The 57,671-nt window shown below is 73.9% G+C and carries 46 protein-coding genes (1 of these 46 only partly in view); 23 read left to right on the forward strand and 23 right to left on the reverse strand.

Going from position 1 to position 57,671, the window contains the following annotated elements; genetic code table 11:
* Positions 1–429 (forward strand): ABC transporter ATP-binding protein (locus tag AMK18_RS02895; RefSeq protein WP_143202256.1); only part of this gene is annotated, 429 nt, incomplete at its 5' end.
* Between the two features lie 51 nt (positions 430–480).
* On the opposite strand, the gene AMK18_RS02900 is transcribed toward AMK18_RS02895, so the two are convergent.
* Entirely contained in the window at positions 481–1,281 is an 801-nt protein-coding gene (locus AMK18_RS02900) for an IclR family transcriptional regulator (protein ID WP_018100489.1), read from the reverse strand.
* Between the two features lie 314 nt (positions 1,282–1,595).
* Here AMK18_RS02900 and allB point away from each other — a divergent pair, with 314 nt between their 5' ends.
* Together allB and alc are read left to right on the forward strand one after the other, a co-directional pair.
* Positions 1,596–2,945 carry an allantoinase AllB gene (gene allB, locus AMK18_RS02905; protein ID WP_018100488.1) on the forward strand — a complete coding sequence of 450 codons (1,350 nt, stop codon included), beginning with the start codon at positions 1,596–1,598 and terminating at the stop codon, positions 2,943–2,945.
* Positions 2,942–4,057, forward strand: coding sequence for an allantoicase (gene alc, locus AMK18_RS02910; protein WP_073861514.1), 1,116 nt, complete (start codon positions 2,942–2,944; stop codon positions 4,055–4,057). The genes allB and alc overlap by 4 nt, the downstream gene beginning before the upstream one ends.
* 33 nt (positions 4,058–4,090) lie before the next feature.
* On the opposite strand, the gene AMK18_RS02915 is transcribed toward alc, so the two are convergent.
* On the reverse strand, positions 4,091–4,921 hold the full coding sequence (locus AMK18_RS02915; protein WP_073861515.1) for an aldo/keto reductase: 831 nt from the start codon (positions 4,919–4,921) through the stop codon (positions 4,091–4,093).
* A gap of 89 nt (positions 4,922–5,010) precedes the next feature.
* On the reverse strand, positions 5,011–5,757 hold the full coding sequence (locus AMK18_RS02920; protein ID WP_073861516.1) for an SDR family oxidoreductase: 747 nt from the start codon (positions 5,755–5,757) through the stop codon (positions 5,011–5,013).
* Positions 5,758–5,957: 200 nt separating this feature from the next.
* Between AMK18_RS02920 and AMK18_RS02925 the strand changes: the two genes are divergently transcribed.
* On the forward strand, positions 5,958–6,887 hold the full coding sequence (locus tag AMK18_RS02925; RefSeq protein ID WP_073861517.1) for a DMT family transporter: 930 nt from the start codon (positions 5,958–5,960) through the stop codon (positions 6,885–6,887).
* 5 nt (positions 6,888–6,892) lie between these two features.
* On the opposite strand, the gene AMK18_RS02930 is transcribed toward AMK18_RS02925, so the two are convergent.
* On the reverse strand, positions 6,893–7,096 hold the full coding sequence (locus AMK18_RS02930) for a hypothetical protein (RefSeq protein WP_018100483.1): 204 nt from the start codon (positions 7,094–7,096) through the stop codon (positions 6,893–6,895).
* A 146-nt stretch (positions 7,097–7,242) separates the two neighbouring features.
* Between AMK18_RS02930 and AMK18_RS02935 the strand changes: the two genes are divergently transcribed.
* The 8 genes from AMK18_RS02935 (at position 7,243) to AMK18_RS02970 (ending at position 15,347) form a co-directional block, all read left to right on the forward strand.
* Positions 7,243–8,457, forward strand: coding sequence for a sensor histidine kinase (locus tag AMK18_RS02935; protein WP_073861518.1), 1,215 nt, complete (start codon positions 7,243–7,245; stop codon positions 8,455–8,457).
* Positions 8,454–9,152, forward strand: coding sequence for a response regulator (locus AMK18_RS02940; RefSeq protein WP_086021875.1), 699 nt, complete (start codon positions 8,454–8,456; stop codon positions 9,150–9,152). The genes AMK18_RS02935 and AMK18_RS02940 overlap by 4 nt, the downstream gene beginning before the upstream one ends.
* An 86-nt stretch (positions 9,153–9,238) precedes the next feature.
* Complete coding sequence (locus AMK18_RS02945; protein WP_018100480.1) at positions 9,239–10,414, forward strand: cytochrome P450 family protein; 1,176 nt, start codon at positions 9,239–9,241, stop codon at positions 10,412–10,414.
* 141 nt (positions 10,415–10,555) lie between these two features.
* Complete coding sequence (locus tag AMK18_RS02950; RefSeq protein ID WP_443333214.1) at positions 10,556–11,569, forward strand: sugar ABC transporter substrate-binding protein; 1,014 nt, start codon at positions 10,556–10,558, stop codon at positions 11,567–11,569.
* On the forward strand, positions 11,566–12,612 hold the full coding sequence (locus tag AMK18_RS02955; RefSeq protein WP_073861520.1) for an ABC transporter permease: 1,047 nt from the start codon (positions 11,566–11,568) through the stop codon (positions 12,610–12,612). Before AMK18_RS02950 ends, AMK18_RS02955 begins: the two co-directional genes overlap by 4 nt.
* Positions 12,609–13,451 (forward strand): ATP-binding cassette domain-containing protein, encoded by an 843-nt coding sequence (locus AMK18_RS02960; RefSeq protein WP_073861521.1) that lies wholly within the window; start codon positions 12,609–12,611, stop codon positions 13,449–13,451. Before AMK18_RS02955 ends, AMK18_RS02960 begins: the two co-directional genes overlap by 4 nt.
* A 122-nt stretch (positions 13,452–13,573) precedes the next feature.
* Positions 13,574–14,737, forward strand: coding sequence for an ROK family glucokinase (locus tag AMK18_RS02965; protein ID WP_018100476.1), 1,164 nt, complete (start codon positions 13,574–13,576; stop codon positions 14,735–14,737).
* 13 nt (positions 14,738–14,750) lie between these two features.
* Positions 14,751–15,347: a hypothetical protein gene (locus AMK18_RS02970; RefSeq protein WP_073861522.1), complete on the forward strand. Its 597-nt coding sequence runs from the start codon at positions 14,751–14,753 to the stop codon at positions 15,345–15,347.
* On the opposite strand, the gene AMK18_RS02975 is transcribed toward AMK18_RS02970, so the two are convergent.
* On the reverse strand, positions 15,309–16,892 hold the full coding sequence (locus AMK18_RS02975; protein WP_073861523.1) for an isocitrate lyase/phosphoenolpyruvate mutase family protein: 1,584 nt from the start codon (positions 16,890–16,892) through the stop codon (positions 15,309–15,311). The two genes, AMK18_RS02970 and AMK18_RS02975, sit on opposite strands and share 39 nt — an antisense overlap.
* Before the next feature lie 65 nt (positions 16,893–16,957).
* Here AMK18_RS02975 and AMK18_RS02980 point away from each other — a divergent pair, with 65 nt between their 5' ends.
* A complete protein-coding gene (locus AMK18_RS02980; protein ID WP_073861524.1) occupies positions 16,958–17,632 on the forward strand; it encodes an ArsR/SmtB family transcription factor in 675 nt (224 codons plus the stop codon).
* 7 nt (positions 17,633–17,639) lie between these two features.
* Here AMK18_RS02980 and AMK18_RS02985 read toward each other — a convergent pair whose 3' ends face one another.
* Positions 17,640–19,196, reverse strand: a complete 1,557-nt coding sequence (locus AMK18_RS02985; RefSeq protein WP_073861525.1) for a family 20 glycosylhydrolase — start codon at positions 19,194–19,196, stop codon at positions 17,640–17,642.
* Positions 19,197–19,416: 220 nt separating this feature from the next.
* Here AMK18_RS02985 and AMK18_RS02990 point away from each other — a divergent pair, with 220 nt between their 5' ends.
* Both AMK18_RS02990 and AMK18_RS02995 read left to right on the forward strand, forming a co-directional pair.
* Positions 19,417–20,712, forward strand: a complete 1,296-nt coding sequence (locus AMK18_RS02990) for a glycoside hydrolase family 1 protein (RefSeq protein WP_073861526.1) — start codon at positions 19,417–19,419, stop codon at positions 20,710–20,712.
* A gap of 10 nt (positions 20,713–20,722) precedes the next feature.
* Positions 20,723–21,310 (forward strand): TetR/AcrR family transcriptional regulator, encoded by a 588-nt coding sequence (locus AMK18_RS02995; protein ID WP_018100470.1) that lies wholly within the window; start codon positions 20,723–20,725, stop codon positions 21,308–21,310.
* A gap of 54 nt (positions 21,311–21,364) precedes the next feature.
* On the opposite strand, the gene AMK18_RS03000 is transcribed toward AMK18_RS02995, so the two are convergent.
* Both AMK18_RS03000 and AMK18_RS03005 read right to left on the reverse strand, forming a co-directional pair.
* On the reverse strand, positions 21,365–22,540 hold the full coding sequence (locus AMK18_RS03000) for a serine hydrolase domain-containing protein (protein ID WP_073861527.1): 1,176 nt from the start codon (positions 22,538–22,540) through the stop codon (positions 21,365–21,367).
* A gap of 1 nt (position 22,541) precedes the next feature.
* On the reverse strand, positions 22,542–24,836 hold the full coding sequence (locus AMK18_RS03005; RefSeq protein ID WP_073861528.1) for a glycoside hydrolase family 3 C-terminal domain-containing protein: 2,295 nt from the start codon (positions 24,834–24,836) through the stop codon (positions 22,542–22,544).
* Between the two features lie 308 nt (positions 24,837–25,144).
* Here AMK18_RS03005 and AMK18_RS03010 point away from each other — a divergent pair, with 308 nt between their 5' ends.
* Positions 25,145–26,065 (forward strand): SGNH/GDSL hydrolase family protein, encoded by a 921-nt coding sequence (locus tag AMK18_RS03010; RefSeq protein WP_073861529.1) that lies wholly within the window; start codon positions 25,145–25,147, stop codon positions 26,063–26,065.
* Between the two features lie 4 nt (positions 26,066–26,069).
* Here the strand turns inward: AMK18_RS03010 and AMK18_RS03015 are convergent, their stop codons facing one another.
* On the reverse strand, positions 26,070–26,702 hold the full coding sequence (locus tag AMK18_RS03015) for a TetR/AcrR family transcriptional regulator (RefSeq protein WP_073861530.1): 633 nt from the start codon (positions 26,700–26,702) through the stop codon (positions 26,070–26,072).
* A gap of 156 nt (positions 26,703–26,858) precedes the next feature.
* Here AMK18_RS03015 and AMK18_RS03020 point away from each other — a divergent pair, with 156 nt between their 5' ends.
* From AMK18_RS03020 to AMK18_RS03045, 6 genes are all read left to right on the forward strand, one after another.
* Positions 26,859–28,394 carry an ABC transporter substrate-binding protein gene (locus tag AMK18_RS03020; protein WP_073861531.1) on the forward strand — a complete coding sequence of 512 codons (1,536 nt, stop codon included), beginning with the start codon at positions 26,859–26,861 and terminating at the stop codon, positions 28,392–28,394.
* Between the two features lie 28 nt (positions 28,395–28,422).
* A complete protein-coding gene (locus AMK18_RS03025; RefSeq protein ID WP_018100464.1) occupies positions 28,423–29,364 on the forward strand; it encodes an ABC transporter permease in 942 nt (313 codons plus the stop codon).
* Positions 29,361–31,097 carry a dipeptide/oligopeptide/nickel ABC transporter permease/ATP-binding protein gene (locus tag AMK18_RS03030; protein ID WP_073861532.1) on the forward strand — a complete coding sequence of 579 codons (1,737 nt, stop codon included), beginning with the start codon at positions 29,361–29,363 and terminating at the stop codon, positions 31,095–31,097. Before AMK18_RS03025 ends, AMK18_RS03030 begins: the two co-directional genes overlap by 4 nt.
* Positions 31,094–31,963 carry an ABC transporter ATP-binding protein gene (locus tag AMK18_RS03035; RefSeq protein WP_018100462.1) on the forward strand — a complete coding sequence of 290 codons (870 nt, stop codon included), beginning with the start codon at positions 31,094–31,096 and terminating at the stop codon, positions 31,961–31,963. Before AMK18_RS03030 ends, AMK18_RS03035 begins: the two co-directional genes overlap by 4 nt.
* 205 nt (positions 31,964–32,168) lie before the next feature.
* Positions 32,169–32,837 carry a hypothetical protein gene (locus tag AMK18_RS03040; RefSeq protein WP_018100461.1) on the forward strand — a complete coding sequence of 223 codons (669 nt, stop codon included), beginning with the start codon at positions 32,169–32,171 and terminating at the stop codon, positions 32,835–32,837.
* A gap of 49 nt (positions 32,838–32,886) precedes the next feature.
* Positions 32,887–33,486, forward strand: coding sequence for a class F sortase (locus AMK18_RS03045; RefSeq protein WP_037785566.1), 600 nt, complete (start codon positions 32,887–32,889; stop codon positions 33,484–33,486).
* A gap of 7 nt (positions 33,487–33,493) precedes the next feature.
* Here the strand turns inward: AMK18_RS03045 and AMK18_RS03050 are convergent, their stop codons facing one another.
* From AMK18_RS03050 to AMK18_RS03060, 3 genes are read right to left on the reverse strand one after another with little or no spacing between them, the layout of a single operon-like run.
* Positions 33,494–34,948: a M20/M25/M40 family metallo-hydrolase gene (locus AMK18_RS03050; RefSeq protein WP_073861533.1), complete on the reverse strand. Its 1,455-nt coding sequence runs from the start codon at positions 34,946–34,948 to the stop codon at positions 33,494–33,496.
* Positions 34,941–36,005 (reverse strand): S-methyl thiohydantoin desulfurase domain-containing protein, encoded by a 1,065-nt coding sequence (locus AMK18_RS03055; protein WP_073861534.1) that lies wholly within the window; start codon positions 36,003–36,005, stop codon positions 34,941–34,943. The genes AMK18_RS03050 and AMK18_RS03055 overlap by 8 nt, the downstream gene beginning before the upstream one ends.
* Before the next feature lie 56 nt (positions 36,006–36,061).
* Entirely contained in the window at positions 36,062–37,714 is a 1,653-nt protein-coding gene (locus AMK18_RS03060) for an OPT/YSL family transporter (RefSeq protein WP_079199213.1), read from the reverse strand.
* Between the two features lie 201 nt (positions 37,715–37,915).
* Between AMK18_RS03060 and AMK18_RS03065 the strand changes: the two genes are divergently transcribed.
* Positions 37,916–38,686: an IclR family transcriptional regulator gene (locus AMK18_RS03065; protein WP_018100456.1), complete on the forward strand. Its 771-nt coding sequence runs from the start codon at positions 37,916–37,918 to the stop codon at positions 38,684–38,686.
* Between the two features lie 15 nt (positions 38,687–38,701).
* On the opposite strand, the gene AMK18_RS03070 is transcribed toward AMK18_RS03065, so the two are convergent.
* The 11 genes from AMK18_RS03070 to AMK18_RS03120 form a co-directional block, all read right to left on the reverse strand.
* A complete protein-coding gene (locus tag AMK18_RS03070) occupies positions 38,702–39,382 on the reverse strand; it encodes an AroM family protein (RefSeq protein WP_073861535.1) in 681 nt (226 codons plus the stop codon).
* Positions 39,383–39,521: 139 nt separating this feature from the next.
* Complete coding sequence (locus AMK18_RS03075; RefSeq protein ID WP_018100454.1) at positions 39,522–40,286, reverse strand: 4'-phosphopantetheinyl transferase family protein; 765 nt, start codon at positions 40,284–40,286, stop codon at positions 39,522–39,524.
* Between the two features lie 7 nt (positions 40,287–40,293).
* Complete coding sequence (locus AMK18_RS03080) at positions 40,294–41,583, reverse strand: MFS transporter (protein WP_073861536.1); 1,290 nt, start codon at positions 41,581–41,583, stop codon at positions 40,294–40,296.
* A gap of 56 nt (positions 41,584–41,639) precedes the next feature.
* On the reverse strand, positions 41,640–42,044 hold the full coding sequence (locus AMK18_RS03085; RefSeq protein WP_073861537.1) for a hypothetical protein: 405 nt from the start codon (positions 42,042–42,044) through the stop codon (positions 41,640–41,642).
* Positions 42,041–43,336: a glutamate synthase-related protein gene (locus tag AMK18_RS03090; protein ID WP_073861538.1), complete on the reverse strand. Its 1,296-nt coding sequence runs from the start codon at positions 43,334–43,336 to the stop codon at positions 42,041–42,043. Before AMK18_RS03090 ends, AMK18_RS03085 begins: the two co-directional genes overlap by 4 nt.
* Positions 43,333–45,660 carry an amino acid--tRNA ligase-related protein gene (locus AMK18_RS35585; RefSeq protein ID WP_073861539.1) on the reverse strand — a complete coding sequence of 776 codons (2,328 nt, stop codon included), beginning with the start codon at positions 45,658–45,660 and terminating at the stop codon, positions 43,333–43,335. Before AMK18_RS35585 ends, AMK18_RS03090 begins: the two co-directional genes overlap by 4 nt.
* A complete protein-coding gene (locus tag AMK18_RS03100) occupies positions 45,657–46,070 on the reverse strand; it encodes a cobalamin B12-binding domain-containing protein (protein WP_018100449.1) in 414 nt (137 codons plus the stop codon). The genes AMK18_RS35585 and AMK18_RS03100 overlap by 4 nt, the downstream gene beginning before the upstream one ends.
* A gap of 176 nt (positions 46,071–46,246) precedes the next feature.
* A complete protein-coding gene (locus AMK18_RS03105) occupies positions 46,247–46,462 on the reverse strand; it encodes an MbtH family protein (RefSeq protein WP_018100448.1) in 216 nt (71 codons plus the stop codon).
* Positions 46,459–53,601 carry a non-ribosomal peptide synthetase gene (locus tag AMK18_RS03110; protein ID WP_073861540.1) on the reverse strand — a complete coding sequence of 2,381 codons (7,143 nt, stop codon included), beginning with the start codon at positions 53,599–53,601 and terminating at the stop codon, positions 46,459–46,461. Before AMK18_RS03110 ends, AMK18_RS03105 begins: the two co-directional genes overlap by 4 nt.
* 175 nt (positions 53,602–53,776) lie before the next feature.
* Positions 53,777–57,592, reverse strand: a complete 3,816-nt coding sequence (locus AMK18_RS03115) for a condensation domain-containing protein (RefSeq protein WP_073861541.1) — start codon at positions 57,590–57,592, stop codon at positions 53,777–53,779.
* Positions 57,593–57,654: 62 nt separating this feature from the next.
* Positions 57,655–57,671: the 3' portion of a non-ribosomal peptide synthetase gene (locus tag AMK18_RS03120; RefSeq protein ID WP_073861542.1), read on the reverse strand. The gene runs 1,813 nt beyond the window's last position; 17 of the gene's 1,830 nt are visible here — the last part of the coding sequence; its start codon lies off the right edge, out of view; its stop codon occupies positions 57,655–57,657.

Genomic DNA, 57,671 nt, shown 5'->3' on the forward strand with positions numbered 1-57,671 from the left:
CGCGTCGGCATCGTCTTCCAGCAGCCCAACCTGCTCCCGTCCCTGACCGCCCTCGAACAGCTCCAGGTCATGACACACCTCTCGGGCGGCCGGGCCGGTGCCGCGCGGGCCCGCGCGCTCGATCTGCTCGACGCGGTCGGTCTCGCCGGGCAGGCCGGCCGCAGGCCCCACCAGCTGTCCGGCGGGCAGCGCCAGCGGATCAACATCGCCCGGGCCCTGATGAACGACCCGGCCCTGCTGCTCGTGGACGAGCCGACCAGCGCCCTGGACCACGAGCGCGGCGCGGCCGTCCTGGACCTGCTGGTGACGCTGACCCGGCAGCGGTCCACCGCGACGGTCCTGGTCACGCACGACCGCGCCCACCTGGACCGGGTGGACCGGACGGTCACCATGCGGGACGGCCGCCTGACGGCCCCGGCGCTCGCCTGAAACGGGGGCGGGCCCGGACCTCTCGGAGGTCCGGGCCCGCCTCACGGACGTTCAGCCCGCCGTACCGCTGCTCGCCAGCGCGTCCGACAGCTCCTTGGCCGCCTGCTGGAGGATCGGCACGATCCGCTCGGTGGCCGCCTCGGTGACCCGGCCCGCCGGGCCGGAGATCGAGATCGCGGCGGAGGTGGGGGAGTTGGGCACCGAGACCGCCAGGCACCGGACCCCTATCTCCTGCTCGTTGTCGTCCACCGCGTAGCCCACCCGGCGCACCTGGTCCAGCGCCTCCAGGAAGCCGTCCGGGGTGGTGATCGTCTTCTCGGTGGCGGCGGGCATCCCGGTGCGGGCGAGGAGGGCGCGCACCTCGTCCGGCGGGGTGTGCGCGAGCAGCGCCTTGCCGACGCCCGTGGAGTGCGGCAGCACCCGGCGGCCCACCTCCGTGAACATGCGCATCGAGTGCTTGGACGGCACCTGCGCCACGTACACGATCTCGTCACCGTCGAGCAGCGCCATGTTGGCCGTCTCGCCGGTCTCCTCGACCAGCCGGGCCAGATACGGGCGGGCCCAGGTGCCGAGCAGCCGTGCGGCGGACTCGCCGAGGCGGATCAGCCGGGGGCCGAGCGCGTAACGCCGGTTGGGCTGCTGACGTACGTAACCGCACAGGACCAGCGTGCGCATCAGGCGGTGGATCGTGGGCAGCGGGAGTCCGCTGCTCGCGGAGAGCTCGCTCAGGCCGACCTCGCCCCCCGCGTCGGCCATCCGCTCCAGCAGGTCGAAGGCGCGCTCAAGGGACTGCACACCACCGCTGGAACCGGCGGGCTTGGAGTCGGAAGTGCTGGCGTGGGACGGCGGCACGTCAACGGTCCTTTCGAAGCGGAGGAGCAAGGCAGCAGCCTACCGGGCCCTTTTCGGCCGGCCCACAGCCGACGGGTGCCGTCATGGCCGGTCAGCGCCTGTTTGTCCGGGTGTCCGCAGGTGGTGCGGCAGCCCGGCCGCGCGGCACCTGGCCCATTCTACGTTCCGCACTCCGAAATTCACCTTTTACTTTGTGGAAACCTCCAGCGCGGCTCCGGGAGCGGCTGCGGCGCGAGGGTGAGGTCTTGACGGGTCGCGCTCCCGAGTGAAGACTCCTTCAACAGTTCGTTGAAAGTGCGAAGTGAGGAGCACCGGTGTCCGGTCCGGACGTGAAGCTGCTACTGCGCTCGACGCGCGTCGTCACCCCCGAGGGGACCCGGCCCGCGTCGGTCGCCGTCACCGGCGGGACCATCGACGCCGTTCTGCCGTACGACACCGAGGCCCCGGCCGGTGCCCGCGTCGAGGACTTCGGGGACGACGTCCTGCTGCCCGGCCTCGTGGACACGCACGTCCATGTGAACGACCCGGGCCGCACCGAGTGGGAGGGTTTCTGGACCGCCACCCGCGCGGCGGCGGCCGGCGGCATCACCACGCTGCTCGACATGCCCCTCAACTCGCTGCCGCCCACCACCACGGTGGACAACCTGCGGGTCAAGCAGGGCGTCGCCGAGCCCAAGGTGCACGTGGACACCGGCTTCTGGGGCGGCGCGATCCCCACCAACGTCAAGGACCTGCGCCCGCTGTACGAGGCCGGGGTGTTCGGTTTCAAGTGCTTCCTGTCGCCGTCCGGCGTCGAGGAGTTCCCCGAGCTGGACCAGGAGCAGCTGGCCCGGTCCATGGCCGAGATCGCCGGTTTCGGCGGGCTGCTCATCGTGCACGCCGAGGACCCGCACCACCTGGCGTCCGCGCCGCAGCAGGGCGGTCCGGCCTACGCGAACTTCCTGGCGTCCCGGCCGCGCGACGCCGAGAACACCGCGATCGAGGGCCTGATCGCCCACGCCCGGCGGCTGAACGCCCGCGTCCACGTCCTGCACCTCTCGTCCAGCGACGCGCTGCCGCTGATCGCCGCCGCCCGGCGCGAGGGCGTCCGGCTCACCGTCGAGACCTGCCCGCACTTCCTCACCCTCACCGCCGAGGAGGTCCCGGACGGGGCCACCGAGTTCAAGTGCTGCCCGCCGATCCGGGAGGCCGCCAACCAGGACGCGCTGTGGCAGGGGCTCGCCGACGGCACCATCGACTGCATCGTCTCCGACCACTCGCCGTGCACCACCGACCTCAAGACCCCGGACTTCGCCTCCGCCTGGGGCGGCATCTCCTCCCTCCAGCTCGGCCTGCCCGCCATCTGGACCGAGGCCCGCCGACGCGGCCACACCCTGGACGATGTCGCCCGCTGGATGTCCGCCGCCCCCGCCGAGCTGGCCGGGCTGCGCCACAAGGGCGCCATCGAGGCGGGCCGCGACGCCGACTTCGCGGTCCTGGCGCCCGACGCCACCTTCACCGTCGACCCGGCCGAGCTCTTCCACCGCAACCAGGTCACCGCCTACGCCGGACGTACCCTGCACGGCGTGGTGCGCTCCACCTGGCTGCGCGGTGTACGGATCGCCGCCGACGGCGTGCTCTCCGAACCCACCGGCCGCCTCCAGACAAGGGACCCCCAGGCATGACGGCGACAGCGCACTTCACCGGCGACGCGAACCCGTACGGCGGCGGCGACCCGTACGCCGACTACCGCACCGCCGACCACCCCTTCACCCACCTCGTGGACCTCGCCGACCGGCGGCTCGGGGCGGGCGTGGTCGCCGCCAACGACGAGTTCTTCGCCGAGCGCGAGAACCTGCTCAAGCCGGAGCCCGCCCACTTCGACCCGGAGCGCTTCGGGCACAAGGGCAAGATCATGGACGGCTGGGAGACCCGCCGCCGTCGCGGTGCGAGCGCCGAGCGGCCGCACCCGGTGGCCGAGGACCACGACTGGGCGCTGATCCGCCTGGGCGCCCCCGGCATCGTGCGCGGTCTGGTCGTGGACACCGCCCACTTCCGCGGCAACTACCCGCAGGCCGTCTCCGTCGAGGCCGTCTCGCTGCCCGGCTCGCCCTCGCCGGAGGAACTGCTCGCCCCGGACGTGAAGTGGACGACGCTCGTCCCCCGTACCGCCGTCGGCGGCCACGCGGCCAACGGCTTCGCCGTCGACGCGGAGCGCCGCTTCACGCACCTGCGGCTCAACCAGCACCCGGACGGCGGCATCGCCCGCCTGCGGGTCTACGGCGAGGTCGCCCCCGACCCCGCCTGGCTGACCGCGCTCGGTACGTTCGACGTCGTCGCCCTGGAGAACGGCGGCCGGGTCGAGGACGCCTCCGACCGCTTCTACTCCCCGGCGACGAACACCATCCAGCCCGGCCGCTCCCACAAGATGGACGACGGCTGGGAGACCCGGCGCCGCCGCGACCGGGGCAACGACTGGATCCACTACCACCTGGTCGAAGAGGCGGACATCCGCGCCGTCGAGATCGACACCGCCTACCTCAAGGGGAACGCGGCCGGATGGGCGCAGCTCACCGCCCGGGACGCGGAGACCGGTGAGTGGACCGAATTCCTGCCCCGGACCCGGCTCCAGCCCGACACCAACCACCGCTTCGTGCTGCCGGAAGCGGTGCGCGCCGACCAGGTCCGGATCGACATCTTCCCGGACGGCGGCATCTCCCGGCTCCGCCTCTTCGGCTCGCTCACCGAACGCGGCGCGGCCCGCCTGTCCGCCCGCCACGCGGAACTCGGCGGCTGAGGCTTCCGGGCCCCGGGGTGCAGAACGGGAGCGTCAGAACTCCTCGTGCTCCTCGGGGTCCCCGCCGAACCGCTCCCTGGGGCCGCCGGAGATCCGCCCCAGCTCCTCGGGCGTCAGCTCGAAGCCGAACAGGTCCAGATTCTCCCGCTGCCGCCCCGGATCGGCCGACTTCGGGATCGGTACGGCCCCGAGCTGGGTGTGCCAGCGCAGCACCGCCTGCCCCGGGGTGACGCCGTGCGCCTCGGCGACGGCCACCACGTCCGGGTCGGCCAGCAGGTCCCGGCCGCGCCCCAGCGGGCTCCAGCTCTGCGTGACGATCCCCATCGCCGCGTGCGCCGCGCGCAGCTCCTCCTGGGGCAGCCGGGGGTGCAGCTCGATCTGGTTGACGGCGGGCACCACGCCCGTCTCGTCCTCCAGCCGCTTCAGGTGGTCCGCGGTGAAGTTGGAGACCCCGATCGACCGGACGAGCCCGTCCTCGCGCAGCTTGATGAGCGCCCGCCAGGTGTCCACGTAGAGGTCCACCCTGGGCAGCGGCCAGTGGATGAGATAGAGGTCCACATAGTCCAGGCCGAGGTTGCTCCGGGACTCCTCGAACGAGGCGAGCGTCTTCTCGTAACCGTGGTGGCGGCCGGGCACCTTGGTCGTGACGACGATCTCCTCGCGCGGGACCCCGCTGCGGGCGATGCCGCGCCCCGTACCGGTCTCGTTGCCGTAGTTCAGCGCGGTGTCCACGAGCCGGTAGCCGAGATCCAGGGCCCCGGACACCGCCTTCTCCGCCGCGTCGTCGTCCAGCGGGTAGGTGCCGAGCCCGACCGCCGGGATCGTACGGCCGTCGTTCAGGGTGTGCGCCGGGATACCGGACATGATCGTCCCTTCTCCTCGTCTGCCGTTACGGGCATGCCTCCCCGCCCAGCGTAGGCGGGGCGGGGAGGAGCGGCAGGACGGGCCCTAAGTCAGGCCGAGTGACCGCCGTCCACGACCAGCTCGGCCCCGGTGACGAATGCGGCCTCCGCGCCCGCGAGGTACGAGATCAGCGCGGCGATCTCCGCCACCGTGCCGAAGCGGTCCAGCGCGTTGGCCGCGCGCTGCCCCTCGGCGAACGGGCCGTCGGCCGGGTTCATGTCGGTGTCCACGGCGCCCGGCTGGACCAGGTTGACCGTGATGCCGCGCGGCCCCAGCTCACGGGCCAGCGGCTTGGTCAGGCCGGAGAGCGCGGACTTGCTCATCGCGTACAGCGTTCCGCCGGGTCCGCCCGCGTGGCGGCTCAGGGCCGTACCGAGGGAGATGATCCTGCCCCCGGACTCCATCACCTCGGCCGCCGCCCGGCAGGCGAGGAACACCGCCCGGACGTTCACGGCGAGGACCCGGTCCACATCGGCGGGCGTGAGCGTGCCGATGGGGCCGAGGACGCCGATGCCCGCGTTGTTCACCAGGATGTCCAGCCGCCCGAGCTCCGCCGCCGCCCGGTGCACCACCGAGGCGGCGGCCTCCGGGTCGGCCGAGTCGGCGCGCAGCGCGACCGCACGGCGGCCGGTCGCCTCGACGGCGGCGACGACCTCCTTGGCGGCGCGCTCGTCGCGTACGTAGGTCAGCGCCACGTCGGCGCCGTCCCGGGCGAGCCGCAGGGCGGTCGCGGCGCCGATGCCCCGGCTGCCGCCGGTGACGAGCGCGGTGCGGGGGGTGGGAAGGGTGGTGTTCATCGTGGTTCCTGTCCGTTGCGTCCGTTGCCGGTCGTGCCGACAGGAACCAGGAAAGTCGTCCGGCGGCCCGGAGACCGGCGGGAAATGGACGCCGAGTCCGGGGGCTCGCCACGGCGGGAGCACGCCCGGTAGCGTGATCGTTCCCCAGTGCGAGCCGGTGCCGTCTCCACGTCGTCCCTGTGGAGAGAGCAGGAGTCCAGGTGTCCTCCGCCGCCGTTTCCGCCCCCGTCCTCGCCCCGCCGCGCCGGGCCTGGCTCACCGATCTGCCCGTCCTGCTGGTCGCGGTGGTCTGGGGCTCCAGCTATCTCGCCGCCAAGGGCATCACCACGCCGCAGACCGTCGTCGCCGTGCTCGTGCTGCGGTTCGCCGTCGTGCTGCCCGTCCTCGCCGTCGCCGGACGGCGCCGGCTGCGCGCGCTGAGCGCCGCGCAGTGGCGGGGCGCCGGGCTGCTGGGCCTGGTGCTCAGCGGGATCTTCCTGGTGGAGACGTACGGCATCGTGCACACCTCGGCGACCAACGCCGGGCTCATCATCAGCCTCACCATGATCTTCACCCCGCTCGCCGAGGCCGCCGTCACCCGGACCCGGCCGACCGGCACCTTCCTCGCCGCCGCCGGGCTCTCCGTGGCCGGGGTGGTGCTGCTGACCCAGGGCGGCGGATTCACCAGCCTCTCGGTGGGCGACCTGCTCATGCTGGCCGCCGCCCTCGCCCGGACCCTGCACGTCCTGCTCATGTCGCGCATCAAGTCCGTCCAGGACGCGGACTCGCTGTCCCTGACGACCGTGCAGCTCGGCAGCGCCGTCGCCGTCTTCGCCCTGCTGGCCGCCGCGCCGGGGACGGGCGAGGCGCCCTGGACGGTCGCCGCCGGATTCGGGGTCCGGGAATGGGGCGGGCTGCTCTTCCTCTCGGTGTTCTGCACGCTCTTCGCGTTCTTCGTGCAGATGTGGTCCGTACGCCGCACCTCCCCGTCCCGGGTCAGCCTGCTGCTCGGTACGGAACCGCTGTGGGCCGCCGCCGCAGGCATCGCGATCGGCGGCGAGCGGCTGGGCGTCGCCGGGGCGGCGGGCGCCGTGCTGGTGCTGGCCGGGACCGCCTGGGGGCGGCGGAGCGCGGACCCGGGCGCGCCCTGACCGGTTCACTCCTTGATCGCGTCCGCCGCGATCATGACGGCCGCGCCCGCCACCATCAGCACGATCGACACGAAGACCGGGTACTCGGCGGCGAACGGCAGCTTCTGCACCAGGTTGAAGAAGCGGAACCAGTCCAGCCACACATGGAGCAGCCCGGCGACCCCCTGGACGAAGACCAGGAACCCGACCGTCTCGCAGAGTTTCTTCATGGCCCCGAGCCTGGCCGCCGGGGCCGCCCCGCCGCGTCGGCCGGTGGGCTGCCCGCCGGGTCCGAAAGTCTCCGTCTCCGCGACTTTGGTCGCTCCCGCGCCCCGGACGCCCCGAACCGGGCACCCGCGTGCGTAGCTTTGTCGACATGACGCGTACGGAGTACCCCTGGCTGCTGCCCTCGGCGATGGCCGGACCCGAGCTGCCCGGCGACCGCGGCCGGTCCCGCCGCACCGTGCGGGACTGGGTGGTCGACCTCACGGCGTTCCTCTGCGCGGCGGGCATCGGCCTGGCGACGCTCGCCACGATAGAGGCCGACCCCACCACATCGGACACCTTCGTCCTGGTGGACTCCCTCGTCGGCGCCGCCGCCTGCTGCGCCCTGTGGTTCCGGCGCCGCTGGCCGGTCGGGCTCGCCGTCGCCCTGACCCTGCTGTCCACCGTCGAACCGGTCGCGGCGGGCGCCCTGCTCGTCGCGCTGTTCAGCCTGGCCGTCCACCGGCCGTTCCGCCCGGTCGCCCTCGTCGGCGCGGGGGCCCTGGCCGTCGCCCCCGTACAGCCGTATCTGCGCCCCGACCCGAACACCTCGTTCCTGGCGTCCACGATCATCGGGCTCCTGCTGATCCTGCTGGTCCTCAGCTGGGGCATGATCGTGCGCTCCCGGCGCCAGCTCGTCGTCTCCCTCCGCGAACGCGCCGTCCGCGCCGAGACCGAGGCCGCCCTCCGCGCCGAGCAGGCCCAGCGGCTCGCCCGCGAGGAGATCGCCCGGGAGATGCACGATGTGCTCGCCCACCGGCTGACCCTGCTCAGCGTCCACGCGGGCGCCCTGGAATTCCGGCCCGACGCGCCCCCGGCCGAGGTCGCCCGCGCCGCCGGGGTCATCCGGGACAGCGCGCACGAGGCGCTCCAGGACCTCCGCGAGATCATCGGCGTGCTCCGCGGCCCCCGCGACAGCGACGGCAACCGCCCGCAGCCCACCCTCGCCACGCTCGACGCGCTCGTCGCCGAATCCCGGGAGGCGGGCATGAAGGTCACCCTGGACAACCGCCTCGCCGACCCCGACGCCGTGCCCGCCGCCTCCGGGCGCACCGTCTACCGCATCGCCCAGGAGGCGCTGACCAACGCCCGCAAGCACGCCCCCGGCACCGAGGTCACCGTCGCCGTCACCGGCGGACCCGGGCAGGGCATCACCGTGGAGGTGCGCAACCCGGCCCCCACCGAGCCCTTCACCCCGGTCCCCGGCTCCGGCCAGGGGCTCATCGGCCTCACCGAACGGGCCACCCTCGCCGGGGGCCGTCTCGACCACGGGCCCGCCCCCGGCGGCGGGTTCGCGGTGCGGGCCTGGCTACCGTGGGCGTCATGACCCACGCGCCCGTCCGCCTGCTCATCGTCGACGACGACCCGCTCGTCCGGGCCGGGCTGAAGCTGATGCTGGGCGGCGCCGACGACATCGACATCGTGGGCGAGGGCGCCGACGGCAGCGAGGCCGAGGCCCTGGTCGACCGGCTGCGGCCCGACGTGGTCCTGATGGACATCCGGATGCCGGTCATGGACGGCCTCACCGCCACCGAAGCGCTGCGCGCCCGGCCCGACGCGCCGGAGATCGTCGTCCTGACCACCTTCCACGCCGACGAACAGGTGCTCCGCGCCATCCGCGCCGGGGCCGCCGGTTTCGTCCTCAAGGACACCCCGCCCGCCCGGATCGTGGAATCGGTGCGCCGGGTCGCGGCCGGTGACCCGGTCCTCTCGCCCGCCGTCACCCGGCAGCTGATGGCCCGGGCGGCCGGGTCCGGGCAGGAGGAACGCGTGGACCGGGCCGCCCGGGCGCGCGAGCGGATCGCGCTGCTCGCGGACCGGGAGCGCGAGGTGGCCGTCGCCGTGGGCCGGGGCCGGTCCAACGCGGAGATCGCCGCGACGCTCTACCTCAGCGTCGCCACGGTGAAGACCCAGGTCTCCCGCATCCTCGCCAAGTTCGGCTTCAACAACCGCGTCCAGATCGCCCTGCTCGTCCACGACGCCGGACTCCTGGACGACGAGACCGGATCGAATCCGGCCTGAGGCCCCTCGTTCCCGGCGGACCTCCCGGCATACGCTGAACGGGCCGGTCCTCGGAGCGGGGACGACACGACCGGGAGGGCGGGCCCATGTCCGAAGTCGTTGTGGATCTGCGCGGGTTGGCCGACTTCACCGCGGATCCGTACCCCTACTACGAGCGGATGCGCGCGACCGGACCCGTGCACCTCGTCCGCACCGACGAGTTCGACAGCATCTGGCTCGTCGTCGGCTACGACGAGGGCCGGGCCGTCCTGGCCGACCAGCGCTTCGGCAAGGACTGGCGGGCGCTGCCCGGCGAGACCGGCGGCGACCCGATCAACGCCAACATGCTGGAGACGGACGCCCCCGACCACACCCGGCTGCGCAAGCTCGTCGCCCGCGCGTTCACCCCGCGCCGCATCGAGGCGCTGCGCCCCCGGGTCGAGGAGATCACCGGCGAACTCCTCGACCTCATGGTCCCCGAGGGCCGCGCCGACCTCGTGGACGCGCTCGCCTTCCCGCTCCCCATGACCGTGATCTGCGAGCTGCTCGGCGTCCCCGACCTGGACCGGGCCGCCTTCCGCAAGCTGTCCAACGGCATCGTCGCCCCCGTGAACGCGGAGGAGGAGGGCGAGGCGGTCCGCGCCATGGGCGGCTACCTCGCGGAGCTGATCGGGGACAAGCGCCGCTCGCCAGGCGACGACCTGCTCAGCGCCCTGATCGACGCCCGCCACGAGGACGACGACGCGCTCTCGCCCGACGAGCTGGTCGGCATGGCCTTCCTGCTCCTCGTCGCCGGCCACGAGACGACGGTCAACCTCATCTCCAACGGCGTACGCGCCCTGCTCGCCCACCCCGACCAGCTCGCCGCGCTCCGCGCCGACCTCTCGCTCCTCGACGGCGCCGTCGAGGAGATGCTGCGCTACGACGGACCCGTCGAGACGGCCACCCTCCGGTTCGCCCGGGAACCGGTCGAGGTCGGCTCCCGGACCATCGGAACCGGCGACGCGGTCCTGGTCTCGCTCGCCGGCTCGGACCGCGACCCGGCCCGCTACCCCGAGCCCGACCGCTTCGACATCCGCCGCGACAGCCGCGGCCACCTCGCCTTCGGACACGGCATCCACTTCTGCCTGGGCGCCCCGCTGGCCCGGATGGAGGGCCGCATCGCGATCCGCGCGCTCCTCGAACGCTGCCCCGGTCTGGAGGCCGACCCGGAGGCCGCCCCGTTCGACTGGCTGCCCGGCACGCTGATCCGGGGGGTGCGCCGCCTGCCGGTGCGCTGGTGAGCGACGCGCCGCCGTCCTGTTCGTGCCCCTCCGGGTTGCGGCGGCGCGTGCTCGGGGATACTGGCCCAGCCGGGCCGGGACCACAGGGCCCCGGCTCCACCGGCAGCAGCACAGCGAGCAGCACAAGAAGGGCACGGCGTCGTGGCAAGGGTTCGGACAGGGGTACGTGCGATGGGCGCCGTGCTTGCGGCGGTGCTGGGGGTGTCCCTCATGGGATGCAGCAGCACCGGCGGCAAGCGGGCGGAGGAGCGTGCGGCCAAGGCCGCGGCCGAAGGCCGGGCCGCGGTGAACACGCCCCGCTGGACGTTCGCCATGGTCACCCACTCGGGCGACGGCGACACCTTCTGGGACATCGTCCAGAAGGGCGCCGACATGGCGGCCAAGAAGGACAACATCAACTTCCTGTACTCGCACAACGACGAGGGCCAGCAGCAGGCCCAGCTGGTGCAGGCCGCCATCGACAAGAAGGTCGACGGGCTGATCGTCACGCTCGCCAAGCCCGACGCCCTCAAGGACGTCGTCGCCAAGGCCGTCCGCGCCGGCATCCCCGTGATCACCGTGAACTCCGGCTCCGCCGAGTCCAAGGCGTACGGCGCGCTCACCCACATCGGCCAGGACGAGTCCATCGCCGGTGAGGCCGTCGGCGACGAGTTGAACAAGCGCGGCCGCAAGAAGGCCCTCTGCATCCTCCACGAGCAGGGCAACGTGGGCCACGAGCAGCGCTGCGCCGGGGCCAAGAAGACCTTCGACGGCCAGATGCAGAACCTGTACGTGGAGGGCACCAACATGCCCGACGTCCAGGCGTCCATCGAGGCGAAGCTCCAGTCCGACAAGGACATCGACGCGGTCGTCACGCTCGGCGCGCCCTTCGCGGACGCCGCCGTCAAGGCGAAGAACACCGCCGGCAGCAAGGCCGAGATCGACACCTTCGACCTGAACGCCACCGTCGCCGCCGGGCTGAAGTCCAAGACCCTCGGCTTCGCCGTCGACCAGCAGCCCTACCTCCAGGGCTACGAGGCCGTCGACCTGCTCTGGCTCTACCGCTACAACCGCAACGTCCTCGGCGGCGGCCGCCCGGTCCTCACCGGCCCGCAGATCATCACCGCGAAGGACGCCGACCAGCTCGCCGAGTACGCCGACCGGGGCACCCGATGACCGCCGGGCCCGGATCGTCGGCCGTCGTGGACGAACGGCTGCTGCGCACCTCGCCGCTGCGCAAGCTCCTCGGCCGCCCGGAGCTGGGCTCGGTCGTCGGCGCGCTCGCCGTCTTCCTCTTCTTCGCGGTCGTCGCCGACAGCTTCCTGCGCGCCACCAGCTTCGGCACCGTGCTGTACGCGGCCTCCACCATCGGGATCATGGCGGCGCCGGTCGCGCTCCTGATGATCGGCGGCGAGTTCGACCTGTCCGCCGGGGTGATGGTCACCAGCTCCGCGCTGATCTCCTCGATGTTCAGCTACCAGATGACGGCCAACGTCTGGGTCGGCGTCTTCGTGTCGTTGCTGGTCACGCTCGCCTTCGGCGCGTTCAACGGCTTCATGCTGACCCGTACGAAACTTCCCAGCTTCATCATCACGCTGGGCACGTTCCTGATGCTGACCGGTCTCAACCTGGGCCTCACCAAGCTGATCAGCGGCACGGTCTCCACGAAGAAGATCGGCGACATGGAGGGCTTCCCCTCCGCCCGCAAGCTCTTCGCCTCGTACTGGACCGTCGGCGGCGTCGAGCTCAAGGTGACGCTCCTGTGGTGGGCGGGACTGGTGGCCGTCGCCACCTGGATCCTGCTCCGCACCCGCTTCGGCAACTGGATCTTCGCCGTCGGCGGCGGCGCGGACGCGGCCCGCGCGGTCGGCGTCCCGGTCATCCGCACCAAGATCGGGCTCTACCTCGGCGTCGCCTTCGGCGCCTGGGTCTCCGGGCAGCACCTGCTGTTCAGCTACGACGTCGTGCAGTCCGGCGAGGGCGTCGGCAACGAGCTGATCTACATCATCGCGGCCGTCATCGGCGGCTGCCTGATCACCGGTGGTTACGGCTCCGCGATCGGCTCGGCGGTCGGTGCCCTGATCTTCGGCATGACCAGCAAGGGCATCGTGTACGCCGAGTGGAACCCGGACTGGTTCAAGTTCTTCCTGGGAGCGATGCTGCTCCTGGCCACCCTGCTCAACGCATGGGTACGCAAGCGCGCGGAGGCGACGAAATGACGGCCCCCAAGGCCCCGGAAGGGCCGCAGGACACCGGCCGGCAGGCCCTCGTCGAGCTGGACGACGTGGCCAAGTACTACGGCAACATCAAGGCGCTGGAAGGCGTCTCCCTCACCGTGCACGCGGGCGAGATCTCCTGCGTGCTCGGTGACAACGGCGCCGGCAAGTCCACCCTCATCAAGATCATCGCCGGGCTGCACCGGCACGACGCCGGACGGTTCCTCATCGACGGCGAGGAGACCACCCTCGCCAACCCGCGCGACGCCCTCGACCGGGGCATCGCCACCGTCTACCAGGACCTCGCGGTCGTCCCCCTGATGCCGGTCTGGCGCAACTTCTTCCTGGGCTCCGAGCCGACGACCGGCGCCGGTCCCTTCAAGCGCCTCGACGTGAAGCTGATGCGCGAGACCACCCACGCGGCGCTCCTCCGCATGGGCATCGACCTGCGCGACGTGGACCAGCCCATCGGCACCCTGTCCGGCGGTGAGCGGCAGTGCGTGGCCATCGCGCGCGCCGTCCACTTCGGCGCGAAGGTGCTCGTCCTGGACGAGCCGACGGCCGCCCTCGGCGTCAAGCAGTCCGGGGTCGTCCTGAAGTACATCGCGGCCGCCCGGGACGCCGGCCTCGGCGTGGTCCTCATCACCCACAACCCGCACCACGCCTACCTCGTCGGTGACCGGTTCGTCCTCCTGAAGCGGGGCGCCATGGCCGGGAGCCACACCAAGGACAGCGTCACGCTGGACGAGCTGACCCGGCAGATGGCGGGCGGCAGCGAGCTGGAGGAGCTGAGCCACGAGCTGGAGCGCACCACCGGCCCGGGCCCCCTCGACAAGCCGTAGAAGCGCCGCCGCCCGCCCGTCCGACGGCCCCGCCCTCCGGGCAATGGCAGAATCGGGACGGACGGGCGCCGTCCGCCACCGGGATCACTCCTGACCCGGTCACCCCACACCTTTCAGGGACGATGAGCACGTACCGCGACTTCGCACACCGTGGCTCCGCCCGCGCGACCGTCCTGCGGACCGTGGGCACCCGGGAAAGGCGCTCGCACCTCACGGCGCCCCGGGTCCCCACCGTCGGCATCGACATCGGCGGCACCAAGGTCATGGCCGGTGTCGTGGACGCCGACGGCACGATCCTGGAGACCGTGCGCACCGAGACCCCGGACAAGTCCAAGAGCCCGAAGGTCGTCGAGGACACCATCGTGGAGCTGGTCCTCGACCTCTCCGACCGGCACGACGTGCACGCGGTGGGCATCGGCGCGGCCGGCTGGGTCGACGCGGACCGCTCCAAGGTCCTCTTCGCCCCGCACCTCGCCTGGCGCGACGAGCCCCTGCGCGACGCCCTCGCCTCCCGGCTCGTCGTCCCCGTCATGGTGGACAACGACGCCAACACCGCTGCCTGGGCCGAATGGCGCTTCGGCGCGGGGCGGGGCGAGGACCACCTCGTCATGATCACCCTCGGTACCGGCATCGGCGGCGCGATCCTGGAGGACGGCCAGGTCAAGCGCGGCAAGTACGGCGTGGCCGGTGAGTTCGGCCACATGCAGGTCGTGCCCGGCGGCCACCGCTGCCCGTGCGGCAACCGGGGCTGCTGGGAGCAGTACAGCTCCGGCAACGCGCTGGTCCGCGAGGCCCGCGAGCTGGCCGCCGCCGACTCGCCGGTGGCCCACGGCATCATCGAGCGCGTCAAGGGCAACGTCCCGGACATCACCGGACCGCTCATCACCGAACTGGCCCGCGAGGGCGACGCGATGTGCGTCGAGCTCCTCCAGGACATCGGCCAGTGGCTCGGCGTCGGCATCGCCAATCTGGCCGCCGCGCTCGACCCCTCCTGCTTCGTCATCGGCGGCGGGGTGAGCGCCGCCGACGACCTGCTCATCGGCCCCGCCCGGGACGCCTTCAAGCGCCACCTCACCGGCCGCGGCTACCGCCCCGAGGCCCGGATCACGAAGGCACAGCTCGGCCCGGAGGCCGGTATGGTCGGCGCGGCGGACCTCGCCCGGCTGGTCGCCCGGCGCTTCCGCCGCACCAACCGCCGCCGCGTCGAGCGGTACGAGCGGTACGCGCAGATCTACGACCAGGCGACGAGCACCCTCCGCAGCAACCGCAACACCCGCACTTCCTAGGGGCCCCACACCCATGACCGCAGCCGAGCACCCCGTCGTGCCGCGCCAGTCCCCGCCGCCGGACGAGGGCGACGGGCCGGCCCCCGAGACCCGCCGCCATCTGATCCGCCGACGCCTGATCACGGCGACGATCATCGTGCTGCTCATCGGCGTCCCCGCCGGATACCTGCTGATCTCGGCGGGCCAGAGCCGCCGCTCCGGCCAGGACAAGGCCGCCGAGGCCGCCGCGCAGGGCCTGCGGCCCGGGTGGCCTTCGAAGATGCTGCGCCGCATCTTCGAGGTCCCGATCCCCGGTTACGCGACCGGCGTGCAGTACTACGAGACGAACAACTGGAAGGCCAGCCGGATGTACGTGCAGTTCCGCACGACGTCCAACGGCCTGGACGCCTTCCTGACCGACATCGGCACCGGCCGCGCCGCCCTGGAACCCGGCAAGGTCACCATCGGCAAGCGCGACACGAAGATCGCCGGCTGGTACTTCGGCGACGGCGTCTCCTGGGCGGGCACCACCCACAGCAACGAGGACCCGCGCCCCGACCAGGACATCACCGTCGACATGACGGACCCGATGTCACCCGTCGTGTACGTCGTCTCCGCCGCCACCCCCTGACCCGTCGCCCGGCGCCAGCGCCTGCGCCTCGGCGTACGAAAGCGCCCCGCCCCGCGCCGTCCCGCCGTCCCGGATCGCGGCGGCCGTGGAGACGGCCCCGGTCAGCGCCTCGCGGTACAGCAGCGAGCCCAGGCTGACCCGGCGCACCCCCAGGGCGCCCAGCTCGGCGATGCCCGGTCCGGCCGGGTTGTAGAGCACGTTCAGCGGGGTGACGAGGGAGGCGGTCAGCGCGGCGATCCCCGCCCGGTCCGAAAGCCCCGGCACGAACACCCCGTCCGCCCCGGCCCGCTCGTACACCGCGAGACGGCCGGCCGTCCGCTCCCGGTCGAGCCCCAGCCAGTACGTGTCCGTGCGGGCGTTGACGAACAGCCCGGGCACGGCCTCCTTCACGGCGGCGATCTTCGCGGCGTGCAGCTCCACCGGGGCCAGGGTGCCGTCGGCCCGCCCGTCCTCCAGATTGATCCCCGCCGCCCCCGCCTCGTACAGCCGCCGCGCGAACGCCGCGACCTCCGCCGGGTCGTCGCTGAACCCCCCTTCCGCGTCCACGCTGAACAGGAACGGCCCCCGCCCGAGCCGCCGGGCCAGGTTCACGGTCGCCTCCTTCGTCGCCGCCGCCCCGTCCGGCAGCCCCAGCCCCGCCGCCACGCCCAGGCTGGTGGTCCCCACCGCCCCGAACCCCTCGGCGGCCAGCGCGGCGGCCGACGCGTAGTCCCAGGCGTTGGGCAGCAGGAAGGCCTCGCCCCGGTGGTGGAGCCGGGCGAACGGGGTCATCGGGCGCCCGAGCAGCCCCTCCGCCAGCGCGAGGGCGTGCGCCCGGCCCGGGCAGACCCGGGGCGGCGCGCCGAAGGTGAGCGGCACGGGGTGGCCCTGCCGGGCGGCCACCAGGTCGAGGACCACCGCGTCGCCCTCGGCGATCTTCCGTCCGGCGATCCGGGTGGCCCGCGCGGCGACCCGGCGCATGACCCGCACCGGCGGATCGTCCCGCAGCACCCGGGCCGTCGGAGCGCCGGGCCCGGCCGCCTCGACGGACCCGGCCAGCGCGGCGGTCGCGGCGCACGCCTGGGCCAGGAGCCCGATGCGGTTGGCGACGGCCTCCAGCCCGGCCTCGTCCGCCGGGCCCGGTGCGAGCAGGCCCACCAGCCGGGCGACGGCCCGGTCGGCCTCGGCCCCGCCGTCCTCGCCGAAGTACGCGTCCGCCACCACCGCCACCTCCCGGGCGACCCGGTCCGGCTCCGGCATGTCCAGGGCGGCGGCCAGGACGCGCACCACCCGGGTCCGCAGATCGCCCTCCCCGGAAGCCGACGCCGAGGCCGCCCGGTGCACATCGGCCGGGGCGATCCGGGCGAGCTCGGCCTCCACGAGGGCCCGGCGCCGCCGGTGCGGCTCACCGGACGCGAACCTCGCCACCGTCGCCCGCAACCAGGCGACACTCGCGCCGGGCGGTCCTTCGAAGGGGCCGGGCGCCGGAGGGACGAGCGCGGGATCGGCGAGGGCTGCCAGGACCTCCGCGTACTGGCCGAACTCATGGGTCGTCGCGTGGCTCATGGCTCCGACCGTAGGCCCGGAACACTTCGGCCCCCGCCGAACCGTCCCTGCGCCACCATGGAGGCATGTCCTCACTCGCCGACACCGCCGCCCTCTTCGCCGACCGCACCCGTGCCGCCTTCTGCGAGGCGCTGCTCGACGGGCGGGCCTGGACGTCCGGCGAGCTGGCCCGGCACGCCGGTGTGGGCGCGTCCACCGCCAGCGAGCAGATCTCCCGCCTCGTGGCAGGCGGTCTGCTGGCCGAGGAGCGCCAGGGGCGGCACCGCTATGTCCGGCTCGCGGGCCCGGAGGCCGCCGCGCTCACCGAGGCGCTTGCCGCGTACGCCCCCGGCACCTCCCGCCCGCGCACCCTGCGCGCCTCGGTCCGGCAGGACGCCGAGGCCCGGGCGCGCACCTGCTACGACCATCTGGCGGGGCGGCTCGGCGTGGCCCTGGCGGATGCGATGACCGCGCGCGGCCTGGTCGACACCGGCTCCGGGATCGCCGTCACCCCGGCGGGCCGCGCCTGGCTGGCCGACACCCTGGACTACCGGCAGCCCGCCGGGTCCCGGCGCCCCCTCGTCCGTACCTGCCTGGACTGGACCGAGCGCCGTTCCCACCTCGCCGGAGCCCTGGGCGCGGCGCTGTGCACGGCGGCCCTGGAACGCGGCTGGGTCCGGCGCGTCGGCTCGGGGCGCGCGGTGAAGGTGACGCCGGAGGGCAGCAGGGCGTTCGGGGAACTGCTCGGGGTGGAGGCGTGAGCCGCGCTCAGCGCCAGTCCACCTCCGTGGAGGCGAAGTAGGGCAGGCCCCGGTCGGCCCAGACGCGGCCGTGGTGGGCCAGACGCTCGCGGTACTCGGCCCATTCCGGCGCCCGCCCGCACCAGGCCGCCTCCGCGACCGAGGCCAGCCGGGGCAGCAGGAGTACGGAGACGTCCTCGAAGCCCTTGAACCGCTCGGCGAAGACCGTGGCCTCCACGCCCGCCACGTTCGCGTCCGGGACCGGGCAGGCGCCCGGGTCCCAGGCCGCCGTGTGCCGGACGCCCAGCGGCCGGTAGCCGTCGAAGCCGAGCCGGGCGGCCTCGGCGGCCTGCTCGGGCGGGGCGAACTCCGCCGCGTACGGGCGGTCCAGGTAGAGGTGGGACTGCGGGGAGAGCAGCACGCGCCCGCCGCCCTCGACGGTGCGGCGGAGGTCGTCGTCGGTGGGGGCGAAGAAGTTCTTCAGCGCCGTGATGATCTCCATGGTCCGCCCTGCGGCCACGAGTTCGGGCCGGGCTGCCAGCTCCTCCGCCGTGTCCGGGAGGTCCATCATCGCCACGTCCACCCAGTACTGCGCGATGTCCCCGGGCCCGATCCCGGCGCGTGAGGACTCCTGCCAGGCCACCGGGCGCTTGCCCAGGTCGCGGACGAGCGCGCGCAGTTCGCGTACGGAGGCGTCGAAGCTCTCCGGGGTCGCGCCGAACGCCTCGTCGGCGCCGATGTGCACGTAGGGGCCGGTCGTCAGCGCGCAGACCTCGGTGAGTACGCGGGCGACGGCGGCGCGGGTCGCCTCATCGGTCAGGTCGAGCGGGGGCACGAACGGGAAGCGGTCCGCGAGTCCGGCCGGGGCAGGGGCCGGGGGGAGCCCGGGGACGGCGGCCCGGAGCGTCGCGCAGTGGCCCGGCAGGTCGATCTCGGGGACGACGGAGACGAACCGCCGGGCCGCGTACTCCTGAAGCCCCCGGTACTCGGCCGCCGTGTAGAACTCCGCGCCCGGGGGCGTCAGCGCCGGGGTGCCGGGCAGTTCGATGCGCCAGCCCTCGTTGTCGGTGAGGTGGAGGTGCAGGACGTTGAGCTTGTAGAGCGCGGCGAGGTCGATGATCCGGCGCACCTCGTCCGGGGTGAGGAAGCTGCGGGCCGGGTCGACCATGAGCCCGCGCCAGGCGTAGCGCGGGGCGTCCGTCATTTCCTGGTACGGAATCCGACCGGTGGCGATGAGCTGGAGGGCCGTCGTCGCGCCCCGGAACACCCCGGCCGGGGTGCGGCCGTGGCAGGTGATGCCGTCGGCGTCCACGCGGAGCCGGTAGCCCTCGTCCACGGGGTCCGCGCCGCCGTCGGGGGAGACGCCGAGGGGCGGGGCGGACGCCAACTCGTCCAGGCCGAGGACCAGTTCCAGGGGTGCTCCGCCCGGCGCGTCCGGCAGATGCGGGGCGAGCAGCGCCCGTACGGTCTCCGCCACCTCCGCCAGTGCCGGATCGGCCGCCCGTACGTGCCAGGCGCCGCCGGCGGGCAGGGCGCCGGAGGGCGAGGACGGTCGGGCGTCGGCGTGCGGAATGACGGCGTTCACAGGCTTCTCCCTGAGGCGCGGGCGGTGGGTCCAGGGGGCCGGAGCGGCGGTGTCAGGTTCCGGCGGGTCCGGCCCCCTGGGCATTCGGTTCCGGAGCGAGACCGGACCGGCCGCCTCTTCTCCCGTACCGCTGCCACCTGTACGCTAACACGAAAACCGATCAATGAACGCTTTTTGCGGAGGGGGCGAACGGCCCGCCTCCGGGCGAAAGGAGAACCCGATGGTGCACGAGGCCGGACCCGGTTTCGCCCTGCCGGAAGGCTTCCTCATGGGGGCGTCGACCTCGGCCCACCAAGTCGAGGGCAACAACGTCTCCAGCGACTGGTGGATCCTGGAGAACCACCCCGAAAGCTTCGTCCAGGAGCCCAGCGGGGACGCGGCCGACAGCTTCCACCGATGGCCCGAGGACATGGACCTGCTGCGCGAACTCGGCTTCGACGCCTACCGGTTCAGCATCGAGTGGGCCCGCGTCGAGCCGGAGCGCGGCCGGATCTCGCGCGCCGCCCTCGCGCACTACCGGGCCATGGTGCGCGGCGCGCTGGAACGCGGGCTGACCCCGGTCGTGACCCTCCACCACTTCACCTCGCCCCAGTGGTTCAGCGAGCTCGGCGGCTGGACGGCCCCCGGCGCGGACGAACTGTTCGCCGCCTACGCGCGCACCTGCGCCGACGTCCTGCGCGAGGGCGTCCGCCATGTCGCCACCATCAACGAGCCCAACATCATGGCCCTGATGTACGCGCTCAAGCGGCACGCGGCCGAGCACGGCTGGGAGAGCATCGCGCACGGGGCGAACGCCGCCCGCGAGGCCGGGGCCGCCGCCGTCGACCCGGCCTCCTTCGCCCCGGACCCGGAGGTCATCCGGGCCCTGATCGGCGCCCACCGGGCCGCCACCGCCGCGGTGAAGGAGACCGTGCCCGGTGTCCAGGTCGGCTGGACCGTGGCCAACCAGGTCTACCAGCCCGAGCCGGGCTGCGAATCCGCCGCGACCGCCTACGCCCGGCCCCGCGAGGACGTCTTCCTGGAGGCCGCCCGCGGGGACGACTGGATCGGCGTCCAGGCGTACACCCGCCACCGCATCGGCCCCGACGGCACCCTGCCCCCGCCCCCGGACGCCGAACTGACCCTCACCGGATGGGAGTTCTACCCCGAGGCGCTGGGGGAGGCGGTGCGGCACACGGCGGAGGTCGTCGGCCCGCACGTGCCCATCCTGGTCACCGAGAACGGCATCGCCACGGACGACGACGAGCGCCGCATCGCCTACACCACCCGCGCCCTGGCGAGCCTCGCCGAGGCGATGGCCGACGGCGTCGACGTACGCGGCTATCTGCACTGGAGCGCCCTCGACAACTACGAGTGGGGGAGCTACCGGCCGACGTTCGGGCTGATCGCGGTCGACCGCGACACCTTCGCCCGGACGCCCAAGGAGTCGGCGCGCCGACTGGGCGCCCTGTCCCGGGAGCGGCGGCTGCCCGCCGGAGACCCGCTCGGGTCGGTGACCGCACCCTCCTCGCGTTAGGGTGACCGGCATGGCGAAACGGGGCCCGTACGAGAAGGGCGAGGCCAAGCGCAGCGAGATCCTGCACGCGGCCCTGGAGATCTTTGCCGCCGAGGGGTACCGGGGTACCTCCCTGCGGAAGGTGGCGGCGAAGTGCAGCCTCAGCCTGCCCGGTCTGATGCACTACTTCGACTCCAAGGAGGACCTGCTCACCCAGGTCCTGCGGATGCGTGACGAGACCGCGCGGGTGCGGCAGGCGGAGCGCGCCGATCCGCACGGCTACCGCGAGATCATCCGGGAGGGCGCGAAGACCCCCGGCCTGGTCGAGCTGTTCGTCTCGATGGCCGCCGCCGCCAGCGACCCGGCCCACCCCGCCCACGCCCACTTCGCCGAGCGCTATCCGGTGGTGCGCGAACGCGTCGCGGACTTCGTCCGGGAGGGCGTCGCGGAGGGGCGGATCAGCTCCGCGATCCCGCCGGAGCGGCTGGCCGTGCTCCTGGTCGCCGTGGCCGACGGCATCCAGCTGCAATGGCTGATCGACCGCTCCACGGACATGGAGCAGCCCATCGAGGACCTGCTCGCCGTCCTCGACCCGCGCACGGCGCCCGAAGGGGCCTGACCGGCAGACACAGAGGGGCGGCGCACAGGCGCCGCCCCTCCACTTCTTCACGGGTCAGAGCGCCGCCGCCGTCGCGGTCACCGCCTCCGTCCAGTCCGTCCAGCGCGGGTCCGGTCCGGCTGCCGGCTCCCAGGCCATCGCCGTGCACACGTACCCCACGGCGAGACCGCTGCCGGGGTCGGCCATGCCCAGCCGCCCACCCGCTCCCGCGTGCCCGAACGAGCCCTCGCCCAGCATCGGCAGGCCCTTCCGGGGCAGCTCGAAGCCGAGCCCGAAGCGGGTCCGGCCCGCGGGGTCCCCGCCGTCGAGCGGTGGCGGGGGCGGCACGTCGACGCGCGGGGCGACCGCCCGCCGCAGCGTCGCCGGGGCCAGCAGCCGCACCCCGTCCACCGGACCGATCAGCGCCGCGTACATCCGGGACAGCGACCGGGCGTTGCCGATCCCACCGGCGCCGGGCAGCTCGGCCGCACGGCCCTCGCGGGTCGCCAGACCCCGGACCGCCGCCGCCACCTCCGCCTGCGACGCCCGGAGCGCCGTCGAGAGCGGCGCGTCCGGGGCGAGCCCCAGCCCCGCGAGGAAACCGGCGACCTGCTCCGGCGAGGGATCGGGGCGTACGGAGAACTGCGGGGCGAACCGGTGCTCCTGCTCCACCGGCAGCCCGATCCACAGGTCGAGCCCCAGCGGCCCCGCCACCTCGTCGGCGAAGAACGCGCCGACGCTCCGCCCGGACACCCGGCGCACCACCTCGCCGACCAGGTGCCCGTACGTCAGCGAGTGGTACAGGCACGCCGTCCCCGGCTCCCACACCGGCCGCATCGCCGCCAGGGCGGCCAGCCGGGCGTCCCGGTCGAACAGCCCGGGCAGCCCGCACCCGGCGGGATCGGCCGAGAACGCGGGCAGCCCGGCCCGGTGGGTGAGGAGGTCGGCCACCGTCGTCCCGGCCTTCCCCGCGGCCGCGAACTCCGGCCAGTAGCGGGCGACGGGCGCTTCGAGGTCCAGGGCGCCCCGCTCGCTCAGCACGTGGGCGCAGACCGCGACGAGGCCCTTGGTGACGGACATCAGCACGCCGACCGAGTCCGTCCCGAAGTCCGGCGGACCGGAGGCCAGATCGACCACCGGGCGCCCGTGGTGGTGGACGGCCAGCTGCGCGGCGCCGGGGTCATCGGCGCAGCCGCGTACGAAGGCGTCGCGGACGGGCTCCCAGCCGGGCGCCACCCGGCCGGTGATCATCTCAGCCCTCCTGCCGGGCCGTGCGCGCCTCCACCTCGTCCGCCAGGGCGGGCAGGCTCTCGGGGGACAGCGGGCTCTGGGGGAACTCGCAGATCACGTCGAGCGGCACCCCGGCGAGGAAGCGCAGCATCATGGGATCGGCGAGCGCGCTCGCGGACTCGTCCGTGCGGGCCTTCGCGAACGCCTCCATCAGCAGCGGGCCGCCCACCGGGTGCTCGAACCACTCGGCGAGGGTGTTCCGGCCGGTCAGCCGCAGCCCCGAGGGGTCGCCCGCCACGTCGGTCTCCACCTGGGCGCGGATGTCGCGCGAGGAGGCGCCGGCCTCGAAGCGGTAGCGGCCGTCCTCGACCTTCCAGCCGCCCTCGCGCTCGCTGAAGTACGCCAGATCGTGCCGTGCCACGCGGACCGCGACCTCGGCGCTCGCACCCGGCTCCAGGAACACCGAGGCGAAGCCGCGCAGTTCGCGCACGGGCCGCAGGACGCGTGAACCGTCCGGCCCGCCCACGTACAGCTGCACGATCTCGCGTCCGGCGACCGTGCCGGTGTTGGTGACGGTCAGCGTGACGTGGAAGCCGTCCCCGTCCTCCCGCACCGCCAGGTCCTCGTAGCCGAACGTCGTGTACGACAGGCCGTGGCCGAACGGGAACGCGACCTCGCGGCGCTGCGCGTCGTACCCCCGGTATCCGACGAAGATCCCCTCGCCGTAGCGGGCCCTGCCCTCCTCGCCGGGGAACGAGAGGTGGCTCGGGGAGTCCTCGAGGCGCAGCGGGACGGTCTCGGTCAGCTTCCCGGACGGGTTGACCGCGCCGAACAGGACGCGGGCGAGCGCGCCGCCGCCCGCCTGGCCGAGCAGCCACCCCTCGACGAGCGCGGGCACCCGGTCCTGCCAGGGCGCGGTGCGGACGACGCCGCCGTTGGACAGCACCACGACCGTGCGCGGGTTCACGTCCAGGACCCGCCGCAGCAGCTCGGTCTGGGCGGCCGGCAGGTCCAGGTGGTCGCGGTCGAAGCCCTCGGACTCGTCCTGCGCCGGGAGGCCGAGGAACAGCACCGCCGTGTCCGACGACTCCGCCAGCCGCACCGCCTCCTCGGCCAGTTCGGCGTCCGACGGCCCGTCCTCGCCGCCCGGCAGCGCGTACCCGGCGGCGAACCGCACCTCCGCGCCCGTCGCCAGCTCGCGCAGGCCGTCCAACGGAACGTCGAGCCGGGTGGGGGTGACCTGCGAGCTGCCCGCTCCCTGGTAGCGGGGCGTACGGGCGAACTCCCCGATGACCGCCAGGCTGCCGCGCGCCGGGTCCAGCGGCAGCAGCGCGTCGTCGTTCTTCAGGAGCACCACGCACTGGTCGGCGGCCCGCCCGGCGACCCGGTGCGAGGCGTCCGCGTCGAACGTGCCGGGCGCCCCGGCGCCGCCGGTCGCGCGGTCGGCGAAGAGGGCGAGGCGTTCGACGGTCCGGTCGAGCACCGCCTCGTCCAGCGCGCCGGACTCCACGGCGGCGGCCACCTCGCGGTCCGTGTGCCCGCCCGGGCCCGGCATCTGGAGGTCGAGGCCGGCGCGGAGGGCGGCGACCCGGTCGCGTACCGCGCCCCAGTCGGAGACGACGATCCCGTCGAAGTCCCACTCGTCGCGCAGGATCTCGGTCAGCAGGCGGGTGTGCTGCGCCACGGGCACGCCGTTGACGCCGTTGTAGGAGGCCATGACGGACCAGGGGCGGTCGCGGCGGACGACGCGTTCGAAGGCGCGCAGGTAGATCTCGCGCAGCGGGCGCTCGTCGATGTCGGCGCTCACCCGCATCCGGTCCGTCTCCTGGTTGTTGGCCGCGTAGTGCTTGAGCGACGCCCCGACCCCGGCGTTCTGGAGCCCGCGCACCATCGCGCCGCCCAGCTCCGACGAGACCAGCGGGTCCTCGGAGAAGTACTCGAAGTTCCGGCCGCACAGCGGTGACCGCTTGATGTTGATGCCCGGCCCCAGCACCACGTGCACGCCGTGCGCCACGGCCTCGGCCGCGATGGCCGCGGCGACCTCCTCGGCCAGTTCCGGATTCCAGCTGCTGCCGAGGGCGACGGCGGGCGGGAAGCAGGTGGCGGGCGCCGCGCTGTGCAGGTCGAGCTGGCCGCCGTCGCCGGTCTCCCGGGGCAGCCGCAGCCCGTGCGGGCCGTCGGACATCCGGACGGCGGGCAGCCCCGCCGCCTCGGACCCCTCGCTGACGAAGTCCCCGGAGCCGCTGGTCAGGGCGGCCTTCTCGGCGAGCGGGAGGGCGGTGGCGGGGGAGGGGCGGGGAGTGGATCGCTGAGTCATACGAATACCTGTCGGGCTTCCGTGAAGGGGGCGGGGCGAGGGGCGGGCCGTGGCCGTCCGGCGGAGCGAATCGGGGCAAGACGGCATGCGACCCAAAAACGTATGGTGATCGGTTTTCGCTGTCAAGGGTCCCCGCGCGCGGCGTGCGGGACCCCCTCGACCGGCCGGATTTCATTTCGGACGCGGCTCTTGACGGCTAGAAACCGATCACCGTACGGTTTTCGAGCTCGGGCGGTCCGCTCCGATGAGCTCCCTGCTGCTGCCGTCCGTCCCGTCGGCTCCGCTCTCCCCTGAATCGAGGAACGGTCATGTCGGTATCCGGTCGGTCGACCACCCCCGCGCTCCGAGAGGCGTGCCACCCGGCCTGCGCCCCGCGCCTGGCCCTCGCGGCGGCGGCCGCCGTCGCCCTGCTGGCGGCCGCCGCGACCCCCGGCGTCGCCGCCCCGGCCGCCCCGGCGACCGGCGAACCCGTCCGATACGTGGCGCTCGGCGACTCGTACAGCTCCGGGCTCGGCATCCCGCAGCAGACCGACACCGTCTGCGGGCGCTCCGACCGCAACTACCCCTCGCTCGTGGCGGCAGCGGTGGGCGCCACGTCGTTCACCGACGTCACCTGCGCCGGGGCCGACACCACGCACATGGCGGGACCGCAGGACACCGCGGCGCCCCAGCTCGACGCGCTGCGCCCCGACACGACCCTGGTCACCCTCGGGATCGGCGGCAACGACCTGGACCTCGCCGGGGTCATCACCCGGTGCGTCCTCGTCGGCTACCTCGCGCCGCACGGCTCGCCCTGCAAGAGCAGCTTCACCCTGTTCGGCACGGACGAGATCGGCTCCCGGATCAACAACACCGCACCGAAGCTCGACGCGGTGCTCGACGCGATTCACGCCCGCTCGCCGCAGGCCCGGGTCCTCGTCGTCGGCTACCCGTCGCTGATGCCCGACGACGGCAGCTCCTGCCGCGCCACGGTCCCGCTCGCCGAAGGCGACTTCGGCTGGGTCCGGGACAAGGAGAAGCAGCTCGACGCGATGATGGCGCAGCGGGCCGGGACACGCGGCGCGGGGTACGTCGACACCTACGGCCCGTCCGTCGGGCACGACGCCTGTCAGGCCGCGGGGGTGCGCTGGATCGAACCGGCCGACTCGGCCGAGGGCGCCGGCTTCCACCCGAACGCCTCCGGACACAGGAGCACGGCCGATGCCGTACTCGCCGCCCTCGGTCACTGACGCCTCAGCCCCGCTCCTCCGCCGCCACGCCGCAGTGGCGGAGGAAGGCGCGGACCTGCTCCGCCATGTCGACCGCGTCCGGGTCGAGGAGCCACTGCGTCTGGAGCCCGTCCATCAGGGCCAGCAGCTGCTGCGCCACGGCGGCCGGGTCCTCCCGGACGCCGCCCGCCGCGAACAGCTCCGCCAGCAGGCCGGTCAGCTCGCGGCGCAGGACCTGGTAGCGCCGTACGAAGTACCCGTGGGCGGGGTGGTCCGGATCGGACGCCTCCGCCGACAGCTTCGCGTACAGCGCCACCAGGCCCGGCGTCCGGGCGTTGCGGTCGACCACGTCGAGCAGCAGGCGCAGCCGCTCGGCGGGCTCCGGTTCCGGTTCGCCGGGGTCCAGCACGGCGGGGAAGAGGCGGCGCGCGTCCAGTTCGTCGCGACGGCTCAGTACGTCCAGGAGCAGGGCCTCCTTGCCGGGGAAGTGGTGCAGCACCCCGGCGTGGGTGAGCCCGGCGTGGGCGGCGATGTCGCGCAGCGAGACCGCGAGGAAACCGGAGCGGGCGAACAGCTCGGCCGCGGATTCCAGGATGCGGGCGCGGGTGCGCTCGCCCTTCGACAGCCGCCGGGGCGCCTCGGTCTCGGTCTCGGTCATTTCGGTCTCCTGCCGCGATCGGGTCTCGTCCAGCAGAACTTACCGGCTGGTTAATTCCACCGAGCAAAAACCTACCAAGTGGTTAATTCCGTGTGTAGGCTCACCGGCAATCTTCGCCGGGGCGGTGCCCCCGGCTCTCCAGACGGAGCGAAAGACATGAGCAGAACTGCCCGAACCGCGACGGTCGCCGCCTGCGTCGCGGCCTCGCTCGCCCTCGCCGGATGCGCCGGCGACAACGGCGGCACCGCGGGCGCCGGATCGTCCACGCTGAACATCGCGACGATGACGCTCCCGCAGAGCCTGGACCCCGCCGTCGCCACCGGCAGCGCCCTGCCGTACTTCCAGGCGGTGTACGACACCCTCATCAAGCGCGAACCCGACGGCACCTTCAGCCCGATGCTCGCCACGGAGTGGACGTACGACAAGAGCCGCACCGCGCTCGCCCTGACCCTGCGCAAGGACGTGAAGTTCGCCGACGGCACCGCCTTCGACGGCGCGGCGGTCAAGGCGAACCTGGAGCGCTTCCAGAAGGGCGGCGGCGCCTCCGCGAAGTGGCTCAACGACCTGGCGGCCGTCGACGTCACCGACGCCACCCATGTCACGCTGAAGCTCAAGCAGCCCAACCCGGCGATGGAGTTCTACCTCAGCGACGCGCCCGGCCTGATGGCCAACCCCGGGCAGTTCGCGAAGGGCGACAGCCTCAAGACCACCCCGGACGGCACCGGCCCCTACCGCCTCGACAAGACGCGTACCACCGTCGGCACCAAGTGGTCCTACAGCCGCAACGCCGACTACTGGGGCAAGGAACTCCCGTACAAGAACATCAACATCAGCTTCTTCGACAACGAGACCGCCATCACCAACGGCCTCAAGACCGGGCAGATCAACGCGGCGCTCCTGCAGACCTCCGACCAGCAGATCGCCATCGAGTCCGACCCGAAGGTGAAGACGGAGAAGCAGGAGTTCGACTTCCAGGGACTGCTGCTCTTCGACCGCGACGGCAAGATCACCCCCGCCCTGCGCGACCCGCGCGTGCGGCAGGCGCTCAACTACGCCGTCGACCGCGACACCATGCTCGACCGCATCCGCCAGAACCGCGGCCGGACCACCTCGCAGGTCTTCGGCCCCGAGACCCAGGCGTACGACAAGAAGCTGGACACCTATTACGCGCACGACCCCGCCAAGGCCAAGTCCCTGCTCGAGCAGGCCGGTTACGGAGACGGCTTCACGCTGAAGCTGCCGAGGATCACGGCGATCGTCAACGACGCGCTCGCCGCCTCGCTCCAGTCCGACTTCAAGGCCATCGGCGTGAAGCTGGTCTGGGACACCCTCGACGGCGCCTCGGCCGTCCAGAAGGTGTTCAAGGACCGCCAGTACTCCGGCATGGTCATGAACATGGGCCAGTCCACCTCGGACTGGGCGGCGGCCGACGAGCTCGTCACCCCGGGCGCGTTCAACATGTTCGGCACCACGGACGAGGTGACGCAGAAGCTGCTGCCCGCGCTCAAGACCGGCAGCGAGGCCGAGGCGAAGTCGGCCGCCCGCGAACTGAACCAACACCTGGTCGAGGACGCGTGGTTCGTCCCCTTCTACCGGATGAGCTACCTGCACGTCTCGGACGGCACCGTGAAGATCGCGCCGCAGTCCGGCATGGCCGTCCCCTCGATCTACAACTACGCGCCCGCCAAGTAGCGCCCCGCGCCGACGGATACCGAGTGTCATGCTGAACTTCATCGCCCGCAGGATCGCCTCCGGAGCCCTGCTCCTGGTCGTGATCTCCTTCCTCACCTATCTGCTGCTGTCCGTCCCGCACATCGACGTGGGCCGGCAACTGCTCGGCGAGAGCGCGTCCCAGAGCGCCATCGACGCCAAGAACGCGTCGCTGGGCCTGGACGACCCGGTGCTCCAGCAGTACGGGACCTGGCTGTCCCACGCCGTCCGGGGCGACCTCGGCACCTCCTGGTTCACGAGTGAGGACGTGGGCCAGGCCGTCGGCAACCGCCTCCCCGTCACGGCCAGCCTGATGCTCGGCGTCACCGCCGTCACCACGGTCCTCGCCTTCTTGCTGGGCGTGTGGGCCGGGGTGCGGCGCGGAGCCGCCGACCGCTTCGTGCAGGTGCTGGGCGTGGTCGGGTACGCCCTGCCGGGATTCCTGCTCACCCTGGTCCTGGTGCTGGTCTTCGCGGTACGGCTCCGCTGGTTCCCGGCCATCGGCTACACCGGGTTCACCGACTCGCCCAGCGGCTGGCTCTCCACCATCACCCTGCCGGTGCTCTCCCTGTCGGTGGCCTCCGTCGCGGGTGTCTCGCAGCAGGTGCGCGGCGCCGTGATCGACGCCCTGCGGCAGGACTACGTCCGCACCCTGCGCGCCCGCGGACTGCCCGCGTCCCGCATCGTGTTCAAGCACGTCCTGCGCAACGCCTCGGCGCCCGCGCTCTCCGTGCTCGGCATGCAGTTCGTCGGCCTGCTCGGCGGCGCCGTCCTCGTGGAGCAGATCTTCGGGCTCCCCGGCATCGGCTCCATGACCGTCACCTACACCACCCGCGGCGACATCCCCGTGATCATGGCGCTCGTCATGCTCACCGTCGTCGGCGTCGTCCTGATCAACCTCCTGGTCGACATCCTGATCGGCTGGCTCAACCCCAAGGCGAGGGTCGCATGAGTACCGGCCGCACCCTGCGCAGGGTCCTGCGCAACCCCCTCGGCGGGCTCTCCGCCGCCCTGCTCCTGATCGTCGTCGCGGCCGTGCTCCTCGCGCCCGTGATCGCCTCGCAGGACCCGGGCGCCTCGTCGCTCGGCGAGGCGTTCGCCGGGCCGAGCGGCGGGCACCCCCTCGGCATGGACTCGGCGGGGCGCGACATCCTCGCCCGCGTCCTCTACGGCGGCCGCAACACGCTGGGCGGCGCGCTGCTCGCCCTCGCCATCGCGCTGGTGCTCGGCGTGCCGGCGGGGCTCTTCGCCGGATACCGGGGCGGCTGGTTCGACTCGGCCGCCAACTGGACGGTCAACCTCGTCATGGCCCTGCCCGCCATGGTCGTGCTGCTCGCCTCCCGCGCCATCCTCGGCCCGGACGTCCACGTCCTGATGATCGTGCTCGGCGTCCTGGTGGCGCCCAGCTTCTTCCGCCTGGTGCGCGGCATCGTCGCCAACGTCCGGGGCGAGCTGTACGTGGACGCCGCGAAGGTCTCCGGGCTCTCCGACACGCGCATCGTCGCCCGCCACGTCCTGACCGTCGTACGCGGCCCCATCATCATCCAGACCGCGCTGGTCGCCGGGATCGCGATCGCCCTCCAGGCGGGCCTGGAATTCCTCGGCGTCGGCAGCGGGTCGTCCGCCACCTGGGGCGCCATGCTCAACGAGGCGTTCCAGAACATCCAGCGCGCCCCCCGGCTCATCCTCTGGCCCGGACTCGCCCTCGGCCTCACCAACTGCGCGCTCGTCCTGCTCGCCGGAGCGCTGCGCGACGCCCTGGAGGACCAGGCACCCCGGCCCGCCCGCCGCCGTCGCACCGGGCCCGCCGAGACCCCGGCCCCGGACGCGGAGTCCACCGCCCCGCGCGCCGCACTGCTCTCCGTGCGCGGCCTCACCGTCGCCTACGCCCGGCCCGACGGCACCGACAAGGAGGTCGTGCACGGCGTCGACCTCGATGTGCGCCCCGGCGAAATCGTGGGCCTGGTCGGGGAGTCCGGCTCCGGGAAGACCCAGACGGCCTTCTCGGTCCTGGGCCTGCTGCCCGAGGGCGGACGCGTCACGCGCGGCAGCATCACGGTCAACGGCCGGGAGACGGCGGGCCTGCGGGAACGCGACCACCGCGCACTGCGCGGCCGCACCCTCGCGTACGTACCGCAGGAACCCATGAGCAATCTCGACCCCGCCTTCACCATCGGCAGCCAGCTCATGGAGCCCGTACGCCACCACCTCGGACTCGGCCGCAAGGAAGCCGCCGACAAGGCACGCGAGTTGCTGCGCCTGGTCGAGATCCCCGACCCGGACCGCACCCTGCGCCTCTACCCGCACGAGATCTCCGGCGGCATGGCCCAGCGCGTCCTGATCGCCGGCGCCATGTCCTGCGACCCGGACCTCCTCATCGCCGACGAGCCCACCACCGCGCTCGACGTGCGCGTCCAGGCCGAAGTGCTCGCCCTGCTGCGCCGCCTGCGGGACGAACGCGGCCTCGGCGTCCTGCTGGTGACCCACAACCTCGGGGTCGTCGCCGACCTCTGCGACCGGGTGGCCGTGATGAACGGCGGGCGCATCGTGGAGACCGGCACCACCGAACAGATCCTCGGCGCGCCCCAGGACCCGTACACCCGCACTCTGCTCGCGGCCGTCCTGGACGACGCACCCGCCCGCGCCCCCTGGCAGCCCCGAGAAGCAAGGACCGTCACCGCATGAAGACCCCAGACGCTGCCGCGCCCGACGTTGCCGCCGACGCGGACGCCCTGCTCGCCGTGCGGGACCTGCGGGTCTCCTTCCCCGGCAAGGGGCGGCGCGCCCCGGAGACCGAGGTCCTCAAGGGCGTCGGCCTCTCCGTACGGCCCGGCGAGACCCTGGGGCTGGTCGGCGAGTCCGGCTCCGGCAAGTCCACCATCGGGCGTGCCGTCCTCGGGCTCGTCCCGGTGCGCTCCGGCACGATCGCCTTCGACGGCGAGCACATCGAGCACGCCGACGCCCGCCGCCGCAGGGCCCTCAGCCGCGACCTCCAGGTCATCTTCCAGGACCCGTACACCTCGCTGAACCCGTCGCGCACCATCGGGGACACCCTCGCCGAACCGCTGATCGGGCAGGGCACGGGGGCGCGGGAGGCCCGGGGGAGGGTCGCCGGGCTGCTGGACCGCGTCCACCTGCCGTCCGACGCGGCGGGCCGGCTGCCCCGGGAGTTCTCCGGGGGACAGCGGCAGCGGGTCGCGATCGCCCGGGCGCTGGCCCTGCGGCCCCGGCTGGTCATCTGCGACGAGCCGGTGTCCGCGCTGGACCTGACGACCCAGCGCACGGTGCTCGACCTGCTCCTGGAGATCCAGGAGGAGACGGGGGTCGCGTACCTCTTCGTCTCCCACGACCTGGCCGTCGTCCGCTTCATGAGCCACCGCGTGTCGGTCATCCACCGGGGCGAGATCGTGGAGACGGGCGACGCCGCGACGGTCACCTCCGCACCGCGCCACGCCTACACGCGCACCCTGCTGCTCGCCTCGCCGGTGGCGGACGTGGCCGAGCAGCGCAGCCGGCGCGCGGCGGCCGAGGCCGCGGCCGTACCGGGCTGACCTGCGGGGACATGGACGAATCGGGGCGCTCACGGGCGCCCCGTTCGCGTGTCCGGGGGGCTCTTCGGGTCGGAGTGCTATCGGCTACTCAGGGTACTTGTCGCACTTTTCAGAGTGTTACGCGGCATTTATCCCATGCGTATGGCATCTCTTAGGTCGATCGATTGATCAGTACGACAATCATCCCGGCTCGAAGGAGTTCAGCATGCGTATTTCCGCTTCTGTCCGTGCCCGCAGCGTTCGCGCGGGCACCGTCGCGGCCGCCGTGGTCGCGGCCGCCGCCGCCACGCTCGGCGGGGCGTCGGCCGCCTTCGCCGCCCCCGGCGACAGCGGTGACATCGACATCCGCCCCGGCGGCTGGGCGGCGCGCGGCGGCGACGGCAACGAGGTCTGCAAGTTCGTCCTCCAGGCCAGCAACTTCGGCGACATGCCGGCCGTGCCGTGGACCATCACCGCGCAGCCCCCGACCGTTCCCCCGGGGGACACGCTGGCCAGCACCCTTCCCCTGGTGAACGGTTCGGCGCGCAGCCAGGAGTACCTGCTCCCCGAGGGCACGTACCAGCTGGTGTGGATCGTTCCGTCCGGCCCGAAGAACAAGGCGTTCAAGGTCAACTGCACCAAGCCGGCCGGTAACAACGGGTCCGGCAACAACGCCGAGCGCGGTTCCGCCGCCTCGGGCTCCGAGTCGGGCTACGAGCAGCCGTCCGGCGGTGTCCCCGCCGGTGGCGGCGGCGTCCCCGACATGGAGGGCGTCAGCTCCGAGAGCGACTCGAACGTCGGCGCCACCGCCGCGCTGGCGGCCGGCGCCGTCGGAGCCGCCGGGCTGATCATGGTCCGCCGAGCCGCACGCCGCCGTGCCCGCAACGAGGCATAACCCGCGCAGCAGACGCCGACGGGGCCCGAGCCGGGCGTGTCGTCTCACGATGACGTTGTGCGTGACCTCCTCGCTGGTGACCGGCATCGTCTGGGCGAGTTCCGACTCGTCCGACGATGCGGTCGCCGCCGCCCACGGCAACGACGCCGCGGGCGGCGGCGACCGGCCGGTCTCGCACGCACCCCTGTCCCCGTCGCGGCCGGTGAAGGTCGCGGTGCCCGCGATCTTCATCGAGGCGCCGGTCACCGGCCTCGGGCTCGACAAGAAGGGGCACCTCGGGGCCCCGCCCATGAGTAAGCCCAGGGAGGTGGGCTGGTACCGCGACGGGCCCTCACCCGGCGAGCAGGGCACCTCGCTGATCGTCGGCCACCGCGACACGGAGACCGGACCGGCGATCTTCCTCAACCTCAACGCCCTGCACAAGGGCGACAAGGTCACCGTCACCCGGGCCGACAAGCAGAAAGCGGTCTTCACGGTCGACGCGGTCGAGACGTACACGAAGGACAAGTTCCCCGACGACAAGGTGTACGGCAGCACCGGCCGTCCGGAACTCCGCCTGATGACCTGCGGCGGGCGCTTCAACAAGAAGAACGGCTACGCGGCGAACGTCGTCGTCTTCGCCCACCTCACGTCATTGAAGAAGGTGTGACACCCCCTCACCCGGCGCGCCGCTCCCGGACGGCGAACGCGTTGAGGGTCAGGGCCAGGCTCGCGGTGAGCCGCCGCGCGTACGGCACGTGCAGCGACTCGTTCGGACCGTGGGCGTTCGCCCCCGGGCCCAGCACTCCGCAGGCCAGGAACTGGGCACCGGGGAACCGCCGGGACAGCTTCCCCATCAGCGGGATCGTGCCGCCCTGCCCGATCCGGGCGACGTCCGCCCCGTCGAAGCAGGCCCGGCTCGCCCCGGAGAGCGCGGCACTCAGCCACGGCTCCTCGGCGGGCGCCTGCCAGCCGTCCGCGAGGACCCGGTCGGGCGTGAAGCGGACCGCCGCGCCGTACGGCGGGTCCGCCTCCAGGAGCCTGCCCAGCTCCGCGACGGCCGCCGCGGCGTCCACCGTCGGCGGCAGCCGCAGCGCCAGCTTCACCCGGGTGTGCGGGCGCAGCACGTTGCCGGCCGAGGCGACCGGGGGCAGCCCGTCCGCCCCGGTGACCTCCAGGCTGGGGCGCCACGCCCGGTTCAGCAGCAGTTCCCCGGGGTCGTCGGCCACGGCCGAGGTGTCCCCGTACCAGTCGAAGCGCTCCTGGACCCGGTCGCCGAGCAGGGCCGCCGCCTCGCGGGTCTGCTCCCGGCGCTCCGGGGGCACGTCGCCGTGCAGGACGTCGGGGCGCAGCATGCCCGTCGCCCCGTCCTCCACGCGGTCGAGCAGCTGCCGCAGCACCCGGAACGACGACGGCACCACGCCCCCGGCGTCCCCGGAGTGCGCGCCGTCGCCGAGGACCCGCACGTCGAGCGTGCCGCCGCAGGCCCCGCGCAACGACGTGACCAGCCACAGCCGTTCGTAGTCGCCCGCGCCGGAGTCCAGGCAGACCACGAGGCCCACCTCGCCGATCCGGTCCGCCAGCTCCCCGAACCAGTGGTCCAGGTCCGGGCTGCCGGACTCCTCCCCGGCCTCGAAAACGCCGACGCAGCGGGGCCGGGCCGCGCCCTGTCCGGCCAGCGCCCGGATCGCGGTCACCGAGGCGGGCAGCGCGTATCCGTCGTCGGCGCCGCCGCGCCCGTACAGCCGGGTGCCGTCGAAGGACGGCTCCCACGCGGTGCGGCCCCCCGTCCAGCCCTCGCCCTCGGGCTGCTTGTCGAGGTGGCCGTAGAAGAGGACGGTCTCGTCGGACCGGGCGCCCGTCCCCGGGACCTCGAAGAAGATCAGGGGCGTACGGCCGGGGGCGCGCAGGACCTCGGTGCGCAGGCCGGGCAGCGGCACCGCGCGCAGCCAGGCCGCCGCCGCGTCGACGGCCCGGTCCAGGTGCCCGCGGGCCTCCCACTCCGGGTCGTACGCGGGGCTGACCGCCGGGACCCGGATGTGGTCCCGGACCAGCGGAAGCACCTCGGTCTCCCACTGCGCGTCGCAGAACTCCCGTACCGGGCCGGGGTCCGCGAGGATCGGCTCAGACATGGGCGAACGCCTTCTCGGCGGGCGCGAACTCGATGCCGAGCAGCGCCTCGACGGGGGCGTACACCTCGGGCATGTACATCGTCGGGGACAGCAGCAGGTTCTCCGCCGGGGCGACCAGGACCTCGACGCGCCTGCCCACCTCGACGTCGGCGGAGGCGAGCGGCTGCCCCGCCTCGTCGAACGTCGTGATCAGGTCCGGGAACGCGGCCCGGCGGCCGCCCGCCAGGTCGAGCGCCATGTACTCGTTGACGAAGTGCAGCGTGGTGCCGTCGGCGTCGTCCAGGACCGCGACGCCCACGTCCAGGCCCTCGCGCTGCTCGCAGCGGTACGCGCGTACGGTTCCCGCCGCGGCGATCTCGCCGCCCAGCTGCGCGGCCGCGCCGGCCGGTCCGTCGGCCAGGAAGCGGTGACCCAGCTCGATCGCGAAGCCGATGGCGCCCGGGGCGCCGTTGCGGACGGCGTAGCCGACCTCGACCGGGTTGCGGGCGACGCCCACCCAGCCGCCCGCCTCCACGGACGCGCGCCGGACCACGTTGGACGTCGCGTCCAGGCGGCCCGAGACGGCCCCCTCGACATAGGCGTGCGGCTTGCCGCCCGCGTAACCCTGGCTGGACCGGTAGCCCTCGCGGCGGTGCAGGCCCATCGCCCCCATCTGGCTGGAGGGGTGCGCGCGGCCGTTGCACGCCAGGTCGATGACGGGCAGTCCGGTGAGCGCGGAGTGGAACCAGCCGTTGATGGTGGTCTCGGCGCCGTTCTCGTTGGTGTGCAGCGCGACCAGGTCGCCCGGCAGCTCGCGGCGCAGCAGTTCCAGCGCGCGCACCAGATGCGTCGGGAGCACCTGCGGGTCGGGTGCGGCGGGGGCGCCGACCAGGGCCACGGTCGCGGTCAGGTCGCCGTCCGCGAACTCGTCGGCGCTCCACAGCTCGGGCGTGCCGACCTGGAGGGCCAGTTCGGCGGTGCGCAGGCCCCGCTCCACGAAGCCGCCGCCGCCTCCGCCGAGTACGGCACCGCCGTACACGGCCGCGCGGATGTCGTCATGGGTCAGCTGTCGCTTCACGGGTTCTCCCAGGGTGGTGCTGTGCGGGTGGTACGAGGGGATGGAGTGCGGTCCGGCTACTTGGCGGCCTTGAACACGCCGTTGCCGAAGGAGTAGAGGGCGTCCCCGGCGATGGCGCCGCCGGCGAAGACCTCCAGGTCGCCCTTGACGTCCCGGCCGAGCAGGCGCGGCGCCAGGACGCGGGCGGCGATGCCGGCGGCGACCATCCAGCCGGCCATCGGGGTCGTGATCAGCAGCCCGGTCGCGAGCAGGATGCCGAGTTGCCGCTTCGACCCGCCGACGAGCTGCACGATCGCGCCCGGGATCGCCCACAGGGCAAGGTGCTTCGCGGTCTCGACGGACGGGCCCGCCTTGATCGCGGCGACGTACGCGGCGTCGATCGGGGCGGTCTGCCCGTTGTCGAAGAACATCCGGTACGAGACGAGGACGACGGCGATCGCGACGCCGAAGCCGATCATCGCGGCGATCAACTGCTGGCGGCGGCCCTCCAGTTCGAAGGCGGGGTCGGTGTTCTCGCCGCGCAGCAGGTAGCCGGTCTTCAGGTCGTACCCCATGTCCGCGAAGGCCGGACCGGTCGCGGCGGTGAAGCCGGAGAGCACGACCAGCGCCTCCGGCGGGAAGCCGATGAGGATGCCGAGCAGCAGGGTGATCAGGGCGATCGCGAAGGCCGGGAACCAGCCGGAGTGCATGGACGCGATGCCGACCAGCAGCTCGTGCAGGAACGCCGCGACGGACGCGTACACCAGGAAGCCGATCAGCATGCCCGGGCTCATGTGCGTGGCCGCGCCGGTCCCGAAGGCGAGCAGGACCGAGATCGCCAGGTAGGCGCCGAGGCCCAGTCGCATGGAGCGACCCAGCCGCTGCGCGCCGTCCTCCGCGTTTTCCTCCGCGCCCTCCGGCGCACCGGCCGAGCGGGCCCGCGCCGCGTTCGTCCGGCGCGCGCCGAGGATGGTCCGGCCGACCTGGACGAGGGCGACGAGACCGGCGCCGATCATCATCCCGTGCGGCAGGTACATCGCGTTCAGGTCGAGGCCGAACAGCGGGTCCGCGTACTGCGTGAACAGCAGGCCGACGCCGAACGCGGCCATCGCGCCGAAGCCGCCGATCAGGGCCACGCCGAACGCCGACATCGGCAGCGAGAACACCGCGCCCACCAGACCGGTCACCAGACCGAGCCCGAGCACCTTCGCGCGCCGTCCGCCCTCGTCGCCCGCCCGGATCGCCTCGGCGGCGGCGAGCCCGAGCGGCCACGGGTTCTTCGCGGGGAAGGCCGGGGTGTCGTACATCCGGTACAGCAGCCAGGCGTCGACCAGCATCGCGACCGAGACCCCGACCAGCATCGGGATGATCATGTCGTCCATCCCGAACAGGAACGGGATGCCGATCGGCAGGAACAGGCTGTTCGCGGCGCCGAAGGTGGCCGACGAGATGCTCGTCTGCGCCAGGTTCTGTGCGTGGACCGAGCGGAAGCCGCGGAAGGCCACGAGCGGCACGCGGGCCAGCGTCATCGCGGCGAGCGCGCCGATCAGCGAGGTGCTGGGCGTGACGCCGAGGGTGGCCAGCAGCTGCACACCGACGACCGCGCCGAACACGCTGAGCACCACGGTAAGGATCAGATTGCCGGGCGCGAGGGCGCGGGGATGGCGCGCTCCGTCGGCCGCGGTGTGCGGGGCGTCGGTGGCGGCCCGGTTCGTCGCGTCGGTGCTCATGGATCTCCGGTGCTTCCGTGCGGGGCGGCGTGTCCGCCGCTCCAGGAGTTCCAAAATATGGAACCGTGTGTGAATATCTAGATGTGCTGGATCATCTCCGGGGCGCGCCCACCCGTCAAGGGGGTGGGCGGCGGTCTCGGTATGTGGGCGCCCCTTACGATCGGACGCACGGGCCGGAGGCCCGGGGGAGGCAGGAGAACGGTGAGCACACTCGCCAACGCGCGGGACGTCCTGCGGCTGCTGGCGCGCCTTCAGCGCGACCTGACCGTGACGGACGTGGCGGGCGCCCTCGACCTGCCGAAGAGCTCCGTGTCACGGACGCTGAGCATGATGGCCGAGTACGGCTTCCTGGACCGCGACCCGGTGAGCCGCGCCTACCGGCCCGGCGAACTCGTCATGGAGGCCTCGTACCACTTCCGCGCCTCCCGCTCCACGGCGTCGCTGCTGGAGGAGGAGTTGGCCAGGCTGGTCGCCGACCTCGGATACACCGGTTACGTGGACGTGCTCGACGGGGCCGAATCGCTGGTGCTGCACATGCGGATCGGTACCGTCGGCGCCCTTCAGGCGTACACCCCGGCCGGCACCCGCGCGCCCGCCTACGCCAGCTCCATGGGGCGCGCCCTGCTGGCCCGCCTGGACGACGCGCAGGTGCTGCGGCTCGTCGACGCCCGCCTGGAACAGGCCACCGGATCGGCCCCCCGTACCCCCGGCGAGCTGGTCTCCTCGCTGGCCCGGGTGCGTGCCGACGGCTGGGAGTCCTCGCGCGGCGAGTTCGTGCCGAACGTCGCGGGCATCTCCGCCGCCGTCGTGGACGGCGATACGGGGCAGGTCTTCGGCATAGGGATCGCCCTGCCCGCCCCCGAGCTGCGCCACGAGAACGAGGCCCGCTTCGGACGGGCGGTGCGCGACGCCGCGCGGCGCGTCGGGAAGCGGATCGGTGATCCGTACTGGCTGCGGTACGTGGCCGAATAGGCCCTGGGCCGTCCCTCAGGCGAGCAGCGGCCCCAGCATCGCGCCCACCACCGCGCCCGGAGTCAGCACCGGGGCGGTGATCCCGGCCGCGCGCAGCGCTTCCCGGTGCCGGGTCCCGTAGCCCATGCAGTCGAGCACCAGCGCCTCCGCCCCCGCGTCCAGCCGGGCGCGGGCCGCCGCGCACAGGGCGCCGTCGTCGTCGGCGTACGGCGAGGCCGTGGTGAACGCCGGGGCCGGGTCCAGCGCCCGCCACTTCGTCCGGGCCTCCGCCACCTGCTCCGGCAGCGGCACGACGACCCCGATCCGGGCGCCCCGCAGCGCCGCGCCCACGTACCCCGTGAGCAGCGCGTCCGGCTCGACCAGCCGCGCCCGCCGGGTCCGCAGCCCCGGGAACTCACCGGTGCACAGGAGCACCACGACGTCCGCCCCTTCCGCCTCCACCTGCTCCACGCGGGCGGCGAGCGCGGCCCCGACGGCATCGGCGTCCAGGGTCACGGACGCCCCGTCGGTCAAGCGGCTCAGCAGCGTCGCCCGCCCGCGCACCGCCCCGAACCGCGCCTCCACCTCCGCCCGGCCGAGCCCGTCGAGGACCCCCGCGTGCCGTATCCGTGCCGTGGGCGGCAGCTCCGCCTCGATGGCCACGGAGAGATCGGGGCGGGGGGACTGGCCGATGGTCAGGAAGGTCACGGTGTGCACGGGGCCTCGCTTCGACGTTGTTCCATATATTGGAAGTCGGTTGTCTTTCTCGGAACAACGTAGTGCCGGGCACCGTCCGCCCGGCAGGCGGAGGCCCCCGGCGGCGGTCACCGCCGGGGGCGTTACGGGGCAGAGCCGGTCAGTCCGGACCGGTGCCGCCCGCCTCGTCGCGGCGGACCGCCACCGCCGCCCGGTGGCCGGACGGGACGGCGACATCGGCCAGGACCCAGCCGCCCGGGGCGGCCGGTGCCGGTCCGGCACCCACGTACTCCGTCGACGGGTCCGCGCCCAGACCGATGCCGAGGCCCTTCAGATACGCCTCCTTCCTGGTCCACACCCGGGCGAAGGCGGCCGGTCGCAACGCGGGCGCCAGCGCGGCGAGTTCCGCCGCCTCCAGGGGATGGACGACATCGGCCGCCTCCAGGAGGGTGCGCGGGTCCGGTACGGGTTCGACGTCCACGCCGACCGGGGTGGCGGCGACGGCGATCAGGCTCAGGCCCTCGCAGTGCGAGAGCGAGAAGTGCAGGGGCCCGTCGGGGAGCACGGGACGCCCGTGCGGTTCGCCGCAGCCCGGGCAGGGGGCCCGGGCCACCGACACCGTGCGCGGGGCGACGCCCAGGTGGTTGCCGAGGACCCGGCGCAGTCCGACGTGGGCGCACAGATACGTGGCCCGGTCGGTGGGGCGGCGGAACTCCTCGGCCCGGGCCAGCTCGGCGGGGCCGAGCACGAGCGGGGCGTACCGGGCCGCGGTCTCCTCGTGCGCGGCGGTGGCCACCAGCCAGAGCTGCGGGCGGCCCGGGCCCGGCCCGGCCGGCGGCGGGAGCGCGGCGGGCAGCGGCGGGAGTGCGGTGGGCAGGAGGACGGATTCGAGGACGGGTGACGGGCGGGGGTCCAGCAGGGACATGGCTGCCTCACACGGCGGTGACGGTGGGCTCGGGGGCTGCGGAGGCCTTCACGGCGGGAGCGTTCCGCGTCAGGGGGGCGCGCAGGGCGAGCGTGGCGGCGACCGGCGAGAACAGTGCGACGGAGGCGCACAGCAGCCAGGTGCCGGTCACGCCCAGGGGCGCCGAGATCGAACTGAAGACGGCCAGGGACAGGGGCGCGGCCCCGATGCTGGACAGCGAGAACGTGGACATCGCGGCGCCCAGCTTCCCCTCGGGCACGGCCTGTTGGTACGCGGTGACCAGGGCGGGTCCGTTGAGCCCCGAGAACAGGCCGACCGCGCACGCCGTGACCGCGAGGACGGCCGGCGAGGGCACCAGGGCCATGGCGCCCATCCCCACGGCGAGTCCGGTGCCGGTGACGACCAGCTTGACCGGGACCGGGATGCGGTGGGCGAGCGCGGCACCGGCCGCCGCCGACGCCAGGGCGCCCGCGCTGAACGCGGTCAGGGCAGCCGCGACCGAGCCGATGCCCCAGCCCTCGCCGGACGCCCGCAGCGGCAGGGCCACCTCGGCCGGCCAGAGGAACGCGAAGTCCATGCAGAAGCAGGCGACGAACATCCAGCGCAGCCGGGGATGACGGCCCAGCAGCGCCAGGCCGTCGCCGGAGCGCCGGAACAGCGACGCGCCCCCCGCCCCGGCACGGCGCTCCGGCCGGGTCATGCCCCGGGTCACATGGAACGCGCACACCAGCCAGACGGCGCACCCGGCCGCCGAGACGAGCATGACCCCGGACAGGCTGCCCGCCACCACCAGCCAGGCGCCCAGCGGTGATCCGGCCATCGGGGCCAGCCGCATCACCATGGAGAACAGGGAGTTGGCGCGGCCCAGGTGCTCCTGAGGCGCCAGCCGGGTCAGCAGGACGCCCGACGCCGGGCCGGTCAGGCCGAGCAGTGAACCTTCCACCACGGCGACGGCGATCAGCGGCCAGACGCTGTGGGCGCCCGCGGTGACCAGGGCACCGGTCACCAGCACGACGAGCCGGGTGGCGGTGGCCCTCAGGATGACCGCGCGCGGGCCGAGGGCGTCGGCGAGGGCGCCGCCGAACAGCAGCATCAGGGCGCGCGGCAGCGTGGAGGCGAGGATGACGAGCGTCACCGCGGACCGGCCGCCGAGCTGAACGGCCGTCCAGTTCATGGCGATGATCAGCGCGAAGCTGCCGCACTGCACGGCCGCCTGGCCGGTGACGAAGCTGCCGATGCGCCGCCAGTCGGGCGCGGGCCCCGCCTCGGACGGCGGGGCGGTGGGGTTCGTTGTCATGGGTTCGGCTTCCTGGGGTGGGGTTCTGGGGTTGGCTTCGGCGGGGTGCGCGCGGTTCAGCGGTGTGCGACGCGGACGTCGACGCCGGTGTCGTCGCCGCGTAGCGTCGCCGCGACGGCCAGCGCGGCGGCCCGGCCCGCGGCGCGCCGCAGGGCCCGCCGGTCGTGGGCGGCACGGGTGCGCCCGGGGGTGCGGAGTTCCAGGCGGCCGCCGAGATAGCCCCGGCCCGCCTCGGCCAAGGCGCGCAGGGCGGCGAGCCGGGCCGCGTCGGCCACGGGGTCCCGGCCGTCCTCGCCGCGTACGCCGTGACCGACGGGCCCGACGGTGACGCCGGGGGCCTCCCGCAGCACGAACCGGGCCCGTACGGTGCGGTGGCGGCCGGTGACGCGGTGCGGCTGCCGTGTCGGGGCGGGCCGGTCCCCGGGGGTCCGCCGCGCCCCGGACCCCGCGCGCCCGGTCACGGCGTCGCTCCGGCGGACGCCGGGTCGGCGGGCAGCGGTGCTCCGGCGTCGAACGGGCCGCCGTCCGGCCACCAGAGGTCCTCGGGGCTCAGCGCGGCGACCTCGTACTTGCCCAACGCGCTGACGAGCAGCCGCAGTTCGAGCGCGATGCTCTCGACGAGCCGCACCAGGCCGTGTTCCGGGTCCTCGTCCACGGCGACCAGTGCGGCGCGGCCGAGCCCGACGGCCGTGGCGCCCAGGGCGAGGGCGCGCAGGGCGCGGCCGCCCTCCCACATCCCGCCGCTCGCGAGCAGGCAGCCCCCGGGTCGCCCGATCCGGCGCAGGCACTCCGCGAGCGGCAGGCCGACCTGGTCCAGGAAGACCCGGGGCGCCCAGCCGGTGCCGCCCTCCGCGCCGTCCACGGTGACAGCGTCCGCCCCGGCCGCCCAGGCGGTGCGGGCGGCGTGTGCGATGTCGCGGCCCGGGTGGAACTTCACCCACGTACGGGCCTTGGGGAAGTTGTTCCGCATGAAGCGCAGCTGCTGGCGCAGGATCTCGTCGGTGAAGGTGCCCGGCGTGGCGCAGCGCAGCCTGCGCCCGTCGCCCGCGCCGAACGGGTCGGTGACCGTGAAGCGGTCCGCCAGCGCCTCCGCCTCCGCGCCCCCGACGACGGTCATGCCGCCGAGACCCGGTTTGGCGCCCTGGCCGGTCTTCAACTCGAAGGCCAGGCGCCCCGATGCGAGCAGCGGCCGGGTGCCTGGGTCGCTGTAGAGGAGGTTCCAGACCTCCGAGTCGGCGTCCTCGGTGGACTGCTGGACGACGATCCCGCCGACCCCCTCGGGCGCCGCGTCGAGATACGCCTCGATGCGCGCGAGAAGCGCGGAGCGGGCGGCGTCCCCGCCGCGCCGGTAGCCGTGCACCGGGACCATGTTCTCGCCGATGACCATGGGGATGCCGAGGCGGCCGGCCTGCCGGGACGCCTGTACGGCCAGGTCCCCGCTGCCCGCCCGGGTGGACCCGAAGGCCGACAGGTAGAGCGGCAGCGAGGCGGTGAACCCGCCGGTCCGGACGCCGAGTTCGACATCACCGGACTCCGGTTCGCGGGCGAGGTCGATCAGCTTCTCCAGCCGCTCCGGCATGAAGACGGGCGGGACGATCCTGGCCCGGTCGAGCGCGTCCGCACCGGCCGCGCCTGCGGGGCCGAAGAGCTCTCCACCGTACGAACCGGGGTCGGGGAACACCTCGGCGGTGCCGCGCCGGGCGCGGGCGCGGATCTCGCGCTCGGGGAGGCCGGGGGCGGCGAGGGCGCTCACGGGGCCACCACCCCGGGGAGCTTCGGGTAGGCGCTGACCTGCCACAGCGCGTCGAGGCCGGTGAGGAAGCGGACGAGGCGCTGAAGACCCATCCCGAATCCGGCGCTGGCCGGGATGCCCTCCCGGGCCTCCTTGAGATACCAGGCGTACTTGGCGGGGTTCTCGCCGCTCTCCCGCATCCGCGTGACGATGGTCGCGTAGTCCGACTCGCGCTCGCTGCCCGAGACCAGCTCGCCGTAGCCGTGCGGCGCGATCAGGTCGAAGTTCCGCAGCACGCCCGGGCGTTCCGGGTCCTCCCGGTCGTAGAAGCCGCGCGAGCCCTTCGGGTAGTCGTTGATGAAGAACGGCCGGTCGCTCTCCAGGGAGAGGAGCCGCTCGCCGGTCCAGTCGATCTCGCTGTCCGGACTCTGCGGGTGACCGGCCGTCAGGAGACGGGCCACGGCCTCCTGATGGGTGCACACGTCGTACTTGCCGCTGCGGACGTCCGCGAAGTCGGCCTCCTGGCGGCCCAGTTCGGCGAGAACATCCGGGACGGCGGTCCACACGTGCTCGGCGACATGGGTGAGGAGCCCGGCGGCGACCTCCTGCGCGTCCTCGCGGCTCGCCCCGGCGATCTCCACGTCGATCTGGTGGAACTCGACCAGATGACGGCCGGTGGTGGCGGTCTCCTCCGGCTCCACGCGGACGTTGGGCGCGATGTAGAACAGCTTCGGGAAGCCGCGCAGCGACGCCTGCTTGTACAGGATCGCGCTGGTCATCAGCTTGTACGGGCGCCCGTAGTAGTCGACGTCCAGCGCCTTGGCCCCGCGTCCGCCCGGGTCGGTGACGGGTCCCACGAGCGGGGGCAGCAGCTCCGTGAAGCCCGCCCCCCGCAGGAAGTCGCGGGCCGCCCACAGCGCTTCCTGCTGGACGAGCATGGCGGCGCGCAGCTGCGGGGAGCGCAGGTGCTCACCGAGCGGGGGCGGCAGGGCGGGTCCTGCGGCCTGCGGGGCGTGGTCCATGACGGGCTCCTGTTCGTGGCGGTGGTGAGGGGTGTCGGTGCGGTGTCGGTACGGGGGTACGGGGTCGGCCGGCGGCCGGTCGTAGCGGTCGGCCATGTGGTTCAGGGCGGTGAGCAGGCCGTTCGAGGTGAGCGGCGCCAGGTCGGCCGGGGCGTCGGGGCGGATCGGCATCGCACCGGTGTCCGACCAGCGCAGCCGCCCGTCCGCGCCGATCACGCTGCGGGAGCGGCCCGCGTTGTCGGGGTGGAGGCAGAACGGCACGTCGAGCAGGCCGCGTTCGAAGGCGGCGGGCAGCGCGCGGGCCAGGTCGGGGTGCAGCCCGAGCACGCCCTCCACCAGGGCCCGGGCCTCCGTGTACACCTCGGAGTCGTCCCTGCCCATGGGCAGCGGGGGACCGGCGAGCGCGGCGGCCGCGGCGGCGGTCTCCAGGGCGCGGACGTTCTCGGCGACGGTCGGGATACGGCGGGACTCGGCGGTCGTCTTCACGAGGAGCCGGTCCGCCCCGGCCCGCACCGCGAGGCGTGCCGACGCCTCCAGCAGCCGGGTCGCCCCGCGCTCGGTGCGCGGGTAGACGCCCATGTAGGTGTAGAGGACGACGTGGTGGTCGACGCCCGCCGGCAGCAGCTCACCGGCCAGGCGGCGCAGGGCCCGTATCGCGTCCTCGTCCTGGCCCGGGTCCGTCTGCTGGGCGTAGCTCAACGAGACGCTGCGCACCCCGTGCTGGGCGAAGAACAGGCATTCCAGCACGCTCATCGCGACCAGCAGCCCGGGCGGGCAGAGCTGGCCGAGCAGGCAGCCGCCGAAGCTTTCGAGGTGCGGTACGGAACCGGGGCGGGCGTGCCCCGCGAGGAGTTTGCACCCCTCGGCCCAGGCGGCGACGGACTCGCGCAGCGGGGTGCGGCCGTACGGCAGGCAGTAGGAGACGGGCCCGCCCTCGGTCGCGTCGAGACCGGCGGCGAGCAGGGCCCGGACGATGGCCTGCGGGCGGGCGGAGCCGTGGCGGACCTGGACCGGGAACCCGTCGTCGTGCACCCCGTCGAGCAGGGCCCGGGTGACGGTGAGCGGGTGCGTGGCGATCGGGTAGCCGTTGAGCCCGGCCCCCTCGGCGAGTGCGGCACCGGCGCCCGCGAGGTCGCCGACGCGGGTGTAGCTGTCGATGGTGAGCGTCCCGACGGTCGTGGCCGTGGCGGCCCTGGTCCGTTCGAGTCCCGTACGCATGGCGGCCGGGTCGCCGAACCCCATGCGGGGCTGGACCACCAGCCGTCCGGCGGCCGCGGCGGCCGCGACGAACGCGCCGAACGGGCGCGGCGCGGCGGCGGTCATGCCCCCACCCGCGCGGGTGCGGCGAGGAACGCGCACAGGGCGTCCAGGTCGGCGGCCCCGTCCCCGAGGACGGTGTCGCAGCCCGCCGCGCGCAGCCGGGCCGCCTCGTCCTCCCGGGAGTGGCCGGCCGTGCCCAGCTTGCCGCCGACGGCCACCGGCAGGGCGGCGAGCCCCGGTTCGGCCCGCAGCGCGCGCACGGCGGCGAGCGCGTCCCGGTATCCGTGGCCGTTGACGCTGCTGAGCACGACCGCGTCGGGGGCATGCCGGCGACAGGCGGCCGTGAGCAGACGGGGACTCACGCAGGGGCCCAGCGCGACGATGTCGTGCCCCCGCTCCTCCAGGAACAGCCCGAGATACACGAGGTTCCAGGTATGGGAGTCCGAAGCGGTTCCGCTCAGGAGTATCTTCATGCCTCGATATTATTTTTCCGGACCCCTTGCGGGCGGAAGTAGAGGCGGAAGTCGAGCGGCAGTAACGGGCGGCAGTTTCCCTTTTCCGGGTTTTCCGGAAAAGGGGCCGGCGGGCATACGGAAATGCCGTGCCCCCGCAGGAGCTGCGGGGGCACGGCATGGGGCGTGGTGGTCGGTCAGGCGTACTGGGCGACCAGGCTGCGGGGGCGGATGTCCGTCCAGTGCGCGGTGATGTACTCCAGGGCCTCGGCCCGGTTACCCGGCCCCCAGACGCCTTCCCAGCCTGCCGGGATGTCGGCGAAGGCCGGCCACAGGGAGTGCTGTCCCTCGTCGTTCACCACGACGTGGAAGGAGCCCTCGGCGTCGTCGAAGGGGTTCGCGATGTCGCTCATGAATAACTCCTCGTTTCGTTTTCCCGCAGGCTGCTTTCCTGCAGGCTTTTCTCCTGTAGCGCGGAGATTTTCTCCGCGATGACTTTTCCGATGTGTGCGAGTGGTTCTTCCTCGGCCATCCGGAGATGCGTGGAATTCACGGTGTGGTTCTCGACCGGTCCCGTCAGATACGGATTCCAGGTGGCGGCCAGCGCACCTTCCGGTTCACCGGGCCTGCGGGCGGTGAAGAACACCGCGCCGGTGTCCGCGACCTCGGGCACGTGCCGTGCCATGAGGGCCGCGTGGGTCTCGGAGGCCCGCTGCACCGCCCGTATCTCCTCGGCGCTGAAGCCGTCGAGCACCGGGTCCAACGGCTCCGGCAGCGCGTCCTCCCCGGGCGCCGCCTCCCGCTCCCGCTCCGGCAGCACGGACACGCTGCCCGGCCCGGTCTGGTGGACGTCCATCAGCGCGAGCAGTTCGACGCGCTGGCCGGCCGCGCGGAGCCGGACGGCCATGGTGTGGGCGACGATCCCGCCGAAGGACCAGCCGAGCAGCCGGTACGGGCCCCAGGGCTGGACCTGCCGGATGCGTTCCAGGTAGTCGTCGGCCATCTCCTCGACGGTGCGCGGGAGGTGGCCCGGCTCGCTCAGCGCGCGGGCCTGGAGGGCGTACAGCGGCTGGTCCTCCCCGAGGTGCCGGGCCAGGCCCGCGTACGACCAGCCGACCCCGGTCCCCGGGTGCACGCAGAACAGCGGGCGCCGGGTGCCCCGGGTGTTCAGCGGCAGCAGGACGCCCATCGCGCCGGCCGTGCCGTCCGGGTCCTGCGCGCCGAGCAGCCCGGCCGGGGTCGGGGCGCGGAACAGGTCGCGGACCGTCCGGTCGATGCCGAGGACCGAGCGCACCCGGCTCACCAGGCGCACACCGAGCAGCGAATGCCCGCCCAGCGTGAAGAAGTTGTCGTCCAGACCGACCCGGGGCGCGCCCAGGATCTCGGCGAACAGCCCGCACAGCACCTCCTCCCTGGCGTTGCGCGGCGCCCGGTACCCGACGGCGGTCCGGTCCGGTGCGGGCAGCGCCCGGCGGTCCGGCTTCCCGTTCACGGTCAGCGGCAGGGCGTCCAGGACGACGACCGCCGACGGCACCAGATGGGCGGGCAGCGCGGTACGGGCCAGGGCGAGGACGTCCGCCCCCGTGACCTTTGACGCCCCGGTCCCCTCGGATCCGGCGCGCGGCACCACGTACCCGACGAGGGTCCGCTCGCCCGGCCGGTCCTCGCGCACCACGGCGAGGGCCTGGCCGACCGAGGGGTGCGCGGCGAGCGCGTGCTCCACCTCGCCGGGCTCGATCCGCACCCCGCGCAGCTTCACCTGGCCGTCCGCCCGTCCCAGGAACCGCAGTTCGCCCTCCGGCGTCCAGACGACCCGGTCGCCGGTGCGGTACATCCGGCTGCCGTCCGCCTCGAACGGGTCGGGCACGAACCGCTCGGCGGTCAGGTCCGGGCGGCCGGCGTACCCGCGCGCCACATGCGTACCCGCGATGTACAGCTCACCGGGCACCCCCGGCGGCACCGGCCGCAGCGCCGCGTCCAGGACGTGGCTGCGGGTGTTGTCCATGGGCCGGCCCAGATGCAGCCCGGCCGCGCCGAGCGAGCCCCGGCCGCCGGTGAGCCACTGGTTGTGCGAGGCGAACGTCGTCTCGGTCGGGCCGTAGGAGTGGACGAGGGCGGTGTCCGGGCAGTGCGTCAGGACCCGTTGCACGGCGGTGGGCGAGGCGACGTCGCCGCCCGTCCACACCTCGCGCAGCAGCCGCAGCGTGTCCAGCGCCTCATCGGCCATCACATGGAACAGGCCGACGGTGAAGTAGGCCGCGGTGACGCCGTGTTCGCGGACGGCGCGGGCGGTCTCCGCGAGGTCGGTGCCGTCGCCGCGCATGACGACCAGGCTGCCGCCGTTGAGGAGCGGCACCCACATCTCGAACACCGAGGCGTCGAACCCGGTCGCGGAGTGGACCAGCATCCGGTGGGGACCGGCGGCCGTGGTGTCGCGGTCGGCGGCCAGCTCCGTCACATTGCGGTGGGTGACGCCGACGCCCTTCGGGCGGCCGGTGGACCCGGACGTGAACATCACGTACATCAGGTCGTCCCCGTCGACCGCCACGGCCTCGCGGTCCGCGGGAGGGGCGCCCTCGGCGGGCGCGTCGGTCAGGAGGACCGGTACGGAGACCTCCTCCGGCACCGCGCCCGCCTGCCCGGTGGTGGTCGCGACGAGGCGCACGTCCGCGTCCCGGACCATCAGCGCGATCCGCGCCCCGGGCAGCGCCGGGTCCAACGGCACATACGCGGCACCGCACTTGAGGACGGCGAGCGCGGTCACCACCAGCGGGACACCGCGTTCCAGCAACACCCCGACGGTGTCGCCCCTGCTCACCCCGGCCGCGCTCAGCCGGGCGGCCAGCGCGTCGGCACGGGCGTCGAGCTCGGCGTAACCGACGGTCTCCGCGTCGGTGATCAGCGCGGGCGCCCCGGGCGTGAGCGCGGCCCGGCGGGCGATCGCCTCGTGGACGGGGGCCCGGTCGCGGGTGACGGTGGCCGTGTCGTTGTACTCCGCGACCAGCCGGAACCGCTCGGCGTCGGTGAGCAGGCCCACCGCTCCGATCCGTACGCCCGGGTCGGCGGCGACGGTGTGCAGCAGACGCCCGACGTGGGCGGCGAGCAGGTCGGCGGTGGCGGCGTCGAACAGGTCGGTGGCGTATTCGAGCCCGCCCGCCAGACCGGCCGGCCGCCCCGCCTCGTCCTTCCGCTCCCACAGGGCGAGGGTGAGGTCGAACTTGGTGGACAGCGTTTCCAGCGGCGCCGGTTCGGCCCGCAGCAGCGGCCCCTCGGCGCGGTCGGCCGTGTAGTCGTGGTGCAGCTGTACGACGAACTGGGCCAGCGGGTGGTGGGCAGTGGAGCGGGCCGGGTTGAGGTGTTCCACGATCCGGTCGAAGGGAAGCCGCTGATGCGCGTAGGCCGCGAGATCCGTGTCGCGTACCCGCCCCAGCAGCTCGCTGAACTCCGGGTCACCCGACGTGTCGGTGCGCAGCACCAGCGTGTTGACGAAGAAGCCGACCAGATCGCTCAGCGCCTCGTCGTCGCGCCCGGCCGTCATGGTGGCCAGCGGCAGATCGGTGCCCGCCCCGTGCCGGGTGAGGACTGCGGCGAGCGCGGCCTGCAGCACCATGAAGAGCGTCGCGCCGTGGCGCCGGGCCAGCTCCTCCAGCGCCTCGTGCGTGGCCGCGTCGACGGTGAGCGGCGCGTGGCCGCCCCGGTGGGTGGCCTCGGCGGGGCGGGGCTTGGCGGCGGGCAGTTCGAGGACGGGCGGCGCCCCGGCGAGGGCGCGTTCCCAGAAGGCGAGGTGGTCATGCGCCGCCGGTCCGTCGAGAAGTTCCTGCTGCCAGAGGGTGTAGTCGGCGTACTGGACGGGAAGCGGCTCCCAGCCCGGTGCGCGGCCCTCGGCGCGAGCCGCGTAGGCGGCCCCCAGGTCCGCGAGCAGCGGGCCCGTCGACCAGCCGTCGGCCGCGATGTGGTGGACGACCACGACGAGCACCTGACCGCCGCCGTCGTCCGGGGTGAGGAGGGCGGCCCGCAGCGGGAGTTCCCCGGCGAGGTCGAAGACGTGCCCGGCCGCCGAGGCGACCGCCGCCCGGAACCGCCCGGCCGGCACCGTCCGTACGTCGAGCACGGGCCGGGCATCCGCCACGATCTCCTGGTACGGCTCCCCGTCCACCGACGGATAGCGGGTCCGCAGCACCTCGTGGCGCTCCACCAGATCGGCCAGGGCACGGCCGAGGACCTCGGCGTCCAGCGGCTCCGCCGGGCGCAGCACCAGCGGGATGTCGTACGAGGCGCTGGGACCTTCCAGCGCGTCGATGAACCAGAGCCGGCGCTGCGCCCGGGACAGCGGCAGGCGCTCCGGCCGCTCCGTGCGGCGGACCAGCGTCGGCGCCTCGTCCCCGGTGGCCCGGTGCTCCGCGATGCGGCGGGCCAGGGCGGCCGGGGTCGGGGCGAGCAGCAGGTCCCGGACGTGGACGTCGACGCCCAGGCGGGCCCTGATCCGGTTGGCGAGCCGCACCCCGCTCATCGAGTGGCCGCCGATGGTGAAGAACCCCTCGTCCGGGCCGACCTCGTCCAGCCCCAGGATCTCCGCGAACATCTCGCGCAGGGTGTCCACGTGTTCGGCGTCCGGTGCGCCGCCCGCCCGGGCCGCCTCGGCGTCGGCGGCCTGCCGGGCGGCGAGGGCCGCGACCCGCTCACGGCGACCGGCGAGGGCCAGGCGCTCCTCGTCGCCCAGCAGCACGGCGTCGGCGACCGGCGCCCCGGGCTGCTCGGCAGCCGTACGCAGGGCGCGTTCCAGGGCGCCGAGGAGAAGGCGGGCGGTGTCCTCGTCGAGGACGTCACGCGCGTATTCCAGGCCGAGTTCGAGCCCGGCGGGCGAGCCGTCGGCGGTGCGGTGCTCCACGCAGGCGGCGGTCAGGTCGAACTTGGTGGTCGCGGGGCCCTCCGCCCGGAAGCGGCCGGTGAGCGCGCCGAACGCGAAGGGCGCGTCGTCCGGGGCGGCGGTGCGCAGGGTCAGCATCGTCTGGAAGAGCGGGTGCACCCCGGGCGTGCGCGGCGGGTTCAGATGCTCCACCAGCAGGTCGAAGGGGAGGCCCTGGTGCTCGTAGGCGGCGAGGTCCGTGTCGCGGACCCGCTCCAGCAGCTCGGCGAAGGCCGGGTCACCCGACGTGTCGGTCGGCAGGACCAGCGTGTTGACGAAGAAGCCGACGAGCGCGCCCAGCGCCTCGTCGTCCCGCCCCGCCACCGGCGTCCCCACCGCCACCCGCTCCCCGCAACCCGCCGCCCGCAGCGCGAGGGCCAGCGCGGCCTGGACCACCATCAGCATGCTCGCGCCGTGCGCGTCGGCCAGCCCGGCGAGCCGGGCGTGCGCGGCCGGATCGAGGCGCGTGGCGACGACACCGCCCCGGTGGTCCGGCACCGCCGGGCGCGGCCGGTCCAGCGGCAGGCCGGTGACGGCCGGCAGCCCGTCCAGCGCGGCCCGCCAGTGGGCGAGCCCGCGCGCGACGGCGGAGTCCGGGTCGTCGGCCGTACCGAGGACGTCGTGCTGCCACAGGGTGTAGTCGGCGTACTGGACGGGAAGGGGCTCCTGCTCCGATGCCCGCCCCTGCGCACGGGCGGCGTAGGCGGTGGCCAGGTCGTTCATCAGCGGCGCCAGCGACCAGCCGTCGCCTGCCACATGGTGCAGCAGCACCGCCAGCACCGCCGCCGGTCCGTCACCGGCCGCGTCCTCGGGTACGAACAGCGCGACCCGCAACGGCAGTTCCCGCGCCAGGTCGAACGTCTCGGACACGAAGTCCTGGACCCGCTCCCGCAGTTCACCGGCCGGGCACTCGACCGTGCGCGCCCGCACCGCCGACGCGGCCAGGACATGCTGGTACGGCTCGTCCTCCGGGGCCAGGAACACGGTCCGCAGCACCTCGTGCCGCTCGGCGAGATCCGCGACGGCGGCGGCCAGCGCCGCCCGGTCCGGCACCCCGTCCAGCTCCAGCACGATCGGCATGTTGTAGGCGCAGGACGGGCCGTCCAGCTGGTCCAGCAGCCACAGCCGGCGCTGCGCGTGCGAGAGCGGCACCCGGTCCTCGGCGGGCAACGGCTCCTCGTGGACGACCGAAAGACGGGGGTCCGTGGTCCGCAGCGCCTTGCGGTTGATCTTCCCGGAGCTCGTTCGGGGCAGCGCGGCGACGATCCCGACGGCGGCGGGCACGGCGGCGGCGGGCATCCGCTCGCGCACCAGGCCGCGCAGCTCCTCGGCCCCCACCCCGCCCTCGGTGACGACGAACGCGACGAGCCGCTTGACCCCGTCCGCGTCCTGCTGGGCGACGACGGCGGCCTCCCGGACCTTCGGATGGGCCGCGAGGACCGAGTCGATCGCGGCGGGGTCGATGCGCTGCCCGCCGATCTTCACCTCGTCGTCCAGCCGCCCGTGGTACAGGATCTGCCGGTCCTCGCTGATCGTGACGAGGTCCCCGGTGCGGTAGGCGCGCTCCCCGTCCAGCTCGGTGAACCGGCGGGCGTTCAGCTCCGGATTGCTCAGATAGCCGTACGACAACCCGCCGCCGAGCAGCCACAGTTCACCGCCGACGACGGCCGCCCGGACCCCCGGCAGCGGTCGGCCGATCGGCACCGGACCGTCCCCGTGGCGGGTCAGGTCGGCGACCGTCGCGACCACCGTGGTCTCCGTGGGGCCGTACGCGTTCAGCAGCCGCGTGCGCTCCCCGGTCAGCTCGCGCCACTGGGCGACCCGCTCCGGAAGCGCCGCCTCCCCGTAGATGATGACCGTGTCCAGGCAGCCGGGCAGGGGCACCGCACCGGTGCTGAGGACGTGGACCAGCTCGTGCCAGTACGCGGCCGGCAGGTCGAGCACCGTGATCCCGTGCCGCGCGCAGCCGGCGAGCAGATCGCGTACGTCCAGCATGTCGTCCGTCCGCAGCACCAGCGTCCCGCCGGCCCCGAGGGTCGCGAACACCTCCTGCACGCTGGCGTCGAAGTGCAGCGGCGAGAACTGGAGGACCCGCGAGTCGGGCCCGATGCCGTACGCGGGGACGGCGCCCGCGATGAAGTGCGCGAGCGAATCGTGGGCGACGACCACGCCGTTGGGGGTGCCGGTGGACCCGGAGGTGTAGATCACGTACGCGGCACCGGTCGGTGCGCCCGGTCCGGGCAGGACGAGTTCACCGGCGGCGGCCACCTCGGCGGGCGTCGGCGCCAGGTCGCCGCAGCTGTCCTTGAGGATGGCCGCGTTCCGCGCGTCGGGGGCCTGGATGTCGAGGGGAAGGTAGGCGGCGCCGGTGGTGAGCACGGCGAGGAGGCCGACGATCGCGTCAATCCCGCGGGGGCGGTGGAGGGCGACCAGCCGGCCCGGGCCCGCGCCCTCGGCGGTGAGGGCGCTCGCCCGATCCCGCACGGCGGCGGCGAGCTGCGCGTAGGTCAGCCGGGCGGTGTCGTGGACCAGGGCGACCGCTTCGGGGCGGGTACGCGCCTGGTGGGCGATGAGGTCGAGCACCGGCGGGGCGGGCGAGGGAGAGGGGCCGCCGTCGAGCAGGTCGTCCGTTCTGATGGGGGGCATCCTGGGGTTTCCTCCGTCTGGGGCGCCGAGAGACCGGGGCGAACGGTTCCTCTCGCCTCCGTGCCTTCACGCTAGGGGCCCCCGACCGCCCCTCTCGGCAGTCCGCCCGGCAGCTCCGAGCGGCAGAAACGGGGGTACGGAGCTGCCGCTCCGCACCCCCGTCCGCCCGCCCGGATCACCCCCGCCGGGCCCCCGCCCTGGTCCGGCGGCGCAGCGTCGGAGCGGCCACCGGATCGGCGTCCTCCGGCTCGATCGCGTCGGCCACGGCCCCGGCGAGCCGCCGGGAGAGCGTGGCCGCCGTCGGGTTGCGGAACACATCGCGCAAGGTCAGGTCCCGGCCGAACTCCTTCCGGATCCGGTTCAGCAGACGTACCGCCAGCAGCGAGTGCCCGCCGGACTTGAAGAAGTTGTCGTCCGCCCCGACGTCCCGCCCGCCCAGCACCTCCCGGAAGATCCCGAGCAGCCGCCGGTCCGCGTCCCCGCCGCCCACCGGTGCGGCGGCCGGGCCCGCTGCGGCGTCCTCGGACAGCTCCGCCGGGTCCTCGCCCGGCGCGGGCAGCCAAGTCGTCCGCACCACCCGGGACGGGGCCAGATACTCGGGCAGCCGCTCGGCGGCCCAGGCACGCAACGCGCTCTCGGCGGGCGGCGTCCCCGGGGCGCAGGTGACGAAGACCAGCAGCCGCCCGTCGCGCACGAGGACCCGCGCCCCGGTCACCGCCGGATGACGGGTGAGGACGCCCTCGACCTGACCGGGCTCCACCGGATAGCCGTTCACACGCTCGACGGCCACCGGCCGCAGCACCCCGTCCGCGCCCCGGTACGCCCGCCGCCCGGTGGCGCGCAGCCCACCGCCCGGCGCCGGCTCGTGCACCTCGCCCGGCACCCGGACCGGCACCCGGCGCCCCCGCGCGTCGAGGACCACCTCAGGGCCGTCCGGCGCGGGCTGCCCGCCGCCCAGCGCGGAGAGCGGCGCCTCCGGGTCCGCCGCGCACGCATCCAGCGTCTCGGCGAGGCGCCGCACCAGCAGCCGGGCCGTCTCCGCGTCGTACAGCGCGGTGGCGTACTCCAGAGCGCCCCGCAGCCCGGCCCGCTCCCCGTCCGGGCCCACCGTCTCGGTGAGCGCGAACGTCAGGTCCGACTTGGCGCCCGCGCCCCGGAACGCCACCGGCTCGCCGTCCAGCGCGGACCCGGTCGCCGAGGCGTCGGCCGCGCCCGCCGCGTGCACCTGGAGCATCACCTGGACGAGCGGCGCGTGCGCGGACGAGCGGTGCGGGCTCAGGTGCTCCACGAGCCGGTCGAACGGCAGATCCTGGTTGCTGTACGCCCCGAGGCCCCCGTCGCGGACCCGGCGCACCAGCTCGGTGAAGGCCGGGTCGCCCGAGGTGTCCGTACGCAGCACCAGCGTGTTCACGAAGAACCCGACGAGCGGGTGCAGCGCCTCGTCGCCCCGGCCCGCCACGGTGGTGCCGATGGCCAGGTCGTCCCCGGCCCCGTGCCGGGTCAGCAGTGCGGCGAGCGCGGCCTGCACCACCATGAACAGGGTGACGCCGTTCTCCCGCGCACACCGCAGCAGCGCCCGGTGGGTCTCCGCGCCCACCTCGAACTGCGCGAGCGCGCCCCGCCCGTCCGGCTCCGGCCTGCGCGGCCGGTCGGTGGGCAGCGCGAGCAGCGGCGGCATCCCGTCGAGCGCGGTGCGCCAGTACGCCAGCTGCTCACCGGCCACCCCGTGCTCACCGTCCAGCAACTCGTGCTGCCACAGGGTGTAGTCGGCGTACTGGACGGGGAGCGGCTGCCACCCGGGCGCCCGGCCCGCGCACCTGGCCCGGTAGGCCCGGTCCAGATCGGCGAGCAGGCAGCCGGTGGACCAGCCGTCCCCGGCGATGTGGTGCACCAGCAGCACCAGCACCTGGCCCCCGTCGGCCTCCTCCAGGAGCCACGCCCGGAACGGGATCTCCGCGGCGAGGTCGAACACGTACCCGGCGGCGGCGTCCACGGCCGCCCGCAGCTCCTCGGGACCGCCCGTCCGCACCACGTCGAGCACGGGCTCGGCGTGCGCCAGCACCTCCTGGTACGGCTCCCCGTCCGCCGACCGGTGCACCGTGCGCAGCACCTCGTGCCGCCGTACGACATCGGCGAGCGCGGCACGGAAGGCGGCGGGCTCGACCGGGCGGCGCAGCCGGGTCACCACCGGGATGTTGTAGGTCGCGCTCGGTCCCTCCAACTGACCGACGAACCAGAGCCGTTGCTGCGCGGCGGAGAGCGGGAGCCTCTTCGGCCGCAGAGTGGCGGGCCCCGGGCGCAGCGGCGGCCGGACCGGCCCGTCGCCCTGTTCCGCGAGGCGCCGCAGCAGCCGGGCGGGCGTCGGCGCCAGGAACACGTCACGGATGGCGGCCTGGACGCCGAGCGCCTTGCGGATGCGGTTGGTGAGCTTCCCGGCCAGCAACGAGTGCCCGCCCAGCTTGAAGAAGCTGTCGTCCGGGCCGGCGTCGTCCCGGCCCAGCACCTCCGCGAACAGGCCGCGAAGGATCTCCTCGCGGGGGTCGGCGGCGGCGGTGCGCCGGTCCTCGCCGTCACGCGGCTCGCCCTGGGTGGCGGCGGCACGCTGTTCGGCCCGGGTCAGGGCCTCGTGACGGCGGTCGATGGCCTCGCGGTCCGAGGCGGTGAGCAGGCCGGTCCGGCTGAGGGGTGTGCCGGCCGGCTGTTCCGCGTACGCGGTCAGCGCGCGGTGGAACAGGGTGAGGAGCAGGCGCGCCGTCTCCTCGTCGTACAGGTCGGTCGCGTACTGCAGGCCGAGCAGTACCCCGGCGGGATCGCCGTCGGGGCCGTACGTCTCGGCACAGTTGAAGCTCAGGTCGAACTTGGCGGTGGCCAGGTCCGCGGCGTCGAGGGTGCCGGATACGGCCCCCAGGGTGCAGGAGGTGTCCTGCGCGGTCTGCGTGGTCAGCATGACCTGGAAGAAGGGGTGCAGGCCGAGGGACCGTTCCGGGTTGAGGTCCTCGACGAGCAGGTCGAACGGCAGGTCCTCGTGGGCCATGGCGGCCAGGTCCCGTTCCCGGACCCGGTCGAGCAGCGTGCCGAGGTCCGGGTCGTCGGACAGATCGGCGCGCAGGGCGAGCGAGTTGACGAAGAAGCCGACGAGGTCGTGCAGATCCTCCTCGGGCCGGCCCGCCACCGGTGTCCCCACCACCACGTCCGGCCCCGCCCCCGCCGCCTGCAAAGCGGCGCAGAGGGCGGCCCGGGCGGTCATGAAGAACGTCGCGCGGTGGGCGCGGGCGGTCGCGGCGAGCGCCTTGTGGGCGGCGACGGAGAGGCGGGTGGTGACCAGCTCTCCCCGGTGGCTCGGCTCGGTCGGGCGCGGGCGGTCGGCGGGCAGCCGGGTCGCGGCCGGTGATCCCTCCAAAGCATTACGCCAGTAAGCGAGTTGGTCGTACGCCAGGCTGTCGGGGTCGGCGGGTTCGCCGAGCATGTCCCGCTGCCACAGCGCGTAGTCCGCGTACTGCACGGGCAGGGGTTCCCACCCGGGTGCGCGGCCCTCGCACCGGGCCGTGTAAGCCCGGTCGAGGTCGGTGAGCAGGCAGCCGACGGACCATCCGTCGGTCGCGATGTGGTGAACGAGCAGCACCAGCACGGCACTTCCGTCCCGAACCGTGAACAGCCGTGCCCGCAAAGGCAGATCGCGCGTGACGTCGAACGGCAGCCGCACGAAGGCGGTGACCAGCGCGTCCACGTCGTCGCCCGGCCCGCACTCCCGTACCTCGAGGCGCACGTCGGGATCGCCGACGACCTCCTGATACGGCTCCCCGTCCACGGCCCTGTAGACCGTGCGGAGCACTTCGTGGCGGTCCACCACGTCACGGACCGCCGCCTCCAAGGCGCCCGGGTCGGGCGCGGCCTCCAGGCGCAGCACGACGGGCGCGTTGTACGCGGCCGACGGGCCGTCGAGACGGTTCAGGAACCACAGCCGGTGCTGGGCGTACGAGAGGGGGATCACGGTTGCTGCTCCTCGGGAACGACGGGGGAGGGCGGGAGAACGGGACGGGGCACAGGCGGCGGTCAGCCATCCTTGGCGG

The organism is Streptomyces sp. CB01249 (genome assembly GCF_001905735.1).
In the GTDB taxonomy this organism is placed as follows: domain Bacteria; phylum Actinomycetota; class Actinomycetes; order Streptomycetales; family Streptomycetaceae; genus Streptomyces.

Coding starts and splice junctions, on each gene's coding strand:
- alc (WP_073861514.1), top strand. CDS start 2,942: ATGACGGCGACAGCGCACTTCACCGGCGACGCGAACCCGTACGGCGGC.
- AMK18_RS02915 (WP_073861515.1), bottom strand. CDS start 4,921: ATGTCCGGTATCCCGGCGCACACCCTGAACGACGGCCGTACGATCCCG.
- AMK18_RS02920 (WP_073861516.1), bottom strand. CDS start 5,757: ATGAACACCACCCTTCCCACCCCCCGCACCGCGCTCGTCACCGGCGGC.
- AMK18_RS02930 (WP_018100483.1), bottom strand. CDS start 7,096: ATGAAGAAACTCTGCGAGACGGTCGGGTTCCTGGTCTTCGTCCAGGGG.
- AMK18_RS02935 (WP_073861518.1), top strand. CDS start 7,243: ATGACGCGTACGGAGTACCCCTGGCTGCTGCCCTCGGCGATGGCCGGA.
- AMK18_RS02940 (WP_086021875.1), top strand. CDS start 8,454: ATGACCCACGCGCCCGTCCGCCTGCTCATCGTCGACGACGACCCGCTC.
- AMK18_RS02945 (WP_018100480.1), top strand. CDS start 9,239: ATGTCCGAAGTCGTTGTGGATCTGCGCGGGTTGGCCGACTTCACCGCG.
- AMK18_RS02955 (WP_073861520.1), top strand. CDS start 11,566: ATGACCGCCGGGCCCGGATCGTCGGCCGTCGTGGACGAACGGCTGCTG.
- AMK18_RS02960 (WP_073861521.1), top strand. CDS start 12,609: ATGACGGCCCCCAAGGCCCCGGAAGGGCCGCAGGACACCGGCCGGCAG.
- AMK18_RS02965 (WP_018100476.1), top strand. CDS start 13,574: ATGAGCACGTACCGCGACTTCGCACACCGTGGCTCCGCCCGCGCGACC.
- AMK18_RS02970 (WP_073861522.1), top strand. CDS start 14,751: ATGACCGCAGCCGAGCACCCCGTCGTGCCGCGCCAGTCCCCGCCGCCG.
- AMK18_RS02975 (WP_073861523.1), bottom strand. CDS start 16,892: ATGAGCCACGCGACGACCCATGAGTTCGGCCAGTACGCGGAGGTCCTG.
- AMK18_RS02980 (WP_073861524.1), top strand. CDS start 16,958: ATGTCCTCACTCGCCGACACCGCCGCCCTCTTCGCCGACCGCACCCGT.
- AMK18_RS02990 (WP_073861526.1), top strand. CDS start 19,417: ATGGTGCACGAGGCCGGACCCGGTTTCGCCCTGCCGGAAGGCTTCCTC.
- AMK18_RS02995 (WP_018100470.1), top strand. CDS start 20,723: ATGGCGAAACGGGGCCCGTACGAGAAGGGCGAGGCCAAGCGCAGCGAG.
- AMK18_RS03000 (WP_073861527.1), bottom strand. CDS start 22,540: ATGATCACCGGCCGGGTGGCGCCCGGCTGGGAGCCCGTCCGCGACGCC.
- AMK18_RS03005 (WP_073861528.1), bottom strand. CDS start 24,836: ATGACTCAGCGATCCACTCCCCGCCCCTCCCCCGCCACCGCCCTCCCG.
- AMK18_RS03010 (WP_073861529.1), top strand. CDS start 25,145: ATGTCGGTATCCGGTCGGTCGACCACCCCCGCGCTCCGAGAGGCGTGC.
- AMK18_RS03015 (WP_073861530.1), bottom strand. CDS start 26,702: ATGACCGAGACCGAGACCGAGGCGCCCCGGCGGCTGTCGAAGGGCGAG.
- AMK18_RS03020 (WP_073861531.1), top strand. CDS start 26,859: ATGAGCAGAACTGCCCGAACCGCGACGGTCGCCGCCTGCGTCGCGGCC.
- AMK18_RS03025 (WP_018100464.1), top strand. CDS start 28,423: ATGCTGAACTTCATCGCCCGCAGGATCGCCTCCGGAGCCCTGCTCCTG.
- AMK18_RS03030 (WP_073861532.1), top strand. CDS start 29,361: ATGAGTACCGGCCGCACCCTGCGCAGGGTCCTGCGCAACCCCCTCGGC.
- AMK18_RS03035 (WP_018100462.1), top strand. CDS start 31,094: ATGAAGACCCCAGACGCTGCCGCGCCCGACGTTGCCGCCGACGCGGAC.
- AMK18_RS03040 (WP_018100461.1), top strand. CDS start 32,169: ATGCGTATTTCCGCTTCTGTCCGTGCCCGCAGCGTTCGCGCGGGCACC.
- AMK18_RS03045 (WP_037785566.1), top strand. CDS start 32,887: ATGACGTTGTGCGTGACCTCCTCGCTGGTGACCGGCATCGTCTGGGCG.
- AMK18_RS03050 (WP_073861533.1), bottom strand. CDS start 34,948: ATGTCTGAGCCGATCCTCGCGGACCCCGGCCCGGTACGGGAGTTCTGC.
- AMK18_RS03060 (WP_079199213.1), bottom strand. CDS start 37,714: ATGAGCACCGACGCGACGAACCGGGCCGCCACCGACGCCCCGCACACC.
- AMK18_RS03075 (WP_018100454.1), bottom strand. CDS start 40,286: ATGTCCCTGCTGGACCCCCGCCCGTCACCCGTCCTCGAATCCGTCCTC.
- AMK18_RS03080 (WP_073861536.1), bottom strand. CDS start 41,583: ATGACAACGAACCCCACCGCCCCGCCGTCCGAGGCGGGGCCCGCGCCC.
- AMK18_RS35585 (WP_073861539.1), bottom strand. CDS start 45,660: ATGACCGCCGCCGCGCCGCGCCCGTTCGGCGCGTTCGTCGCGGCCGCC.
- AMK18_RS03100 (WP_018100449.1), bottom strand. CDS start 46,070: ATGAAGATACTCCTGAGCGGAACCGCTTCGGACTCCCATACCTGGAAC.
- AMK18_RS03105 (WP_018100448.1), bottom strand. CDS start 46,462: ATGAGCGACATCGCGAACCCCTTCGACGACGCCGAGGGCTCCTTCCAC.
- AMK18_RS03110 (WP_073861540.1), bottom strand. CDS start 53,601: ATGCCCCCCATCAGAACGGACGACCTGCTCGACGGCGGCCCCTCTCCC.